Source organism: Streptomyces sp. NPDC033174 (assembly GCF_055577795.1).
The window spans coordinates 46,561-103,328 of the sequence record NZ_JBVIPQ010000006.1; the positions used below are offsets into that span (position 1 = coordinate 46,561).

The 56,768-nt window shown below is 71.3% G+C and carries 49 protein-coding genes, 1 tRNA gene, 1 pseudogene and 1 riboswitch (1 of these 52 running past the window's edge); of the genes and pseudogenes, 13 read left to right on the plus strand and 38 right to left on the minus strand.

The window, feature by feature from the left end; translation table 11 throughout:
- Positions 1-145 precede the first annotated feature (145 nt).
- The 6 genes from ACZ5VC_RS20020 to ACZ5VC_RS20045 form a co-directional block, all read right to left on the minus strand.
- Positions 146-1,522: a hypothetical protein gene (locus ACZ5VC_RS20020; protein ID WP_469121722.1), complete on the minus strand. Its 1,377-nt coding sequence runs from the start codon at positions 1,520-1,522 to the stop codon at positions 146-148.
- 14 nt (positions 1,523-1,536) lie between these two features.
- Positions 1,537-2,637 carry a hypothetical protein gene (locus tag ACZ5VC_RS20025; RefSeq protein WP_469121365.1) on the minus strand — a complete coding sequence of 367 codons (1,101 nt, stop codon included), beginning with the start codon at positions 2,635-2,637 and terminating at the stop codon, positions 1,537-1,539.
- Positions 2,634-3,512, minus strand: a complete 879-nt coding sequence (locus ACZ5VC_RS20030) for a COG1470 family protein (protein WP_469121366.1) — start codon at positions 3,510-3,512, stop codon at positions 2,634-2,636. The genes ACZ5VC_RS20025 and ACZ5VC_RS20030 overlap by 4 nt, the downstream gene beginning before the upstream one ends.
- Positions 3,512-4,174, minus strand: coding sequence for a peptidase (locus ACZ5VC_RS20035; RefSeq protein ID WP_469121367.1), 663 nt, complete (start codon positions 4,172-4,174; stop codon positions 3,512-3,514). The genes ACZ5VC_RS20030 and ACZ5VC_RS20035 overlap by 1 nt, the downstream gene beginning before the upstream one ends.
- A gap of 155 nt (positions 4,175-4,329) precedes the next feature.
- Entirely contained in the window at positions 4,330-4,794 is a 465-nt protein-coding gene (locus ACZ5VC_RS20040) for an ATP-binding protein (RefSeq protein WP_469121368.1), read from the minus strand.
- Between the two features lie 79 nt (positions 4,795-4,873).
- Positions 4,874-5,242 (minus strand): STAS domain-containing protein, encoded by a 369-nt coding sequence (locus ACZ5VC_RS20045; protein ID WP_469121369.1) that lies wholly within the window; start codon positions 5,240-5,242, stop codon positions 4,874-4,876.
- A 242-nt stretch (positions 5,243-5,484) separates the two neighbouring features.
- Between ACZ5VC_RS20045 and ACZ5VC_RS20050 the strand changes: the two genes are divergently transcribed.
- The 3 genes from ACZ5VC_RS20050 (at position 5,485) to ACZ5VC_RS20060 (ending at position 9,862) form a co-directional block, all read left to right on the plus strand.
- Positions 5,485-6,348: an RNA polymerase sigma factor SigF gene (locus ACZ5VC_RS20050; protein WP_469121723.1), complete on the plus strand. Its 864-nt coding sequence runs from the start codon at positions 5,485-5,487 to the stop codon at positions 6,346-6,348.
- 169 nt (positions 6,349-6,517) lie between these two features.
- Positions 6,518-7,666, plus strand: a complete 1,149-nt coding sequence (locus ACZ5VC_RS20055) for a DegT/DnrJ/EryC1/StrS family aminotransferase (RefSeq protein ID WP_469121724.1) — start codon at positions 6,518-6,520, stop codon at positions 7,664-7,666.
- Positions 7,667-7,669: 3 nt separating this feature from the next.
- The gene (locus ACZ5VC_RS20060; protein WP_469121370.1) at positions 7,670-9,862 is read left to right on the plus strand and encodes a lipopolysaccharide biosynthesis protein; all 2,193 of its coding nucleotides are present in this window, start codon (positions 7,670-7,672) and stop codon (positions 9,860-9,862) included.
- On the opposite strand, the gene ACZ5VC_RS20065 is transcribed toward ACZ5VC_RS20060, so the two are convergent.
- The 10 genes from ACZ5VC_RS20065 to hutU form a co-directional block, all read right to left on the minus strand.
- Complete coding sequence (locus tag ACZ5VC_RS20065; RefSeq protein ID WP_469121371.1) at positions 9,859-10,986, minus strand: glycoside hydrolase family 26 protein; 1,128 nt, start codon at positions 10,984-10,986, stop codon at positions 9,859-9,861. The genes ACZ5VC_RS20060 and ACZ5VC_RS20065 overlap by 4 nt on opposite strands.
- Complete coding sequence (locus tag ACZ5VC_RS20070; protein WP_469121372.1) at positions 10,983-11,444, minus strand: hypothetical protein; 462 nt, start codon at positions 11,442-11,444, stop codon at positions 10,983-10,985. The genes ACZ5VC_RS20065 and ACZ5VC_RS20070 overlap by 4 nt, the downstream gene beginning before the upstream one ends.
- A 13-nt stretch (positions 11,445-11,457) precedes the next feature.
- Positions 11,458-13,371 carry a hypothetical protein gene (locus ACZ5VC_RS20075; RefSeq protein ID WP_469121373.1) on the minus strand — a complete coding sequence of 638 codons (1,914 nt, stop codon included), beginning with the start codon at positions 13,369-13,371 and terminating at the stop codon, positions 11,458-11,460.
- A gap of 30 nt (positions 13,372-13,401) precedes the next feature.
- Positions 13,402-14,196 (minus strand): polysaccharide deacetylase family protein, encoded by a 795-nt coding sequence (locus tag ACZ5VC_RS20080; RefSeq protein WP_469121374.1) that lies wholly within the window; start codon positions 14,194-14,196, stop codon positions 13,402-13,404.
- A complete protein-coding gene (locus ACZ5VC_RS20085; RefSeq protein ID WP_469121375.1) occupies positions 14,193-15,497 on the minus strand; it encodes a glycosyltransferase family 2 protein in 1,305 nt (434 codons plus the stop codon). Before ACZ5VC_RS20085 ends, ACZ5VC_RS20080 begins: the two co-directional genes overlap by 4 nt.
- Positions 15,498-15,529: 32 nt before the next feature.
- Positions 15,530-16,618, minus strand: a complete 1,089-nt coding sequence (locus ACZ5VC_RS20090; RefSeq protein WP_469121376.1) for a GNAT family N-acetyltransferase — start codon at positions 16,616-16,618, stop codon at positions 15,530-15,532.
- A gap of 190 nt (positions 16,619-16,808) precedes the next feature.
- On the minus strand, positions 16,809-18,059 hold the full coding sequence (gene hutI / locus ACZ5VC_RS20095; protein WP_469121377.1) for an imidazolonepropionase: 1,251 nt from the start codon (positions 18,057-18,059) through the stop codon (positions 16,809-16,811).
- A gap of 35 nt (positions 18,060-18,094) precedes the next feature.
- Entirely contained in the window at positions 18,095-19,456 is a 1,362-nt protein-coding gene (locus ACZ5VC_RS20100) for a formimidoylglutamate deiminase (RefSeq protein WP_469121378.1), read from the minus strand.
- Positions 19,447-20,637, minus strand: a complete 1,191-nt coding sequence (locus ACZ5VC_RS20105; protein ID WP_468710588.1) for an allantoate amidohydrolase — start codon at positions 20,635-20,637, stop codon at positions 19,447-19,449. The genes ACZ5VC_RS20100 and ACZ5VC_RS20105 overlap by 10 nt, the downstream gene beginning before the upstream one ends.
- 62 nt (positions 20,638-20,699) lie before the next feature.
- Positions 20,700-22,358, minus strand: coding sequence for a urocanate hydratase (gene hutU / locus ACZ5VC_RS20110; RefSeq protein ID WP_469121379.1), 1,659 nt, complete (start codon positions 22,356-22,358; stop codon positions 20,700-20,702).
- A gap of 133 nt (positions 22,359-22,491) precedes the next feature.
- Here hutU and ACZ5VC_RS20115 point away from each other — a divergent pair, with 133 nt between their 5' ends.
- The gene (locus ACZ5VC_RS20115) at positions 22,492-23,811 is read left to right on the plus strand and encodes a type III PLP-dependent enzyme domain-containing protein (RefSeq protein WP_469121380.1); all 1,320 of its coding nucleotides are present in this window, start codon (positions 22,492-22,494) and stop codon (positions 23,809-23,811) included.
- A 73-nt stretch (positions 23,812-23,884) separates the two neighbouring features.
- On the opposite strand, the gene ACZ5VC_RS20120 is transcribed toward ACZ5VC_RS20115, so the two are convergent.
- Complete coding sequence (locus ACZ5VC_RS20120; RefSeq protein ID WP_469121381.1) at positions 23,885-24,721, minus strand: MurR/RpiR family transcriptional regulator; 837 nt, start codon at positions 24,719-24,721, stop codon at positions 23,885-23,887.
- Positions 24,722-24,870: 149 nt separating this feature from the next.
- On the opposite strand from ACZ5VC_RS20120, the gene ACZ5VC_RS20125 reads away from it, so the two are divergent.
- The gene (locus ACZ5VC_RS20125; protein WP_469121382.1) at positions 24,871-25,284 is read left to right on the plus strand and encodes a hypothetical protein; all 414 of its coding nucleotides are present in this window, start codon (positions 24,871-24,873) and stop codon (positions 25,282-25,284) included.
- On the opposite strand, the gene ACZ5VC_RS20130 is transcribed toward ACZ5VC_RS20125, so the two are convergent.
- A complete protein-coding gene (locus ACZ5VC_RS20130; protein ID WP_469121383.1) occupies positions 25,241-25,987 on the minus strand; it encodes an SDR family oxidoreductase in 747 nt (248 codons plus the stop codon). The genes ACZ5VC_RS20125 and ACZ5VC_RS20130 overlap by 44 nt on opposite strands.
- 136 nt (positions 25,988-26,123) lie before the next feature.
- Between ACZ5VC_RS20130 and ACZ5VC_RS20135 the strand changes: the two genes are divergently transcribed.
- Complete coding sequence (locus ACZ5VC_RS20135) at positions 26,124-26,951, plus strand: helix-turn-helix transcriptional regulator (protein WP_469121384.1); 828 nt, start codon at positions 26,124-26,126, stop codon at positions 26,949-26,951.
- A gap of 406 nt (positions 26,952-27,357) precedes the next feature.
- Here ACZ5VC_RS20135 and ACZ5VC_RS20140 read toward each other — a convergent pair whose 3' ends face one another.
- Complete coding sequence (locus tag ACZ5VC_RS20140; RefSeq protein WP_469121385.1) at positions 27,358-28,743, minus strand: cystathionine beta-synthase; 1,386 nt, start codon at positions 28,741-28,743, stop codon at positions 27,358-27,360.
- 104 nt (positions 28,744-28,847) lie between these two features.
- Here ACZ5VC_RS20140 and ACZ5VC_RS20145 point away from each other — a divergent pair, with 104 nt between their 5' ends.
- The 3 genes from ACZ5VC_RS20145 (at position 28,848) to ACZ5VC_RS20155 (ending at position 32,730) form a co-directional block, all read left to right on the plus strand.
- A complete protein-coding gene (locus ACZ5VC_RS20145) occupies positions 28,848-29,843 on the plus strand; it encodes an SGNH/GDSL hydrolase family protein (RefSeq protein ID WP_469121386.1) in 996 nt (331 codons plus the stop codon).
- A 161-nt stretch (positions 29,844-30,004) separates the two neighbouring features.
- Positions 30,005-31,225 carry an acetyl-CoA C-acetyltransferase gene (locus ACZ5VC_RS20150; RefSeq protein ID WP_469121387.1) on the plus strand — a complete coding sequence of 407 codons (1,221 nt, stop codon included), beginning with the start codon at positions 30,005-30,007 and terminating at the stop codon, positions 31,223-31,225.
- Between the two features lie 587 nt (positions 31,226-31,812).
- Complete coding sequence (locus tag ACZ5VC_RS20155; RefSeq protein ID WP_469121388.1) at positions 31,813-32,730, plus strand: hypothetical protein; 918 nt, start codon at positions 31,813-31,815, stop codon at positions 32,728-32,730.
- A 56-nt stretch (positions 32,731-32,786) separates the two neighbouring features.
- Here ACZ5VC_RS20155 and ACZ5VC_RS20160 read toward each other — a convergent pair whose 3' ends face one another.
- Positions 32,787-33,113: a hypothetical protein gene (locus ACZ5VC_RS20160; RefSeq protein WP_468710276.1), complete on the minus strand. Its 327-nt coding sequence runs from the start codon at positions 33,111-33,113 to the stop codon at positions 32,787-32,789.
- A gap of 99 nt (positions 33,114-33,212) precedes the next feature.
- On the opposite strand from ACZ5VC_RS20160, the gene ACZ5VC_RS20165 reads away from it, so the two are divergent.
- Positions 33,213-33,443 carry a DUF4287 domain-containing protein gene (locus tag ACZ5VC_RS20165; protein ID WP_468710277.1) on the plus strand — a complete coding sequence of 77 codons (231 nt, stop codon included), beginning with the start codon at positions 33,213-33,215 and terminating at the stop codon, positions 33,441-33,443.
- Between the two features lie 78 nt (positions 33,444-33,521).
- Here the strand turns inward: ACZ5VC_RS20165 and ACZ5VC_RS20170 are convergent, their stop codons facing one another.
- Entirely contained in the window at positions 33,522-34,391 is an 870-nt protein-coding gene (locus ACZ5VC_RS20170; RefSeq protein WP_469121389.1) for a Bax inhibitor-1/YccA family protein, read from the minus strand.
- A 171-nt stretch (positions 34,392-34,562) separates the two neighbouring features.
- Positions 34,563-34,647, minus strand: a tRNA-Leu gene (locus tag ACZ5VC_RS20175).
- Positions 34,648-35,020: 373 nt separating this feature from the next.
- Between ACZ5VC_RS20175 and ACZ5VC_RS20180 the strand changes: the two genes are divergently transcribed.
- Together ACZ5VC_RS20180 and ACZ5VC_RS20185 are read left to right on the plus strand one after the other, a co-directional pair.
- Positions 35,021-35,791 (plus strand): ABC transporter ATP-binding protein, encoded by a 771-nt coding sequence (locus tag ACZ5VC_RS20180; RefSeq protein ID WP_468710282.1) that lies wholly within the window; start codon positions 35,021-35,023, stop codon positions 35,789-35,791.
- Positions 35,792-35,882: 91 nt separating this feature from the next.
- Positions 35,883-38,411, plus strand: coding sequence for an ABC transporter permease (locus ACZ5VC_RS20185; RefSeq protein WP_469121390.1), 2,529 nt, complete (start codon positions 35,883-35,885; stop codon positions 38,409-38,411).
- An 84-nt stretch (positions 38,412-38,495) separates the two neighbouring features.
- Here ACZ5VC_RS20185 and ACZ5VC_RS20190 read toward each other — a convergent pair whose 3' ends face one another.
- From ACZ5VC_RS20190 to ACZ5VC_RS20240, 11 genes are all read right to left on the minus strand, one after another.
- A complete protein-coding gene (locus ACZ5VC_RS20190) occupies positions 38,496-39,791 on the minus strand; it encodes a class I SAM-dependent methyltransferase (RefSeq protein WP_469121391.1) in 1,296 nt (431 codons plus the stop codon).
- A gap of 190 nt (positions 39,792-39,981) precedes the next feature.
- Entirely contained in the window at positions 39,982-41,364 is a 1,383-nt protein-coding gene (locus tag ACZ5VC_RS20195; protein ID WP_469121392.1) for an NAD(P)/FAD-dependent oxidoreductase, read from the minus strand.
- Between the two features lie 390 nt (positions 41,365-41,754).
- Positions 41,755-42,672 (minus strand): Ppx/GppA phosphatase family protein, encoded by a 918-nt coding sequence (locus ACZ5VC_RS20200; RefSeq protein ID WP_469121393.1) that lies wholly within the window; start codon positions 42,670-42,672, stop codon positions 41,755-41,757.
- Positions 42,669-43,205 (minus strand): DUF501 domain-containing protein, encoded by a 537-nt coding sequence (locus ACZ5VC_RS20205; protein WP_469121394.1) that lies wholly within the window; start codon positions 43,203-43,205, stop codon positions 42,669-42,671. The genes ACZ5VC_RS20200 and ACZ5VC_RS20205 overlap by 4 nt, the downstream gene beginning before the upstream one ends.
- A 106-nt stretch (positions 43,206-43,311) precedes the next feature.
- Complete coding sequence (locus ACZ5VC_RS20210; RefSeq protein ID WP_469121395.1) at positions 43,312-43,785, minus strand: FtsB family cell division protein; 474 nt, start codon at positions 43,783-43,785, stop codon at positions 43,312-43,314.
- Between the two features lie 118 nt (positions 43,786-43,903).
- Complete coding sequence (eno, locus tag ACZ5VC_RS20215; RefSeq protein WP_468710293.1) at positions 43,904-45,190, minus strand: phosphopyruvate hydratase; 1,287 nt, start codon at positions 45,188-45,190, stop codon at positions 43,904-43,906.
- A 282-nt stretch (positions 45,191-45,472) separates the two neighbouring features.
- Positions 45,473-46,162, minus strand: coding sequence for a transglycosylase family protein (locus ACZ5VC_RS20220; RefSeq protein ID WP_469121396.1), 690 nt, complete (start codon positions 46,160-46,162; stop codon positions 45,473-45,475).
- Positions 46,163-46,167: 5 nt separating this feature from the next.
- Positions 46,168-46,334, minus strand: a riboswitch (cyclic di-AMP (ydaO/yuaA leader).
- Positions 46,335-46,593: 259 nt separating this feature from the next.
- Positions 46,594-47,592 carry a transglycosylase family protein gene (locus ACZ5VC_RS20225; protein ID WP_469121397.1) on the minus strand — a complete coding sequence of 333 codons (999 nt, stop codon included), beginning with the start codon at positions 47,590-47,592 and terminating at the stop codon, positions 46,594-46,596.
- A gap of 125 nt (positions 47,593-47,717) precedes the next feature.
- Positions 47,718-48,977 carry a cytochrome P450 family protein gene (locus tag ACZ5VC_RS20230; RefSeq protein ID WP_469121398.1) on the minus strand — a complete coding sequence of 420 codons (1,260 nt, stop codon included), beginning with the start codon at positions 48,975-48,977 and terminating at the stop codon, positions 47,718-47,720.
- Between the two features lie 80 nt (positions 48,978-49,057).
- A complete protein-coding gene (locus ACZ5VC_RS20235; protein WP_469121399.1) occupies positions 49,058-50,029 on the minus strand; it encodes a nucleoside triphosphate pyrophosphohydrolase in 972 nt (323 codons plus the stop codon).
- A gap of 21 nt (positions 50,030-50,050) precedes the next feature.
- Complete coding sequence (locus ACZ5VC_RS20240; protein WP_469121400.1) at positions 50,051-50,695, minus strand: SurA N-terminal domain-containing protein; 645 nt, start codon at positions 50,693-50,695, stop codon at positions 50,051-50,053.
- Between the two features lie 520 nt (positions 50,696-51,215).
- Here ACZ5VC_RS20240 and ACZ5VC_RS20245 point away from each other — a divergent pair.
- Complete coding sequence (locus ACZ5VC_RS20245; RefSeq protein WP_469121401.1) at positions 51,216-52,082, plus strand: class I SAM-dependent methyltransferase; 867 nt, start codon at positions 51,216-51,218, stop codon at positions 52,080-52,082.
- Positions 52,083-52,145: 63 nt separating this feature from the next.
- Here ACZ5VC_RS20245 and ACZ5VC_RS20250 read toward each other — a convergent pair.
- The 5 genes and pseudogenes from ACZ5VC_RS20250 to ACZ5VC_RS20270 form a co-directional block, all read right to left on the minus strand.
- Positions 52,146-52,460 (minus strand): annotated as a pseudogene (locus ACZ5VC_RS20250) (serine/threonine protein kinase); the annotation flags it as partial.
- A gap of 40 nt (positions 52,461-52,500) precedes the next feature.
- Positions 52,501-52,935 (minus strand): LppU/SCO3897 family protein, encoded by a 435-nt coding sequence (locus ACZ5VC_RS20255; protein WP_468710304.1) that lies wholly within the window; start codon positions 52,933-52,935, stop codon positions 52,501-52,503.
- Positions 52,936-53,484: 549 nt separating this feature from the next.
- Positions 53,485-53,685, minus strand: coding sequence for a hypothetical protein (locus ACZ5VC_RS20260; RefSeq protein ID WP_469121402.1), 201 nt, complete (start codon positions 53,683-53,685; stop codon positions 53,485-53,487).
- 220 nt (positions 53,686-53,905) lie between these two features.
- A complete protein-coding gene (locus ACZ5VC_RS20265; protein ID WP_469121403.1) occupies positions 53,906-54,418 on the minus strand; it encodes a hypothetical protein in 513 nt (170 codons plus the stop codon).
- A gap of 97 nt (positions 54,419-54,515) precedes the next feature.
- On the minus strand, positions 54,516-56,768 hold the 3' end of the coding sequence (locus ACZ5VC_RS20270) for a LamG-like jellyroll fold domain-containing protein (protein ID WP_469121404.1). 8,406 nt of this gene lie beyond the right edge of the window; only the last 2,253 of its 10,659 coding nucleotides appear in the window; its start codon lies beyond the right edge, outside the window — the gene reads right to left on this strand; the stop codon is at positions 54,516-54,518.

The following is a 56,768-nucleotide window of genomic DNA, read 5'->3' on the forward strand; positions in this document are numbered from 1 at the left end:
TGGGGGGGGGAAAAGAGAAAAAACGGCTCCCCCTCCCCCCCACCCCCCCCCCCCCTCTCCCCCCCCCCCCCCCCCCCCCCCCCCTTCTTTCCCTTCCCCCCCCCCCCCCCCCCCCCCCCCCCCCCCCCCCCCCCCCCCTCCGCCGTTACCGGGTACCGCGCAGACGGCCCCACGGGGTAAAGGTGAACACCGCGCCGCCCAGCAGGATCACGGTGCCCGCGACCAGGGCGAGGGCGCGCAGGGCGCCTTCGTCCTCGGCGCCGGTCTCGGCGAGCCCGCCGCCGCCGGCCGTACCCCCCGAGCCGGAGCCGGAGCCGGAGGAGTCTCCGCCGGAGGCGCCGCCGGCCTGCTTCGCGGTGTCCAGGGTCAGCGAGGCGTCGGCGCTGCCCTTGACCGCGCAGGGGATGACGATCGGTGAACCGCCCAGCGAGACGTTGATGGTCAGGGTGCCGGGACTGAGCGTGGACTTTCCGGTCGCCCCCGGCTTGTACGTGCCCTTCATGTCGGGGAGGTCGACCGGCTTGCCCTGCTCCAGCGGGGCGGCGTTGGCGGGTCCCTCGACCTTGACCGTGCCGCTGTCCGCGCCGCCGAGCTTGACCGCCATGGACGGCTTGAGGGCGCCCGCGGGAAGCGGCGCCGGGCTGTTCATGACGCCCTTGGCGGTCTTCACGGTGAGGTCGTAGCTTTCGCCGTTCTTCTTGGCGTTGATCGTCACCTTGGAGGTGATGTTCGCCGGGCCGGGGGACTGGCACGCGAACTGGACCGCGACCTCCTTGCCCGGGAAGTCGGTCTGTCCGCCACCGCCGCCGGTGGACCCGCCGGCCGTGGACCCGCCGGACGCCGTGGTGCCCCCGGACGTGGTCGTGCCGCCGGAGGCCGTACCGCCCGATGTCGTACCACCGGACGCCGTCGACCCGCCGGACGCCGACCCACCGGAGGTGGACCCACCGCTCGTCGACCCACCGCTGCTCGTCGTACCGCCCGACGACCCACCGCCCGCCGTCACCTTGATCGTCGCACCGACCGCCACCGTCTCCTTCGGTGAGCACTTGGTGTCCGTGGACATCGGCTTGGAGACGTTGATGGTGTACTTGTCCGGCGTCAGCGTGATCTCGCCGGCCTTCTCCAGCTTCAGCTTGCCCTTCATGTCGGGCAGGACCATGGGGCTGTTCTTGGGGATCGGCGGATTCTGCCGGGGGCCCTCCATGGAGAGCGTGCCGCTGCCCCCGCCACCGAGCTTGACGACGCCCGTCGGCTTGACCGTGTCCTTCTCCAGGTCGAGGATGTCGGGATTCTTGGAAGCGGCCGCGACCGTCTTCCACACCACCTCGACCTCGTCCCCGACCTTCGCCTCGGCCGGTGCGGTGATCTGCACCTTGGTGGTCCCGTTCACCGGCGGCAGGCCGGAGATGGCGGGCGGAATGCACTCGGTCCTGTACGACACCTCGGCGGCCTGCGCGGGGCTCGCGGCCAGCACAATTCCCGCGCCGCCGAGCATCAGCGCGACCCCGGCCGCGCTCATCCTCCGTTGCGTGCTCACGAATGTCCCTTCGTCGTCGGTCTGTTCTCTGACGGTGCGGAGTCAGGTGTGAACCACGGCAGCGCCGCGATGCTTGTACGGGCGGGAGCGGCGCCGGCGGCGGGCGTGCGGTGCCGCCCGGGCCCTTCCCGCTTCCTCGGCGCCTTCTTGTACGGACCCCGGCCAGGGGCCTTGGAGGGGCCGCGCGGCCGCGCGCGGTCCACCACCGCCATTCCGATCCGGAACAGCGCGGCCGGGACGACGACGGCGAGCAGCAGCCAGAAGAGCGTCACGCCCCATGGCCGCCCCACGCCCCACGGCTGCTCCACGAGCACGGTGCCCGCGTACTTCACCGACACCTGGTAGTCGCCGTAGGCACCGGCGGACAGCTGGACGGGGAGTCGCACCCGAGCCTTCATGCCGGGTGCGACGGTGCCCCGCCACTGCTGTTCCTCCCACTGCGGCGCGTAGACGCCATGGCTGGTGCCCACCTGGAAGACGGGATCCTTGACCGGCGCGGAGCCCAGATTCCCGACGGTGAAGGTGATCTCGCGAGAGGGCGGGGCGCCGAACCAGACGAGCACACCGCCGGATCCTTCGAGCCGGACCGTGTCCAGTACGGCGAGTCTGCCCTCACCGCTCTGCGCGGGAAGGTCGGCGACCGGGTGGCCCGCGACGGTGAACGCCACGTCCACGGTGGCGCGTTCGCCGGTCACCCCGGCCACATGGACGACACAGGGGCAGGGCGTGGGGGGTTCGGCCACCGGCATCTTCTGGCTGAACGCCCCTTTGGCGTCGACGGTGGCCGCGCGGCCCACGGAGTTGGCACAGGAGTTGGTGCCGCCGATCACGCCCTTGTCGGGTGTGCCCTGACCGCAGATCAGCAGCATCAGCAGGGCTCCCGGCCGCCAGCCGGTTCCGCTGACGGTGATCTCCCCGCCCTTGCCCGCCTCCCGCTGGGACAGGGACACGGCGGGCTTGGGATCGGCGGCCCGCGCCCGCTCCGCCGGCACGAGTGCGAGCGCGGGCAGCGCGACCAGCGCCAGCAGGGCCACCAGGCGGAACAGAATCGGCGGGCGGGCCGCCCCGGCAAAACGCGCTCCGGTACGCAGGGTCATGAGTCCGCTCCCGCCATCACCATGTCCCTTTGCCTTCCCGAGACTTGGGGCATCGCCCGCCGTCCCGGCCGTCGCACCCGCCACACCGTCACCGCCGCGGCGAGCGCCGCCGTCCCCGCCGCGGCCGTCGCGATCCGCGTCCGGGAAAGGAACAGTGCCCGGTCGCCGCCCTCGGCCCGGGCGGCTCCCGGGGCCGTGGCCGTCAGCCGCACGGTCACCGCGTCGAGTGCGGGAGTGTCGGGCCACGGCTCGGTGAGTTCGGCCCGGGCGCCGGGGCGGAGCTCCAGGGACAGCGATCGCGCGGGGCGGTCGAGCGCGGTACCGAAGAGGCCGTCGGCGTGGACGGCGAGGCTGGGCACCAGGACCGTGTTGCCGCGGTTGACCAGGGCGTAGTGGATGCGCCCCGAGGTGAGGCGGACGTCCTCGACGGTCAGCGCGGGCAACGGCGCGCCGCTCACCCGCAGATGGAGGCGCACCGCCGCCTCCCGCCCGCCGGCCGTCGCCACCAGTGCGCCCGTGCGGTCGCCCGGCGCGGTGTTCTCGGGCACCGTGACGGAGAAGGGGACCAGCGCCCGGGTGCGCGGCGGGACCCGTACGGTGACCTGGGTGAACCGGGTCCAGGGACCCGTACCGGAGGGTCCGGCGGACAGCCGTACCGTCAGCGGTCCGGTACCGGGGTTGGTCAATGAGAGCCTGTCCTCGAGCACGGTGCCGGGAACGCCTTCCAGATAGACGTACGGTCTGCCGGCGCCCGGCCCGGACGCCGGTTCGGCCGTCCACACCGGGCCGGACGCGCCCGCCGCCGGGGCGTGGGGGGCGCCGAGGGAACAGAGCAGCGCGGCGGCGGCCACGCCCCACGCCCGCGGCGCCCGCATCAGCTCGCCGAGCGCCGGGTCAGCCAGAGCACCCCGGCCGCACCGGCCAGCACCACGGTGCCGCCGAGGGTGCCGAGCGCCGCGGCGGAGTCGAGCGGGCCGGTCCTGGGGAGCTCACCGCCGGTGGGCAGGGAGTTCCCGGAGCCGCCGGCCGCCACCACGTCGAGTTCGAGGGAGGGCTTCGGGTTGTTGGAGGGCGTACAGGTGGCGGCGTCCATGCCGAGCGCGTGGACCGTGAGCACCCCCGCGGTGAAGGTGACCCTGCCGCTCTTCTTCGGCGTGTACGTACCGGTCAACCGACCTATTTTGATAGGTGTGTTGGGGGGTATCGCGGTGGCGTTCGGGACGCCCTTGACCGCGACGGTCCCGCTGTCCGCGCCGCCGAGCTTGAGTACCGCGCGCGGGGTCATGACCCCTTTGGGCAGCTCGATCGGGCTGTCGGACACGCCCTTGTCGAAGGACATCGTGACCTGGTAACCGCTGCCGCTCTTGACCGCCTTGATGTCGACGGGGGAGACGGCGCTCTTGGGCCCGATCTTCGTCTGACAGGCGTAGTTGACGTCGACGACGGCAGCGTGCGCGGCGGGGGCGGCCATCAGTACCACTGAGCCCGCCGCCGCTGCCGCCGCCAGCGTGCGGGCTGTCCGCTTCTGGTACGACACCTTGACTTCCCCTCATGCCGGACGTTGACGTGGCCGAATTTCCTGACGGCACATCAGATTGGGCGCTCAAGGTACGCCCGGGGTCCTGTCGAGGGAAGACAAAGAGCACGCCGTATCGGCGTGCTCGACAACAACTCCACAAACCTCGGAGGTCGCTATGCGGGGGCGGCCAGCTCCGCCCACACCGTCTTGCCCGGGGCCCCCGGCGTGCGGACGACCCCCCAGTCCAGGCAGAGCCGCTGGACGATGAACATGCCGTGCCCGCCGGGACGTCCGGCGCGGTGCGGGGTACGGGGCATGGGCTGCCCGGCACCGCGGTCGGTGACCTCCAGGCGCAGGGCCTTGGCGAGATATGAGACGCGCAGCTCCTCGGGGCCCTCGGCGTGCAGACAGGCGTTGGTGACCAGCTCGGAGACGACAAGGAGCACGTCCTCGGCGGCCGCCCTGCGGTCCGCCGTGGCGGCCGGAAGCCAGCCCCAGTCCCTCAGCGCCTGCCGGGTGAAGTCCCGGGCGAGCGGTACGATGCCGCTCGCACCACCGAGCGCGAGCGTACGCACCCGCCCGTCGCCATCCGGCTCCGGGCCGACGTCGCTCGGCGGATGCTGCCGGGTGGTGCCCATCAGCGCTTCACCTCACCGATTCACCAGTCGCCAATACTCGTATCGATTCCAGGGTGCGGGTGCCCAGGCACCCGCAGGCTCAATCGGACAAGGCCGCTTCGAGCGAGTCGTGCAGGGTGAACACCGCTTCCGCACCGGTGATCTCGAACACACGGGCCACGACGGGCTGCATGCCGGCGAGGTGGACACCGCCACCGGCGGCCTCGGCCTTGAGCCGGGCGCCCAGCAGCACGTTCAGACCGGTGGAGTCACAGAATTCAAGCCGTGAGCAGTCGACAATGAGCCGATATCTGCCTTCGTCGAGCGCGGCTTCGAGTGGCGTACGCAACAGATCCGCGGTGTGGTGATCGAGCTCACCCACCGGCGTGACGATCTCGCTGGTGCCCTCTGTCCGGACCTCGACCAGGAGACGGCCCCGATGAGCACTGCCTACCGTGCCGCGATCCATTGCCCGCCCCTCTTCGTCGATGCCGTTGACGCTCGCAGAACCTTACGCCCTTCTCCACACTCCGCGGTAGTCGGAGTCCGCCACATAAGGGGCGAAATGGACTTTTGACACTTGCACCGATCCATCTCGAGCGGGTAGGGCTAGTAGAGACACACCCGACCACGGCCGGCTTTGGAGGCGCCGCACACCGCAGCAGCAAGGAAGGCACCGGCTGCCTCATGCCGACCATGATGGAGGAGACCATGTCACCCCGGCTCGACGCCCCGCGCACCCCGCACGCGCCGTCGACAACTCCGCCCGCGCCCCTGGATCTTCCCGAGATCCCTCCCTACGAGGACGTGAGCGCGCTCGACGCGCGAGCGCTGTCGAAGACGCTCTTCGCGCGTCTCGAGAACCTCGAAGAGGGCACCCACGACCACGCCTACGTCCGCAACACCCTCGTCGAACTCAACCTGGCGCTGGTGAAGTTCGCGGCCTCCCGGTTCCGCTCCCGCAGCGAGCCGATGGAGGACATCATCCAGGTCGGGACGATCGGCCTCATCAAGGCCATCGACCGCTTCGAACTCAGCCGCGGCGTCGAGTTCCCGACCTTCGCGATGCCCACCATCGTCGGTGAGATCAAGCGGTTCTTCCGCGACACCTCGTGGTCGGTGCGCGTGCCGCGCCGCCTCCAGGAACTGCGCCTCGACCTCGCCAAGGCCGGTGACGAGCTCGCCCAGCAGCTCGACCGCTCGCCGACCGTCGCCGAGCTGGCCGACAAGCTCGGCATCAGCAGGGAAGAGGTCGTCGAGGGCATGGCGGCGAGCAACGCGTACACCGCGAGCTCGCTGGACGCCCAGCCCGAGGAGGACGACAGCGAGGGCGCCCTCGCGGACCGTATCGGCTACGAGGACCACGGCCTCGAAGGCATCGAGTACGTCGAGTCGCTGAAGCCGATGATCGCGTCGCTGCCCGCCCGCGACCGCACGATCCTCTCGCTGCGCTTCGTCGCCGGCATGACCCAGTCCGAGATCGGTGAAGAGCTCGGCATCTCGCAGATGCACGTGTCCCGGCTGCTCACCCGCACCCTCAACAGGCTCCGGAAGGGCCTGACCCTCGAGGAGTGACGGCCCCGAGCCGCCCGGATGGCCGAAGGGCCCGTTCCCCCCGGGGACGGGCCCTTCCGCGTTATTGACGGCACCGTCCCTATGCGCCACATTTGGGCGGGGCTCAGGGGGGAATCATATGGTTTCTGGTGAGGGCTGCCCGGCGGCGTACGGCGCTCTGGAAGAGCGGATGCGCGGTCGTCTCGGCAGGGAATGCCTGTATGTGCCGTCGTGCCGGCTCGGTCTCTTCCTGGCGCTGCGCCACTGGTGCGAGCCCGGCGGCCGGGTGCTCATGTCACCGGTCAACGACGACGTCATCTTCTTCGTGGTGCTGGCGGCGGGGCTGCGCCCCGTGCAGGCGCCGCTCGACCCGCGCGACGGATCGATCGACCTCGCGGCGATCCCCCAGAGCGACTGGCGCGGCCTGTCGGCCGTCCTCACCACCAATCTCTACGGGAACCCCGACCCGGCGCCCGCCCTGCGCGCCCGGTGCGACGCGCTCGGCATCCCGCTGATCGAGGACGCCGCCCATGCCATCGGCTCCACGGTGGACGGCAGACCCGTCGGCACCTTCGGCGAGGCCGCCGTCTTCAGCCTCTCCAAGCACACCGGAGCCAAGACCGGCGGCTTCCTCGCACCGGCCGATCCGGGCCTGCGGGAGGAACTGGCCGCCGCCCGCGACGCGTTGCTGCGCCCGTCCCGTACGGGCGCCGAGGCCGCCCACCTCCTTCGTCCCTACGCGGAGGCGGCCGTACGCGGCCTGCGGCTCGCCGGCGCCGCCCGCGCGACGATGCGGCTCCTCGGCTTGGAGGAGCGCGAGGAGATCCGTATGCCGCTGCGGGCGGGCGAGCTCAAGCAGGCCGTGGCCGCCGCGCCCCGGCTCTCCCCCTTCCACTCCTGGGTACGGGTCGACATGCACGACTACCGGCTCACGCCCGGCCCGGGGCGGCTGCGCCGCACCGAGCGGCTGCTCGGCCGGCTCGACGCCACCCTCGCCGCCCATCTCGCGGGGACGCGGCGGCTGCGCGAGAGCCCCTGGGCGGCCCCGGACACCGGGCCCGCCCAGCCGCTGTTCCGGGTGCCGCTGCTGGTCGCCGACCGGGACGCGGCGATCGCCGCGCTGGCCCGGCGCCGGATCACCACCGGGTACCTCTACGACCCGCCGCTCGACGACTACGCGGGCGAGCCGTTCACCGATCCGTCGCCGACGCCCGGCGCGGCCCGCTGGTTCGCCCGGCACGCACTGCCGGTGGACCCGAGACGGGCGGACGAGGTGATCCGGGTGCTCCGCGCCTCGGGGGCCGAGCCCGCCGGGGCGCCGGGCCCGGACGGCGGCTGAGGCGTGGCCGACACCGTACGACCGCGCCGGCCCGGCGCCGACGACGGGGACGGGGCCAGGAGCAGGGGCGGAGGGGGGGAGGGGAGCGGGGCCGGTGGGGAGAGACCCGGGCCGGACGGGGAGGCCGGGCACGACGGCGCGAGCGGCGGCGGGGACTCGATGTTCCGCAACGCCTACGCGCTGATGCTCTCCACCGGCGTCTCCGCCGCCCTCGGCCTCGGCTTCTGGCTGGTCGCGGCCCGCTACTACTCCGAGGACGCCGTGGGCCAGGGGTCCGCCGCGATCGCCGCCCAGCGCCTGCTCGCCTCCCTCACCGCCACCACCATGATCGGCGCGGTCGTCCGGTACGTCCCGCGCGCCGGCCGGGCCACCGGCTCCCTGGTCCGCCGGATCTACCTCGTCAGCTCCCTGGTCGTCACCGTGGCCTGTGGGGGCTTCCTGCTGACGCTGGACCGGTGGGGGCCCTCGTACGCCCCGCTCGGCACGCCGAGCGCCGGGATCTTCTTCACCGCCTCCTGCATCGGCTGGGCGCTGCTCACCCTTCAGGACGGGGTGCTGACCGGGCTGCGCCGGGCCATCTGGGTGCCCGTCGGCAACGCCGTCTTCTCGCTCGGCAAGCTGCTGCTGCTCGTCCTGTGCGCCACCGCGCTCCCCGTGCTCGGCGTCTTCGTGTCGTGGTCGGCGGCGATCGCCGTGTCGGTGCTGCCCCTGGGATGGCTGGTGTTCCGCCGGCTCATCCCCCGGCAGGCGCGCGAGGACCGCGACCGCGAACCGCCCGAGATGCGGGAGATCGGCCGCTTCATGGCCGGCGACTCGGTCGGCGCGCTGTTCAGCCTCGCGATGATCAACCTGCTGCCGGTGATGGTCGCCGTCCGCTTCGACGCCGCGCACAACGCGTTCTTCTACACCGCGTACACCGTCGGCGGCACGATGGAGTTCATGGCCATCAACATGGCCTCCTCGCTCACCGCGCACGCCTCGCACAGCCCCGAGAGCCTCGCCGAGGGCGTACGGGGAGCGCTGCGGCGGATGGCGGTCCTGCTCGTCCCGGTCGTCCTGGTCCTCGTCGTCCTCGCTCCGCGGATCCTCGCGCCGTTCGGAGCGGACTACGCCGAGCACGGGACTCTGGTGCTGCGCCTGCTGGCCGCGGCCGCCCTGCCGAGGGTCGCCGTGGAGCTGTACATCGGCGTGCTGCGGGTGCAGGGCCGCACCGGTGCCCTTGCCGCCCTCCAGGGCGCGATGTGCGCCCTGGTCCTGGGCAGCGCCGCCGTGCTGCTGGGCACGGCCGGGATCTCCGGGGCCGGGCTCGCGGTGCTCGCCTCCATGACCCTGATGGCCGCGGTGTCGGCCCCCGGGCTGCGGGCCGCACTCGGTGCGGGCAGGCGCGGCAGCAGGAGCACGCGGAGCGAGTTCGGCACGGACTGGGCGCGCAGGGCCGCCGAGCGGCAGGCCGCGGCGGCCGGGACGGCGGAGGCCACCCCGGTGTACGGAACGGACTGGGCCCGCCGGGCCGCCTCCTTCCACGCGGCGCACGACGCGGCGACGCCGGCCTTCGGCCTGCCCGTGTACGGGCCGGCGGGCCCGCGCTCCGGGCGGAACGTCGGCGAGGACCGGCTCACCGACTGGCTGTGGCTGCTGCTCGGCCTGTCCGTCGGGCTGTTCTGGATCCCCCTCGCGTGGGCGCCCGGGGGTCTCGGCGGCCGCCGCCTGTCCGGCACGGAACTGCTGGCGGCGCTTCCCCCGCTCACGCTCACGGCGGGCATTTTGCTGATCGTCGCGCAGAGTGCGGCGCTCTCGCTCCGGCGGCTGCGTCCCGTCCTCCTCGGGGCCGTCCTGCTGGTGACCTTCCTGGCCCTGCACACGGCCCCTCTGCTGCTCGGTGTGCGTCCACCAAAGGCCGCGGGCCCCGGTGCGGACGCCCTGGCCGCGCTCCTGTCCGGCGGGGCGGCTTCCGACGGCTCCGGGGGCGTCCTGCGGCTGCTGCCGCTCGTGCTCCAGGGGCTGTGCCTGCTGTCGGCCGGAGCGCTGCTGCGGGTCCTTGGGGCCGGGGGCCGGCTCACGGCGTGTGCGCTGTGGATGCTGGTGGTGGCGGGCTGGGCGGCGCAGCAGGCGTTCGCGGCGGCCGCGCTGCCCGTCTCCCTGGGGCTGGGCGTGGCCGCCGTGGCGGCCGTCGTGGCCGCCCGGCGGCGCGGCTAGCGCGGCGGGACCGGCTGGTGGAAGTACGGGTCCTGTCCGGCGAGCCGGTAGCCCTCCAGGGCCGGACCGCTGTTGACGGTCAGGTCGCAACCGGGGCCGGGGACCGGGCGGTTCCAGTGGACCAGCGCGCGGAGCTTCGGCAGGGTCGGCGCGACCTTGGGGATCGCGGTGTACCAGTCGCGCGGACGCAGGGGCCGCTTCGGGTCGGGCGCGGTCGAGAACTCCGACAGCATGACCGGCTTGTCGGCGGAGATGTGGGCGCGCAGCCAGTCGTAGGAGGGCCGCTGGCTCGCCTCGAAGTCCAGCCAGTCGGTCGACCGGTGACAGAGGTAGTAGTTGTACTGGTCCATGCCGAGCCAGTCGACGAAGTCGTCGCCGGGGTAGAGCCGCTTCATCTGCTCGGCGTGGCCGAGGTAGCCGGAGACCGTCCAGACCCAGACCACGTTGTCGGCACCGAGCTTCTCGAAGCGGTCGTGGAGGTGGCGGTAGGCGGCGACGTACTCCTCTGGGGTCCCGGCGCCCTCCTTGATCCGGAAGTCGGTCTCCTGGTCGAAGGAGAAGAAGACGCGCTTGCCGTACGCCTTGATGCGGCGGGCCTGCGGGTCGATGATCTTCGCGTCGTACGCGCCGGAGGCGATGTTCTTCCAGCCGAGCTGCCGCTCGGTCCAGCCGGCGTGGTGCGGTGCGGTCCACACGGTCGACTCCCAGGCCAGCATCAGCAGCCGGTCACGGCCGAGTTCCTGCTCGTCGCGGGTGAGGAGCTGTCCGTCGCGCTCGTTCCCCGACATGTCGTGGTACGTGTAGACGACATCGAGCTTGCGGCCGATCTTCTTCTCGAAGGCGTACACCGGCGCGCTCAGCGAACCGTCGCCGTCGTACGGGACGTACGCGCCCCACCAGGCGCCGCAGGGTGCGACCAGCCGCTCGTCCGGTGCGCAGCGGCCCCGGGGCGGTTCGCCGGAGGCGGCGTCGCGGGGGAGGTCCTGGCCCGAGACGCGGCCGGCGCCCCCGTCTTCTGTGGAGCGGGTGCCCCAGACACCGAGTCCGGCGACCAGGAGGGCCACGGCGGCGAGGAGGGCGGCGGTGCAGGAGCGTTTCCCGCGTAAGGCATGGCGCCCGCTCATCGGCCGCCTCCGGGGCGGGGTTTCCGGCGCTCGCGCCCGGTGGCCGGCGCCGGGACGCCGGGCCCGCGGGACGGCCGGGTGCGCTCGGCCGCGCCCCGGGTGGCGGCGGGCAGCGGTACGCCGGGCAGGGCGGCGACGACCGTGACGAAACCGGCCAGAGAGACCAGGAACACGGTCGTCGAGAATCCCTTGACCAGGAACAGCGAGGTCGCGGTGAGCGCGGCCAGGGAGAGGCTGACCGGCGCGGCCAGCGCGAACGCCTCCAGCCGGGCGCCGGGACGCAGGCCGCCGGGCTGCGGGTGGAGCAGGGCGAGTCCCGGGCCGAAGCAGACGAAGAGCAGCACGGGAATCCAGCGCAGCGGGGATCCCCCCGGCAGCTGGCTCGCGCCCAGCGCGAGCCAGCCGGAGGCCGCCAGGCCCGCTCTCAGCTGGGTCCGGGTCGGCTGGGGGTGGGCCATGGCGGCCTCCTCGTCATCGCGGGGCGGACCGGTCCGGCGGTGCGGCCGGCCGGAATTGCAGGACGAGTCCGTGAGCGTTCTCCTCCACCACGCGGAAGCGCGGTGAGCGCTTGAGCGCGTCGCGCAGGGTGGCGAAGCTGCCCGGGGGCAGATAGCCCTCGCCGATGACCGCCTTCTCCTGGGTCGGCGTGAGGATCACATAGGCCGGGCGGCCCTCCGGGATGCCCGCCGCCAGATATCCGGCCGGGTCCTTGAGCATCCTGAGGTTCTCGGGCACGTTCTGTTCGGTGAAGAACCAGCGTTCGTAGCGGTCGTAGCGGTAGTACGCGCCGGGGAACGACCCGGTCGTCGCGAGGATCAGCGCCCCGTCCGGCGCCCGGTCGAAGGCGCGCCGGGTGAGCGCGACCTCGGCGGGCGGGGCGTAGTGCATGCCCTCCTTGCCGTAGTACGAGGGCAGGAATCCGGCGAGCAGGGCGGTCAGCACCAGAGGCAGGGCGACGGCGGTGACGCGGCGGGCGGTCCGGGCGGCCCTGCCGGACGCCCCCGCGGCCGGCACCAGCGCCGCGGCGGCGAAGAACGCCGTGCCGGGCAGCCCGAACAGATAGACGCGGAAGAGCATTTCGCCGCCGTAGTCGTTGACGGCGAACATCGGCACGGGCGCGGCCGCGGCCAGGAGCAACGGCAGAGCGCTGCGCACGAGCCGGCGGCGCAGCAGGACGGCCGCGCCGGCGAGGACGGCGAGCGCGAGCACCATCAGGATGTTGGCGGCGCCGACGAGCTCCGGCCCGGGACCGGTGGGCTCGCCCGCGTATCCCGCGCGGGAGTTGCCGAGCAGATCGCCGGCGGAGTCGCGCAGCGTGCTCATCGTCTCCAGGAAGAGCACCCGGCCCATCGTCAGGTCCCAGATCAGCATGATCAGCCCGGTGACGGCCAGCAGCCCGAGGTTGCGGTGGCGTCGGGTGAGGCAGAGCGCGCCGAGGGTCGCGCAGAGCATCACCGGTGTGAGCTGGTGGGACGCGTTGATGGTGGCGATGAGCGGGGCGATGATCAGGATGCAGACGGCCCGCTGGCGCCGCCCCGTCGGTGGCGGCACGGCGGCCGCCGCCGGGTCGAGCCCGGTGCGGTCGCGCAGCCGCCCGGCCGAGCCCGGGAGGACGAAGTGCCGGACGACCACGGCGAAGACCGTCAGATGGAGCAGATACGAGAAGCCCTGCGGCGAGAGATAGTCCTGACCGACCCAGTTGGCGAGCTGGAAGATCCACACGGCGGTCCACACCAGACGCCAGTCGTCGGTGAAGGTGCGGTAGATCAGGACGAGTACGGGCAGGGTCAGGATGCCGAGCGCCACCGGCGCCCAGTTGACGAACGAGGCCGCCGTGTCGACGCCGAAGGCCCGGACGAGGGCGGCGTTCAGGGAGAAGAAGCCGGGCCACTGGTCGTAGGCGGACATGCCGCCGGACAGCTCTGTGTGCGGATGAACGGTTCCCTCGGCGAGGAGCCGGCTGATCACGGCGTCGTGTTTGGACGCCCAGGCGTAGCGCACGGAGTCGTAGAGCACGGCGGGGGGCGCCTTGAGGGCCACCAGCATGGCGGCGCAGTAGGCGGCGGGCCAGAGCGGCGCGGTGCCGGCGCGTCGCAGGGTGACCAGAAAACCGCAGGTCAAGACGGCCAGTGCGGCGTAGAAGGCCGGGGGGAAGCGGTCGAGGAGCCCGAAGTCGGTGATGTCCCGGAAGCCGGTCCGGGGCAGCGCGTAGGCCCAGAGCCCGGCGGCCACCGGCAGGGGCAGCCGGCTGCCCAGGGCCTGCGGTGCGAGCGCTCCCCGCAGGGGCCGGGCGGGCGGTGGCGCGCCGTCGCGGGCCCCGGTCGCTTCTCCCTCGCGCTGCGCGCCGCCCTCTTCGACCGGTGTGGACACATGGTGCTGCTGCACGGTGCGACTCCCCCACGGAAAGTGGTCTGCCTAGCCTGCGAACTCGGGGCCTTTGAGCACGGTCCGCGCTCGGCGGTAGGTACGCCAGCCGACCGTCGGCAGCGAGTCCCGGTAGGGCGCGGTCCGCGCGCCGCGTCCCTCCATCCAGCTCTCGACGTCGGCGACGGTGTGCGTACGGCGCACGATGAGCCGGGCGATGCGGTGGACCTCGTCCCGGTCCGAGCTGAGGGCATGGCGCACGGCGACCGCCGACGCGTACCCGGCGTCCAGGGCGGCCCTGCGCACGGCCCGGCTGTTGTAGCCGTGCGGATAGGCCAGGTGCGTCACCTCGTGGCCGAGGGCGTCCTGGAGCACCGCCTTGGACTCCCTCAGCTCCCGGCCCACGGCGGCGGCGGACAGGGTGTCGAGCTGCGGATGGGTGACGGTGTGGGCGCCGATCTCGATGCCGTACTGCTCCAGGAGCGGCGCCTGGCCCAGCGCCATCATCGGCGCGGGCGGCAGCAGGCTGGAGCGGCCCGGGGTGATCGCCCCGGTGGTCAGATAGGCGGTGGCGGGCAGCCGGCGCGAGGCGAGCGCCTCGGCGGTGGGCCCGGGGAGGTCGGCGAAGCCGTCGTCGAAGGTGAGCACGACGGGCCGGGCCGGAAGGTCCCCGCCGCCCGCGAGGTGGCCGGCGAGCACACCGAGCGGGACCGGAGTGCGGCCGCTGGCCACGATCGCGTCGAGCTGCGCCTCGAAGCCCCTTGGTGTGACCGTGAATTCGGCGATCCAGTCGGGCGGGTCCTCCATCACGGCGTGGTAGAGGAGCACGGGGACGGAGGAGGTCATCTCGCCCTCCCCAGCCGGGCCTTGGCGTATCCGAGGGGGCCGTAGAGCATCCCGCGTCGCTCCAGTCGCGAGAGGCTGCGCGGCCAGGGGTGGGTGTGGCCGCCATGCTCGCCCGGAGCGCCGCTCCGCACGCGGGGCCCGGCGGGCGGGCCCGGGTCGGCGGCCGCGCGCCGGGCGGTCATGGTGCGCGCGTACAGCAGCCCGCGGGGCAGCCGGGCGAGCAGCGCCGGAAGCAGCGCGGGGCGGCGCACGAGGGTGGCGGTCAGATACGCGGTGAGCCCGGCGCCGTAGCCGTACGCCTGGTTCCTCAGGTCCTGCCAGGTCTCGCGGTGGTGGTGCCAGACGAGCGCGTCGGGCGTGTAGCGGAGCCGGAAGCCCGCGGCGAGGACGGCGACGAAGGCGTAGAGGTCGTCGCCGCCCCGGGCCGGAGTGCCGGTGCCGGTGGCCGGGTCGAACCCTCCGGCGGCCTTCAGCGCCGCCGTACGGAAGGCCATGTTGGCGCCGGAGCCGAAGCTGCCCGCGGCGAACGGGAACAGCGGCTCGCCGGCGGGCGGGCACAGCGGGTCGTAGAGGCGCGGCTCGAAGCCCTTGGTGAAGCCGCCGTGGGATTCGAGGAGGACCTGGGCCGGGGTGGCGAGCCGGGCCGGGAGGATCAGTCCGGTGGTGCAACCGAGCCTCGGGTCGGCGGCGAAGGGCGTGGTGAGCGCGGTCAGCCAACGCGGGTCGGCGATCACGTCGTCGTCGGTGAAGGCGACGACGGCTCCGCCGGCGGCGGCGACGCCCCGGTTGTGGGCGGTGGCGAGCCCGGGCACGGGTTCGCGTACGTACCGGACGCGCCCGGCGTAGGTGCGCGTGACGAGCTCCTCGGTGGCGTCGGTCAGGGGCGCGTTGTCGACGACGACGATCTCGTGGTCGGGGTGGTCCTGGTCGAGGAGCGAGTCGAGGGCCCGCGCCAGCTGGGCGGCCCGCTCACGGGTGGCGACGACGACACTGGTCCGGGGCAGGTCACCGGACGCCTCCGGGACGCGCGGGGAATACGGGACACCTGGGCTCTCGCCGCCGGGGACGTCAGGGGCGAGCCGGTCGCGGGCGAGCGCGGCGACGGTGGCCGCCGGGTCGGCGCCTTCCGGGATGTGCCCCACGACGGTGGCGGCGGGCCGGCCCCGGACGCGTACGAGAGCGTAGACATCCCCTCCGGCCTCCACCGGCGGGCCGCCGGGGCCGGGGCCGAAGGAGAGGATGTCGCCGTCGGCGCCGAGGTCGATCTCGGCGACGGCGAGGGCACGAGGTGGACGGAACATAGGGCTCCCCCTGAACTGACGCTTGCTTCCGGTCACTTCCCCCGCAGCCGGCCGATCCGGTTGAGCACCCGGCGGCCGTGCCCGGCGAGCCGGGGCCTGTTGCGCACGAAGCTGTGGGCGCGCCGCGAGGGCTCCCGGCCGAGCCAGTACAGCCCCGCCCGCACGCCGGGGCGGATCGCCGACCCCTCGTACACCCGGAGCTCACCGGTCTTGAGCGCGTCCTTGTACTCGGCCGCTCCGCGCCCCAGGTCGAGCATCCCGATCCCGGCCGAGGCGGCCGCCTCCGCCATCCGCAGATGGAGGATCAGACCGGGTGAGTACTTGGCGAACTCGGGGTCGTACGCCGGGAACCAGCACGACAGCACGGTCGCCGAGCGCAGCCCGAAGTGGGCGGCGACGGGCCGCTCACCGGCGTACAGCACGGACAGCACACCCGAACACCCGGGCGCCCGCAGCCCGTGCAGCCGCCGCAGCAGGGTGCTGATCCACTCCTTGGCGAACCGGTCGCGGCGGCCGGTCCTGCGGTACTGCGCGGACTTCCACTTCATGAGGGTGGCCAGCGCGGCCGGGTCGCGCTCGTCGAAGACGAACCGCAGCTCCCCCTCCACCTGCCGCCCCAGCTTGCGCTCCTTGGCGAGCGTGGTCCTCAGGAACTTGGGCGACCGCGCGCGCAGGACGCTCTCGTACGCCGCGTATCCCTCCCCGACGTCGATCACGGGCGAGGCGAACCCCTCCGCCGCGTGCGCCACGAAAACGCTCTGAGCGTCCTCCAGATTGTCGAACTCCCAGATCGACAGCCCGCATTCACGCAGCAACACCCGGGCGGGCAGCTCCAGCCCGGGCCTGAGGACCGCCCCCTGGCAGTCCGAGACTCCGAGGCCCACGGCCCGCCCCCGCCCGAGCGGCCCCTTCTCGTACGGAAAGAACCCGACCGGTTCCCCGCCCTCCCACACCACGGCCACCCGCACCCGCGGCCGCACCTCGGCGACGGCCCGGGTGAACTCCGGCTCCATGAAGGGGTTGGCGGGCGCCCCGGACTTGGCACGCAGCTCCCGCCAGGCTTCGATCTCCCTGCCGCTCAGCTCCCCGGGCCTCACGACACACACGCGTACAGCGCTCAACTCGACCCCCCGGTCGTCCCCCTGAGTCTTGCCGCTACAGGACGGTACCGGTCGATATCGCTGCGGGACAGCCCCACTCGCCCATCTTGCGACCAACCCGTGAAACCGTGTGATCAGGGCGATTTCGGGAAGCTGATGGGGCGCGATGTGTGGGGTGTGCCGGTGTGGCGGCGCGGGTGGTCGGGACGCCTCAGACCGTGGCGCGCTCCCCGCGTCGCCAGACCTCTGCGACCAGGGGCACCCCCGGCCGGTACGCCAGGTGGACGTGGCTGGGCGCGTCCAGGAGGGCGAGGTCCGCGTAGGCGCCCGGGGTGAGGCGGCCGACGTCCTCGCGGCGCAGGGCCGCCGCGCCGCCCGCCGTCGCCGACCAGAGGGCCTCGTCCGGGGTCATCCCCATGTCCCGTACCGCCAGAGCGACGCAGAAGGGCATCGAGGAGGTGAAGGACGAGCCGGGGTTGCAGTCGGTGGAGAGGGCGACCGTCACACCGGCGTCGAGGAGGCGGCGGGCGTCGGGCCAGGCGGCGCGGGTCGAGAACTCGGCGCCCGGCAGGAGCGTGGCGACGGTGTTGCCCTGGGCGAGGGCGTCGACGTCAGCGTCCGTGAGGTGGGTGCAGTGGTCGGCGCTCGCCGCGTCGAGTTCGACGGCGAGCTGCACACCGGGGCCGTACGAGAGCTGGTTGGCGTGGACGCGGGGATGCAGGCCCTTCGCCCGGCCGGCGGTGAGGATCGCGCGGGCCTGGTCGCCGTCGAAGGCGCCCTTCTCGCAGAACACGTCGATCCAGCGGGCGTGCGGAGCGCAGGCGTCGAGCATCTCGCCGGTGACCAGGGCGACGTAGGCGGCCGGGTCGTCGGCGTAGTCGGGCGAGACGATGTGCGCGCCGAGGTAGGTCACCTCGTCGGTGTGCCGGGCGGCGATGCGCAGCGCGCGGGCCTCGTCCTCGACGGTGAGGCCGTAACCGGACTTGGTCTCGAAGGTGGTGGTGCCCTGTCGCAGGGCCTCCGCCATGTAGCGGGCCACGTTCGCGGACAGCTGCTCGTCCGACGCCGCGCGGGTCGCGGCGACGGTCGTGCGGATGCCGCCCGCCGAGTAGGCGCGTCCGGACATCCGGGCGTTGAACTCCGCGGTGCGGTCGCCCGCGAAGACGAGGTGCGAGTGGGAGTCGACGAATCCGGGGACGACGGCCCGGCCGCCCGCGTCGACCCGGTTGTCAGTGGCGGGTGCTTTGCTGGTTTCACCCACCCAGGCGATGCGGTCGCCGTCGATGACGACGGCCGCGTCCTGGATCAGGCCGAGGGGGGATCCGTCACCGAGGGAGGGGTCGTTGGTGACCAGACTGGCGATGTTGGTGATGACGGTGGCCGCCGCGGCGACGGTGTTGTTCGTCGTGGCGGGGGCCGGCGTCGCCGGGGTGTTGTTCGTGGTCTCGGGACCGCTGCTCATGAGGGGGGATCTCTCCTTCAGCCGGGGCGGCCGGGTCAGTCGCGCCGGCCGGGTCGGTCGTGCAGGGCGGCGATGGCGTCCGTCAGCGCCCGGGGGACGTCCGGGACCAGGGCGTGGGCTCCGTCCCGCACGACGTGGCGGCCACCCACGACCGTATGGCGCACATCCGCCGCGGACGCGGCGAATACCGCTGTCTCAGCTGCCAGACGCGGCACCGGTCCCGCTGTCCTGACCGAGTCGAGCGCGATCGTCGCGAAGTCGGCGAGGGCGCCCGTCTCCAGGCGGCCGGCCTCGGGCCAGCCGAGGGCCGCGTGGCCGTCGGTGGTCGCGGCGCGCAGGAGGGCCGCGGCCGTCCAGTGGCCCCGGGTGCGCGAGCGCAGGCGCTCGTCGAGCTCCATCGCGCGGGCCTCCTCCAGGAGGTCGATCACGGCGTGGCTGTCGCTGCCGAGCGAGAGCGGCGAGCCGGCGCGCTGGAGGGCGACCGCCGGGCCGATGCCGTCGGCGAGGTCCCGTTCGGTGGTGGGGCACATGCAGGTGCCGGTGGTCGTGCCGCCCAGGAGGGCGATGTCGGCGTCGGTGAGGTGGGTGTTGTGAACGCCCGTGGTGCGCGGGCCGAGGACTCCGTGGTCGGCCAGGAGACGGGTGGGGGTGCGGCCGTGGGCGGCCAGGCACGCGTCGTTCTCCGCGGTCTGCTCGGAGAGGTGGACGTGCAGGGGGGCGTGACGGGCCGAGGCCCACTCGGCGACCGTGGACAGCTGGTCCGCGGGGACCGCGCGTACGGAGTGGATCGCCGCCCCGACGCGGACGCCCGCCCGCTCCTTCAGCAGCGAAGCCCGCTGGGCCCAGGCGTCCGCCGTTCCGTCGGAGAAGCGCAGCTGGTGCGCGTTGGGGGCCTGCCCGAAGCCGGAGGAGAGATAGGCCGTGTCGAGGAGCGTGATCCGGATGCCCGCCTCGCCGGCCGCCGCGATCAGCGCCTCGCCCATCGCGTTCGGGTCGGCGTAGGAGACACCTCCGGGCGCGTGATGGAGGTAGTGGAACTCGCCGACCGCGGTGATTCCCGCCAGCGCCATCTCCGCGTAGACGGCCCGGGCGAGGGAGAAGTACGTCTCCGGGGTGAGCCGGGACGCGACCTGGTACATCACCTCGCGCCAGGTCCAGAAGGTGCCGGAGCCGACCTGGACCGTACCCCGCAGGGCCCGGTGGAAGGCATGGCTGTGGGCGTTGGCGAGGCCCGGGATCGTCAGGCCGCGCAGGACCTCGGCGCCCGGCGGCGGTGCGGCCACGCCCGTCCGCACCGCGCTGATCCGGCCGTCGGCCGGGTCGACGTCGAGCGCCACGCCCGGCTCGACGTGCGTGTCGAGCCAGGCGTGTTCGGCCCAGTAGGTCGTCAGCTGCACGCGAGCCCTTCCAGTACGTCGGCGAGTGCGAGGACCCCGGCCACGCAGTCGTCCTCGGCCGCGGTCTCGGCCGGGGAGTGCGAGACGCCCGTGGGGTTCCGTACGAACAGCATGGCGGTCGGGATCGAACCGGACAAAATACCCGCGTCGTGGCCGGCGCCGGTGCCGAGCACCGGGACGGCCCCGCCGAGGATCTTGTTGAGCTCGTCGCGCAGGGCGTGCTCGAACTCGATCACCGGGGTGAAGGACTCCCGGACGACCGTGAGGTCGATGCCGTTGCGTTCGGCGTGGGCGCGGGCGGCCGCCTCGATCCCGGCGGTGACCGTGTCGAGGGCGGACTGGTCCGCCGCCCGCGAGTCCAGCCAGCCGCGGACGAGGGACGGGATCGCGTTGACACCGTTCGGCTCGACGGAGATCTTGCCGAAGGTGGCGACCGCGCCCGCGAGTTCGGCCTCACGGCGGGCGGCGAGGACCGTCTCGGCATAGGTCAGCATCGGGTCGCGGCGGTCGACGAGCCGGGTGGTGCCGGCGTGGTTGGCCTCGCCGTGGAAGTCGTACCGCCAGCGGCCGTGCGGCCAGATCGCGCTCGCGATGCCGACCGCGTCCCCGGACAGGTCCAGGGCACGGCCCTGTTCCACGTGCAGTTCCACGAACGCGCCGATGCGGGCGAGGCGCTCGGGGTCGGGCCCGATGGCCTCGGGGTCGTAGCCCGCGGCCTCCATGGCCTGGGGCAGGCTGATCCCGTCCGCGTCCCGCAGTTCGTGGGCCTTCTCACGGGTGAGCTGTCCCGCGGTCAGCCGGGAACCGACACAGGCGAGGCCGAAGCGGGCGCCCTCCTCGTCACCGAAGTTGGTGAGGGCGAGGGGCCGGGTGAACCGGGCACCCCGGCGGCGCAGTTCGTCCAGCGCGGCGAAGGACGAGACCACGCCGAGGGGGCCGTCGAACGCGCCGCCGTCGGGCACGGAGTCCAGGTGCGACCCGGTGACGACGGCGTCCCCGGCGGCGGGGTCGCCGAGCCAGGCCCACTGGTTGCCGTTGCGGTCGGTCTCGTAGGTGAGTCCGCGCGCCTCGGCCTGCTCCTGGAACCAGGTGCGGCAGTCGGCGTCCGCGCCGGTCCAGGCGTAGCGGCGGTAGCCGCCGGTGGTGGCGTGCCGTCCGACGGGGGCGAGGTCGGCCCACATCCGCTGGAAGCTCGTGGCGCCCGTCGCTTCCCGCCGGGAGGCCTCGTCACCGCCGGGCGCGCTCACGCCTCCTCCCGCATCGGGACGCGCACGCCCTTCTCGTCCGCGACCGACTCGGCGATGTCGTAGCCCGCGTCCACGTGGCGGATCACGCCCATGCCCGGGTCGTTCGTCAGCACGCGGCGGATCTTCTCGCCCGCGAGCTTCGTGCCGTCGGCGACCGTGACCTGGCCCGCGTGGATGGAGCGGCCCATGCCGACACCGCCGCCGTGGTGGATCGAGACCCAGGAGGCGCCGGAGGCGACGTTCACCATGGCGTTGAGCAGCGGCCAGTCGGCGATGGCGTCGGAGCCGTCGAGCATGGCCTCGGTCTCGCGGTACGGGGAGGCCACCGAGCCGCAGTCGAGGTGGTCGCGGCCGATGGCGAGCGGTGCAGCGAGTTCGCCGGACGCCACCATGTCGTTGAAGCGCTCGCCCGCGCGGTCGCGCTCGCCGTAACCGAGCCAGCAGATGCGGGCGGGCAGGCCCTGGAAGTGGACGCGCTCGCCGGCCATCTTGATCCAGCGGTGCAGGGACTCGTTCTCGGGGAAGAGCTCCAGCATCGCCTTGTCGGTCTTGTGGATGTCGGACGCCTCGCCCGACAGGGCCGCCCAGCGGAAGGGGCCCTTGCCCTCGCAGAACAGCGGCCGGATGTAGGCGGGCACGAAGCCGGGGAAGGCGAACGCCCGGTCGTAGCCGGCCAGCTGGGCCTCGCCGCGGATCGAGTTGCCGTAGTCGAAGACCTCGGCGCCGGCGTCCATGAAGCCGACCATCGCCTCGACGTGCTTGGCCATGGACTCCCGCGCGCGCTGCGTGAAGTCGGCGGGCTTCTCGGCCGCGTACGACTGCATGTCGCCGAAGTCGACGCCGATCGGCAGGTACGAGAGCGGGTCGTGGGCGCTCGTCTGGTCGGTCACGATGTCGATGGGGGCGCCCTCGGCCAGCATGCGCGGGAGCAGCTCGGCGGCGTTGCCGAGGAGGCCGATGGAGAGCGGCTTACGGGCATCGCGGGCCTCGACGGCGAGCTGGAGCGCGTGCTCGACGGAGTTCGCGCGGACGTCCAGGTAGCGGTGCTCGATGCGGCGCTCGATGGCGCGCGGGTCGACGTCGACGCAGATGGCGACGCCGTCGTTCATGGTCACGGCGAGCGGCTGGGCGCCGCCCATGCCGCCGAGGCCGGCGGTGAGGGTGATCGTCCCTGCGAGCGTGCCGCCGAACTTCTTGGCGGCGACGGCGGCGAACGTCTCGTACGTGCCCTGGAGGATGCCCTGGGTGCCGATGTAGATCCAGGAGCCGGCCGTCATCTGGCCGTACATGGTCAGGCCGAGCTGCTCCAGGCGGCGGAACTCCTCCCAGTTCGCCCAGTCGCCGACCAGGTTGGAGTTGGCGATGAGGACGCGCGGGGCCCATTCGTGGGTCTGCATGACGCCGACCGGGCGGCCGGACTGGACGAGCATCGTCTCGTCCTGCTTCAGGGTGCGCAGGGTGCGGACCATGGCGTCGTAGGAGCGCCAGTCGCGGGCGGCCTTGCCGGTGCCGCCGTAGACGACGAGCTTGTCGGGGTGCTCGGCGACCTCGGGGTCGAGGTTGTTCTGCAGCATCCGCAGGGCGGCTTCCTGCTGCCATCCCAGGGCACTCAGTTCCGTACCGCGCGAGGCCCGTACGGGGCGGGGTCCTGACATGGCGATGCCTCCTTCATGGAAGTCCGGCGAGGGAAGTCCAACGATGTTGGTTTCTACTTATTCACATCCTGACGTGCTGAATAGTTGTAGTCAACAGCTGCGGGGCGGCCCCTCGGATGATTGGCTGACCCACATGGCTTCCGACCGTCGCGACAAGGCCGTGCACGCGGCCGTCGAACAAGGACTCCTCACCGAATCCGAGCCCGTGGCCGCTCTCCTGGACGTGGCCGGTATCCGCTCCTCGGCCGCCGCCCTCACCGAGGCGTTCGCCCGCGTCACCGACGCCCCGGTCCTGCACGCCTTCGCCGCGAAGGCCTGTCCCCTCGTCCCCGTCCTGCGGCTGCTGTACGAAGCGGGGCTCGGCGCCGAGGTCGCGAGCCCGGGCGAGCTCGCCCTGGCCCGCGCCGCCGGTGTGCCGCCGTCCCACACGGTCCTGGACTCGCCCGCCAAGACCCCCGCCGAGCTGCGCCAGGCCCTGGCCCTCGGGATCGCCGTCAACGCCGACAATCCGCAGGAGCTCGACCGGCTCGACGCCCTGCTCGCCGCCGCCCCCAGCGCCTCGCCCATCGGCCTGCGCGTCAACCCGCAGATCGGCCGGGGCAGGATCGACGCCCTGTCCACCGCCACGGCGACCTCCAAGTTCGGGGTGGCCCTGCGCGACGAGGGCGCCCGCGACCGGGTCGTCCGGACCTTCCTCGACCGGCCCTGGCTGACCCGGCTGCACACCCACTCCGGCTCCCAGGGCGTCCCACTCGCACTGATGGCCGAGGGCGTCCAGTCCGTCCACGCCCTCGCCGAGGAGATCAACAGGGCCGCCGGCCGGCAGCAGGTCGACACCGTCGACATCGGCGGCGGACTGCCGGTGAACTTCGCCTCCGACGAGGAGACACCGACCTACGCCGAGTACGCCGACCTGCTCCGGCGGACCGTGCCCGGTCTCTTCGACGGCCGGTACGCCCTGGTCACCGAATTCGGCCGGTCCCTGCTGGCCAAGCACGGCACGATCCTCGCCCGCGTGGAGTACGCCAAGACCTCCGGCTCACGCCCGATCGCGATCACCCACGCCGGCGTCCAGATCGCCACCCGTACCGTCCACGACCCCCTCTCCTGGCCCCTGCGGATCGCCGCGTACGACGCGAAGGGGCTGCCCAAGGACGGCCCCGAGGTCGTCCAGGACGTGGCCGGGCCGGCGTGCTTCGCGGGTGACCTGCTGGCCGCCGGGCGCGCGCTGCCCCTGCTGGAGCAGGGCGACGTGATCGCCGCGCTGGACACCGGCGCGTACTACTTCTCCAGTCACTACGGCTACAACAGCCTGCCCCGCCTCGGTGTGCACGGCTTCACCACCGGCCCCGAGGACGACATCCGCTTCACGACCGTACGGACGCCCCAGAGCCTCGACCAGATCGTCGCGGAGTCCGGAGGCGCCCACCCGGAGGCGCTGCTCGGGCCCTGACCACGGGCGGGCGCACGCAGGTGGCGCCGCGGTGCGCGGCGAGGAGTGGCCCCGGGGCGTCAGGACGGCGCCCTCACTCCACGAACAGGCCCCGGGCCGCCGCACCCGCGTCGAAGTCCTCCAGACGCGCCTGGGCGTCCGGCAGGTCGTCGCACATCGCCTCCAGCAGCACCCGGCCGAGCAGCATCGGCGCGCACGCCGTGTCGAAGGCGAGCCCCGTGCCGACCGCCGCCGGAATCAGGAGATCGCTGTGACGGGCGACGGGCGCGAACGCCGAGTCGGCGACGGTCACCACCGTCAGCCCGGCCGACCTGGCGTACTCCAGGGCCTCCACGACCTCCTTCGGGTGGCGTGGCAGGGCGAAGCACAGCAGCGCCGACGCCCCCGCCCGGACGGCCGCGTCGATGCGGTCGGTGAGCATCGTGCCGCCCTCGTCGAGGAGGCGTACGTCCGGATGGACCTTGGCGGCGAAGTACGCGAAGCCGCGCGCCTGCGAGGAGGCCGCGCGCAGCCCGAGCACCGGCAGCGGCCGGGACGCGGCGAGCAGTCGGCCGGCGCGCTCCACCGGCGCGGGGTCGGCGAGGAGGTCGGCGAGATGCCGGAGATTCTCGATCTCCGCCTGGACCGCCTGCTGGTACTCGTTGACCGTGGCGCCCTCGGCGGCGGGCTCGGCGGGCACGACGTCCCGCAGATGCTTGCGCAGCGCCGGATAGCCGTCGAAGCCCAGCGCGACGGCGAAGCGGGTGACGGAGGGCTGGCTGACCCCCGCGAGGTCGGCCAGCTCGACACTGGACAGGAACGGCACGTCACCGGCCCGGCGCACCATGCAGTGCGCGATCCGGCGCTGCGTCGGTGTCAGCCGGTGTCCCTCGAACAGCTCCTGGAGCCGCCCGTCCGGGCTGTCGTTCATGCCGTCCCCCTTTTGCCTATTCAGTCCCCTCAAACTCTGCATGACGATATGCAGCCGGGCAAGGAGAGTCCGGGACGAGAGACGGCCGACGGGCAAGAGGGGGGTTACCCCCACTGACACGGCCCTCGCCGCTCCCTACCGTTGCGGGCATGGAACCCCGCGACACCGAGCTGAAGGCCGAGCTCGACGCCACCCTCCACGCCCGCCGTGAGCTGGGCACGGAGTACGAGTCCGCGCTGATCGAGTCCTTCCTGGAGAAGGTCGAGCAGCGGCTGGACGCCACGGTCGACCGCCGCGTACGGCGTCAGCTGGCCGAGCAGCAGATCGTGGTCGCACGCGGCGGCCGGCCCGCCCGCGCCGGCGGTGAGAACTTCGGCGAGCGCTACGGCTTCGGGATCATCTCGCTGGTCCTCGCCGTCCCGCTCTCCGCCATCGCCGTCACCCAGGCGAATCTCGAGGGTCTGATCGTGGCCTGGGCCGGCATCGTCGGCGTCAACGCCGCGCACAGCTTCCGCGGGGCTATGCCTGCCAGGTGGGCAGGGCGACGATCTGACGAAGATTGATGTGCGCGGCGCGGCTCACCGTGTAGGCGACGAGGTCGGCGATCTCCTCGCTCGTCAGCATCGGCCGGGTGCCCAGCAGTTCGTCCAGCTGCCCGGAGAGCTCCGGGTTGTCGATGTGGTCGCGCAGTTCGGACTCGGTGAAGCCGGGCTCGATGTTGGTCACCCGTACGCCCCGGTGCCCGAACTCGCCGCGCAGCGCTTCCGACAGGTAGGTCAGCGCCGCCTTGCTCGCGCCGTACACGGCGTAGTTCGGGAAGGTGACGTGCGCGGCGATCGAGGAGATGTTGACGAGGTCGCCCGAGGTGGCGAGCAGGTCCCCGGTGAACGCCCGGATCAGCCGCAGCGCGCCCGTCACATTGGTGTCGAGCATCCGCTGCCACTCGTCGAGCCGGCCGTCGTCGACGGGGTTCGGGAGCATGACGCCGGCGGCGTTGACGACGATTCCGACCTGGCCGTACGCGGCGTGGACCCGCTCGACGGCCGCGTCCACCGAGGCGCCGTCGGTGACGTCGGCGGTGACGGCGAGCGCCCGGCCACCGTCGGCGGTGATCTTCTGCGCCAGTTCCTCCAGCCGCTCGGCGCGGCGGGCCAGCAGCGCCACCCGGGCGCCGTGGGCGGCGAGGAGCCGGGCGGTGGCGGCGCCCATGCCGCTGGCGGCTCCGGTGATGACGGCGGTGCGTCCGGCGAGGCTGTCGTAGCTCATGTCTGCTTCTCCTGTACGGGTCGTCCGCTTGACGTCCACCACTGTGCGAGCCCGGCAGCAGGCCACCCAGGGCTGTGCTTTTCCTGGGTCTGCCAGTACCAGGCACGGCCCCCGCGCCCTGGCCTAGGCTCGCCGCATGGACGGTGACCTCGGAGACTTCCTGCGCTCACGGCGTGCTCGCATCCAGCCGGAGGAGGTCGGCCTGACCTCGTACGGCAGGCGCCGGGTGCCGGGCCTCCGGCGCGAGGAGGTCGCCCAGCTCGCCGGGGTCAGCGTGGACTACTACATCCGCCTGGAGCAGGGCCGCGGGCCGTCGGTCTCGGACGCCGTACTGGACTCGATCGCCCGGGTGCTGCGGCTGGACGAGACGGAGACGGCGCATCTGCGGGACGTGGCACGGCCGGGGAAACGGACCGCGCGGACGCCCTCGCAGCGGGTGCGTCCCGGCCTGCGGCTGCTGCTCGACACGCTCGGGGCGGCGCCGGCGTTCGTCTTCGGCCGCCGGATGGACGTGCTCGCCTGGAACACCCTGGCCGACGCGCTGGCGGGGTACTCACGGATGGACCCGGCCGAGCGGAACGTACCGCGGCAGGTCTTCCTCGCCCCGGAAGCGGCCGACCTGTATCCCGAGTGGGAGGCGGTCGCGGCGGAGACGGTCGCGTATCTGCGCCTGGACGCGGGGCGGCACCCGGACGACAAGCGGCTGAGCGCGCTGGTGGGCGAGTTGTCGGTGAAGAGCGAGACGTTCCGCAGGCTGTGGGCGGACCACCAGGTCAAGGAGAAGACCCATGGCGTCAAGCGCGTCACGCACCCGGTGGTGGGCGAACTGTCGCTCCCGTACGAGTCGCTGACGCTCCCGGGCGACCCGGACCAGATCCTGGTCGTCTACACCCCGGAACCGAACTCCCCCACCATGGAGCGCCTGAGCCTGCTGGCGAGTTGGGCCTCCGCCCCCGCCGTCTGACGACCGCGGTGAGGGAGCCAAAGGGGCGCGACTGTGTCGAAAGGAAGAACGCGCGCAGGCCCCGAGGAACGAGGGGCCGAGCACGATCGCCCCTCGACACGGTCTCAGGCGCCCCGGCGGCGAACCGAGCCGCCAAAAGACAGGGCGGGGACCGCCGCACCCCCGTTGCCGGGGGCCGGGACGACGGCGGTCCCCGCGTGGGACACGGGCCCGGGTCAGGGCCGGTCTCCGCGTCCGCGGCGTCGCTAGGAGGTCCGGGAGCCGCTCCGGTTGTCCGTGACGCCGACATCCCTCAATGTGCCGGACGCGTGTTAAGCGGGTGCTGCGGGTACGTGTCGCGCTCGTACCGATTGCGCGAACCCCGGCCGGCCGCGGCGCCCGCGCCGCAACCGGCCCCGACCTGCGGCTACTTCGCGCCGTCCTTCGCCAGGAAGGCGAGCAGGTCCTGACGGCTCACCACTCCGGTGGGCTTGCCCTCGACGAGCACGATCGCGGCGTCGGCCTCGCCGAGCACGGACATCAGGTCGGCGACGGGCTCGCCGGAGCCGACCTGCGGCAGCGGCGCGCTCATGTGCTTGTCGAGCGGGTCCCCCAGGGAGGCGCGCTGGGTGAACAGCGCGTCCAGCAGCTCGCGTTCGACGACCGAGCCGATGACCTCGGCCGCCATGACGTCGGGGTGGCCGGCGCCGGGCTTGACGATCGGCATCTGGGAGACGCCGTACTCGCGCAGGACCTCGATGGCCTGACCGACCGTCTCCTCCGGGTGCATGTGGACCAGGGAGGGCATGGAGCCCTCCTTGTGGCGCAGCACGTCGGCGACGGTGGCGGAGCCGGTCTCCTCCAGGAAGCCGTAGTCGGCCATCCACTCGTCGTTGAAGATCTTGGAGAGGTAGCCGCGGCCGCTGTCGGGGAGCAGGACCACGACGACGTCGTCCGGGCCGAGGCCTTCGGCGACGCGCAGGGCGGCGACGACGGCCATGCCGCAGGAGCCGCCGACGAGGAGGCCCTCCTCCTTGGCGAGGCGGCGGGTCATCTGGAAGGAGTCCTTGTCGGACACGGCGACGATCTCGTCGGTGACGCTCGCGTCGTAGGCGGTGGGCCAGAAGTCCTCACCGACGCCCTCGACGAGGTACGGCCGGCCGGAGCCGCCGGAGTAGACCGAGCCCTCGGGGTCGGCGCCGACGATCCGGACCTTGCCGCCGCTGACCTCCTTCAGGTAGCGGCCGGTGCCGGAAATGGTGCCGCCGGTACCGACGCCTGCGACGAAATGGGTGATCTTTCCGTCAGTCTGCTCCCAGAGCTCGGGACCGGTGGTCTCGTAGTGCGAACGGGGGTTGTTCGGGTTCGAGTACTGGTCGGGCTTCCAGGCACCGGGGGTCTCACGGACCAGCCGGTCGGACACGTTGTAGTACGAGTCGGGGTGCTCGGGGTCGACGGCCGTGGGGCAGACGACGACCTCGGCGCCATAGGCCCGCAGGACGTTGATCTTGTCCGTCGAGACCTTGTCGGGGCAGACGAAGATGCACTTGTAGCCCTTCTGCTGGGCCACGATGGCGAGGCCGACGCCGGTGTTCCCGGACGTGGGCTCGACGATCGTGCCGCCGGGCTTGAGGGCGCCGCTCTGCTCGGCGGCCTCGATCATGCGCACGGCGATCCGGTCCTTGACCGAGCCGCCCGGGTTGAAGTACTCGACCTTGGCCAGGACGGTCGCCTGGATGCCCGCGGTCACACTGTTGAGCTTCACCAGCGGGGTGTTGCCGACGAGGCTGATCATCGAGTCGTGGAATTGCACCGTAATCTCCGGGGTCTCCGTAATGGTGCAGCCAGCGTATGCGTAGTCGGATGCGGTTACGGGGCAGTTAGCTCTTGTATGGCCTGGAGGAGGTGGCGGCCCCTATGTCGAGGGCGAGGGTGGCGCGGCGGATCGCGGCGGGCGCGGCGTACGGCGGCGGGAGCATCGGCCTGCTGGGCGCGGCGGCGGTCGGCGTGCTGCTGGCCGAGGTGCAGCTGGCGAAACGGTCGGTGGGCGGTGGGGTGGCTCCGCTCCCGCCCGGCGCGGACGGTCTGTACGGCACGGATTTCGGGCCCGCGGAACCTCTTCGGCTGGTCCTGTTGGGTGATTCGACGGCAGCGGGCCAGGGGGTACGCCGGGCGGGCCACACACCGGGCGCTCTGCTGGCGTCGGGACTGGCGGCGGTGGCGGAGCGCCCGGTGGATCTGCGGAACGTGGCGCTTCCGGGCGCACGCTCGGACGATCTCGAGCGGCAGGTGTCCCTGCTGCTCGCGGCGCCCTGGCGGCCGGACGTGTGCGTGATCATGATCGGCGCGAACGACGTGACGCACCGGATGCAGGCGACGGAGTCGGTGCGGTACCTCGCGGCGGCGGTGCGGCGGCTGCGGACGGCGGGGGCGGAGGTGGTGGTCGGTACGTGCCCTGATCTGGGCACCATCGAGCCGGTCTACCAGCCGCTGCGCTGGCTGGCGCGCCGGGCGTCTCGCCAGCTGGCGGCGGCGCAGACGATCGTGGTGGTGGAGCAGGGCGGGCGGACGGTGTCACTGGGGGACCTGCTGGGTCCCGAGTTCGCGGCGAACCCCCGCGAGATGTTCGGCGCGGACAACTACCACCCGTCGGCGGAGGGCTATGCCACGGCGGCGATGGCGGTCCTTCCGACGCTCTGCGCGGTCCTGGGCCTGTGGCCCGAGTCGGACCGGCTGGACGCGGACCGTCACGAGGGCATGCTGCCGGTGGCGAAGGCGGCGGCCGAGGCGGTCAAGGAGCCCGGTACGGAGGTCACCGGCGCCCGCGCCCCGTGGGCTCTGCTGAAGCACCGTCGCAGGCGGCGTCTGCCGGCGCCCGCCGAGCCGGCTCCTTCGGAGGCGCACAGGTCGTGACCCCGGACGGGGCGGGGTACCGCCCGCCCCGTCCCGCCCGACTGAGCGCCCGCTTAGAAAAGAGGCCCGCATCACACGCCCACCCCGGTGACCAACGGGATACGTACGGGTAACTTCCCACTCAGTCCTGCCTCTTTCCGAGACCTCCCCAGGAGCCCCCGATGCCCGAAGCCGTGATCGTGTCCACCGCCCGCTCCCCCATCGGCCGGGCCTTCAAGGGCTCCCTGAAGGACGTCCGCCCCGACGATCTGACCGCCACGATCATTCAGGCCGCGCTCGCGAAGGTGCCCGAGCTGGACCCGCGCGACATCGACGACCTGATGCTCGGCTGCGGCCTTCCCGGAGGCGAGCAGGGCCACAACCTCGGCCGTATCGTCGCCGTGCAGATGGGCATGGACCACCTGCCGGGCTGCACGATCACCCGTTACTGTTCCTCCTCGCTCCAGACCTCGCGGATGGCGCTGCACGCCATCAAGGCGGGCGAGGGCGACGTCTTCATCTCCGCCGGTGTCGAGATGGTGTCCCGTTCGGTCAAGGGCAACTCCGACAGCCTTCCGGACACCCACAACCCCCTTTTCGCGGACGCCGAGGCGCGTACGGCCGCCGTGGCCCAGTCCGAGGGCGCTTCGTGGCACGACCCGCGCGAGGACGGCCTGATCCCGGACGCGTACATCGCGATGGGCCAGACCGCCGAGAACCTGGCCCGCGTCAAGGGCGTCACCCGTCAGGACATGGACGAGTTCGGCGTACGGTCCCAGAACCTCGCCGAGCAGGCGATCAAGAACGGTTTCTGGGAGCGCGAGATCACCCCGGTGACGACCCCGGACGGCACGGTCGTCTCCCAGGACGACGGCCCGCGTGCCGGCGTGACGGTCGAGGGCATCTCCGGCCTCAAGCCCGTCTTCCGCCCCGACGGCCTCGTCACCGCCGGCAACTGCTGCCCGCTGAACGACGGCGCCGCCGCGCTCGTGATCATGTCCGACACCAAGGCGCGGGAGCTCGGCCTGACCCCGCTCGCCCGGATCGTGTCGACCGGCGTCACCGGCCTGTCCCCCGAGATCATGGGCCTGGGCCCGGTGGAGGCCTCCAAGCAGGCCCTCAAGCGCGCGGGTCTCACCGTGGACGACATCGACCTGTTCGAGATCAACGAGGCCTTCGCGGCCCAGGTGATCCCGTCGTACCGCGACCTGAACATCCCGCTCGACAAGCTGAACGTCAACGGCGGCGCGATCGCGGTGGGCCACCCCTTCGGCATGACGGGCGCCCGCATCACCGGCACGCTGATCAACAGCCTCCAGTTCCACGACAAGCAGTTCGGCCTGGAGACGATGTGCGTGGGCGGCGGCCAGGGCATGGCCATGGTCATCGAGCGGCTGAGCTGAGGCGCAGCGGAGGGGTAGGGGTCGCCCGAGGAACGAGGGCGGCACCTGCCCGCAGCGGAGTCGAAGCTCAGCGCGAGCAAAGAATCGAGCGGCTGAGCTGAGGCGCAGCGGAGGGTAGGGGTCGCCCGAGGAACGAGGGCGGCACCTGCCCGCAGCGGAGCCGAAGCTCAGCGCGAGCAAAGAATCGAGCGGCTGAGCTGAGGCGCAGCGGAGGGTAGGGGTCGCCCGAGGAACGAGGGCGGCACCTGCCCGCAGCGGAGTCGAAGCTCAGCGCGAGCAAAGAATCGAGCGGCTGAGCTGACGCGGCGCTCGCCGGGTCGAAGCTGAGGCCCGGCGCCGGCTCGGGTGGCCGGGGCCCCTGGCCGCGGGACGCCCCCGCCAACCGTCCCGCGTCCCAGCCGTGACCGAATCTCCCCCAGGATGTGACCTACGTCCCGGGGGAGAGTTGTTTTCGCAGGTCACAGTGGCTACGGCACTAAACACCAGGCACAAATACCTGTCCAATTCGTGACGTAATGCACTGACAGCTGGCACCACCTCACGACAAGCTGAGGTAGGAAGTCGGGGGATCGAACGGAACCGGGAGTATGTCAGTGAGCGCCATGCCTCTTGCCCTGCTGCTGACCACGGCCGCTGCCACGGCCGTGGGCGCCGCTGCCCTGCACGCCGCCCACGGGCTGCGCAAGCAGGTCGCCGCCCTGCGCACCGAGCTGTCCGCCGCCGGAACGAACGGCCGCGGCGCCACCGTGCCGCACGCCCGCAGCGCCACCCCGGCCGACGAGATCCGTGCCGCGGTCGCCGAAGCACTCGCCGAGGAGCGCGAGCGCGAACTGGCCGAGGCGCGCGCCTTCTGGGCCGCGCAGGAGGCGAGGGACGCCGCCGACGCCCCGTCCGTGCTCGGCGGGCTCGGTGGACCCGGTGGCCCCGGCGACGACGGCTCGTTCTTCGTCCCGCGCCAGGCCGACTTCGCCGGCCTCGAGGCGCTGGGCCTGGAGTCGATGGACCTGGACGCGGGCCGCCTGGACGACTTCGCCGAGCTGGCGGAGCTGGCCGAGCTCGCCGACCTGGCGGACCAGCCCGAGGTCGCCGAGTACGCGGAGTTCGCCGAGGACTCCCCGGAGCTGGCCGCCGCCCGCCGCCGTCACCCCTCGCACCCCGACTTCGTCCCCGTCCAGACACCGGTCGTCACCGACCACGAGCGCACCGTGGCGCGCCTGGAGGAGCTGGCGGAGACAGGGACCGCGCTGGCGGACGTACGGCCCGGCCCGCTCGGCACGCTCGATGTGTACGTCTTCGCCGACGGCACGACGCTCTGCATGACCCCGGGGCACAGGGAGACGGCCGAGCGCCTCGCGGAGGCCCTGCGCGCGGGCCACAGCCCGGTGCTTCTGGGCGGCTCCGGTGTCTCCGGCGCGTACGCCCTGACGTTCTCCTGCGGCGGCTTCTCCGAGAACGGCGACGACAACGTCTACATCCTCGCCGACCGCGTCATAGCATCCCTCTGAGGTCCCCGGGCCCCGGGAAGCTCCCCGGAGGGCCCTGAGGGGGCCTTGGGGGCCTTCTACAGCCCGGCCCGCCGCGCCGCCTCCCGTACCGACCTCACGGCCTCGTCCAGCTCCTCGGGGGAGCCCGGCGGGGCCGTTCGCAGAATCTCCACCAGATCGTTTCCGGCGACCACGAGTTGGTCCGCGACGGCGAAGATCCCGGCGTCGGGCATGGTCCGCGGCGCCGTTCCCGGCTCCTCGAGCCGCTGGGCCCGCAGCGCCAACTCCCTCGCCAGAGCCAGTCCTTCGGCGGCGGCGCCCCGCTGGAGCCGGCTCTGCGGCGCGGCCCTCAGCCGGTCGGCGAACCGCTCGACGGCGGCCGTCAGTTCACTCGTATCAAGCACCGTGCGACCCTACGCGCCGCCCCGGGCCTGTTGCCAACGGGCGAACGCTCAGGCACGGTGACGTGAAGGAGCACACGCAATACGCGTCCGGAGGCGCCGATGTCCCATGTCTTCTCCGAAGAAACCCATCGCAACCTGCTCTCCCGCATCCCCCATTGCACCGGTCGTGAAGTGTCCGACTGGCTCCGCACCGTCGAGGAAGGACCCTCTCTCTTCCGCTTCGAGGAGAAGGTCAGCTGGCTCCGGGGCGAGCACAACCTCGCGTACGGCCACGCCAAGGCGATCATCCACGAGTACGACCTGAGGCGAGCCGCCAGGAAGCTGCTCTAGACCCCGAAGGGACGCGAAGGGCCCGCCCGGCGGAAGCCGGACGGGCCCTTCCTTCGCGCGCCGACGCGCGCGGACGTTCTAGTCGTCGCCGCTGAAGATCGCGACGAGTCGCAGCATCTCCAGGTAGATCCACACCAGCGACATCGTCAGACCGAACGCCGCCAGCCAGGACTCCTCACGGGGAGCGCCGTAGTTGACGCCGTCCTCGATCTGCTTGAAGTCCAGGGTGAGGAAGAAGCAGCCGATCAGGATCGCCAGGATGCCGACGATGGCACCGAGCGGGCCGAAGCTGCGCAGACCGCCGTCGTCGGCGACGCCGAAGACCACGAGCAGCAGGTTGACGGCCATCACGACGATGAACGCCAGGGCGATGGTCATGCCGATCCGGGCGTACCGGGCGGTGACCCGGATCCAGCGCTGCTTGTACATGAGCAGCGTGGCGCCGCTGACGGCCATGGTGCCGAGAACCGCCTGGAAGGGGGCGCCGGACCAGGCGGTGTTGTACATCTCGCTGATCACGCCGAGGAAGACACCCTCGAACGCGGCGTAGCCGATGATCAGCGCGGGCGACGGCGTCCGCTTGAAGGACTGGACGATCGCCAGGACGAACGCCACCAGGGCCGCGCCGATGGCCAGGCCGTAGCTGGTCGGAGAGACCGGCAGGAGCGCCCAGGCGAGCACGGCGCCGACGACGACGGTGCCCAGGGTCATGGCGGTACGCGAGACGACGTCGTCCATCGTCATGGCGTTGGTGCGGACCGGCGCGGGAGCGCCGTACTGCGTGTCCTGCGGCGCGTACGGGTTCGCGTACGGGTTGGCGGTGCCCTGCGCGTAGGGGTTGGTTCCAACGGCGGGGCCCCCGGCCTGCGGCTGCTGCGCGTTGAAGCCGGCGTAGCCGTTGTCGCGGCTGAACCCCCGTCGCGAGAAGACCGGGTTGCTGCTCCTCATCTCACTCCTCCATGGCCGCGCTGCGCGGCCTTGCGTCAAGAGTAATGCGGAAGCAAAGGAATCTTCCTAGTGCTCGGGGAGGATCTTTCCGCGATCGTGACCCTCAAACGGAGACGCCGGGTGGCAGCCTGTGGCGCGGCAGCCACGGTGCGTGTGCGCGCCTGCTCGGATTGGTGCCCGGAACCGGACTCGAACCGGTACGCCCGCGAGGGCAGCGAGGTTTAAGCTCGCCGTGTCTGCATTCCACCATCCGGGCGTGGCGCGCGGCTCTGCGTTGGCACATTGAGCCTATCGGGACGCATCGCCCGATCAGCGGAACACTGGCCCGATGTTGTCTTATTTTATTGACGCCTGAGGGTATGTCAGCGCAGGTCGAGTGCGTTCTCCCGAAGCCTGACAGGGCTCGCAGCCGCAAAGATGTGCGTGGGGGAATGACGGAAAGTCGCCGCCCTCAGGGTCGCCGTCATCCCAAAGGAGGAGGGGCGGGCCCCCCGGTCCGACTCCAGGCTGCCCCAGGAACGGGTATGCGGACGGACGACCCGGCTCGATGCGGACATGACGATGGAGTGGTCCCGCAGAACAGCGCAGCGCCCCCTTGAAGCGCGGCACCCCGTTAAGGAGCCCCCCTCGTGACGACCACCTCCACCGCTCACCGCGCCACCGCGGTGGCCGCCCGTGCCATGGATCTGTCCAAGGTCTACGGACAGGGCGAGACCCAGGTGGTCGCCCTCGACCGGGTCACCGTCGACTTCCGCCAGGGAGAGTTCACCGCGATCATGGGCCCCTCGGGCTCCGGCAAGTCGACGCTGATGCACTGCGTCGCCGGCCTGGACAGCTTCAGCAGCGGCTCCGTACGCATCGGTGAGACCGAGCTCGGCACGCTGAAGGACAAGCAGCTCACGCAGCTGCGCCGGGACAAGATCGGCTTCATCTTCCAGGCGTTCAACCTGCTGCCGACGCTGACCGCCCTGGAGAACATCACGCTCCCCATGGACATCGCGGGACGCAAGCCCGACAAGCAGTGGGTGGAGCGGGTCATCGACATGATCGGTCTGTCCGGGCGGCTCAGCCACCGGCCCGCGCAGCTCTCCGGCGGTCAGCAGCAGCGCGTCGCCGTGGCCCGTGCGCTGGCCTCCCGCCCAGAGATCATCTTCGGTGACGAGCCGACCGGAAACCTGGACTCCCGCTCCGGCGCCGAGGTGCTGGGCTTCCTGCGCAATTCCGTACGCGAACTGGGCCAGACCGTCGTCATGGTGACCCACGACCCGGTGGCCGCCTCCTACGCCGACCGCGTGATCTTCCTCGCCGACGGCCGCATCGTCGACGAGATGCTCAGCCCCACCGCCGACGGCGTCCTCGACCGGATGAAGGCCTTCGACGCCAAGGGCCGCACCAGCTGACCCCGGCCGGCTGATCCGCGCCGCCGGCCTCCGGCCGGCGTGACGGCCCCTCTCGACCTTCCTCCGGAAACCACCTCAGGACACAGACCTCATGTTCCGTACCGCCCTGCGCAATGTGCTCGCGCACAAGGCCAGGCTGCTGATGACCATCCTCGCCGTCATGCTCGGCGTGGCCTTCGTCTCCGGCACCCTGGTGTTCACCGACACCCTGTCCAACGCCTTCCGCAACCAGTCGGCCAAGAGCTACGACAACGTCGCGGTCGCCGTCACCTCGACCGCGAACGAGAACGACCCCAAGCAGCCCCCGGGCCTCTCCGAGCAGGTCCGCCGGAAGATCGCCGGGATCGACGGCGTCGAGTCGGCCACCGGCCGGGTGAGCGGCTTCGCCGGCGTCCCCGACAAGGACGGCAAGCTGATCGGGGTCGGCTGGTCCAACAAGGGCACCAACTTCAGCCCCGGCCAGAACGCCAAGGACCCCGCCTACGACTTCACCGACGGCTCCGGCCCGGTGAAGGACGGTCAGATCGCCCTGGACAGGGAAACCGCGTCCAAGGGCGGCTACAAGGTCGGCGACACCGTACGGGTCGCCACCAACGGGCCGGTCAAGGAGTACGAGCTGGCCGGTGTCTTCACCACCCAGGACGGCGCCGTCAACGCCGGCGGCAGCCTGGTCCTCTTCGACACCGACGTCGCCCAGAAGCTGTACGTGAAGCCGGGCTACTTCCAGGAGATCTCGGTGGTCGCCGCCCCCGGCGCCTCCGCCGACGCGATCCTGGACAAGGTCGAGGCGGTCATCCCCAAGGAGGCCGAGGCCCAGACGGGCCAGGTCCTCGCCGACGAGCAGGCCGAGATGATCGAGAGCGGCCTCGGCAACCTCAAGCAGGTGCTGCTGGGCTTCGCGGGCATCGCGCTCTTCGTCGGCATCTTCCTGATCTCCAACACCTTCACGATGCTGGTCGCGCAGCGCACCAAGGAGCTGGCGCTGATGCGCGCCGTCGGCGCCTCGCGCAAGCAGATCACCCGCTCGGTGCTGGCCGAGGCCGCGCTGGTCGGCCTGGTCGCCTCGGCCGTCGGCTTCGCCCTGGGCGTGGGCCTCGCGATCGGACTGCGCTCCGGGATGTCCGCGTTCGGCATGAAGGTCCCGGACGGGCCTCTGATCCTCTCCGCCACCCCGGTGATCGCCGCGCTCGCCGTCGGTGTCCTGATCACGATGCTCGCCGCCTGGCTGCCCGGCCGCCGCGCCGCGAAGATCCCGCCGGTGGCCGCCATGAGCAGCGTGCACGCGGTGGCCACCACCAAGTCCCTGGTGCTGCGCAACTCCATCGGCGGGGCCATCACCGCGCTCGGCGCGGTGGGCATCGTGCTCGGCGCCGGTTCCGGCGGCGACACCGGCCGTGTGATCATCGGCGCGGGCGCGTTCTTCACGCTCATCGGTGTGATCATCCTGATTCCCCTGCTGTCCCGCCCGGTCATCGCGCTGGTCCGGCCGCTGCTCGCGGGCTTCGGGGTGGCGGGCAAGCTGGCCGGCCAGAACGCGGTCCGCAATCCGCGCCGCACCGGAGCCACCGCTTCCGCGCTGGCCATCGGCCTCACCCTGGTCACCGGCCTGTCGGTGCTCGGCGCCACGGTCGGCACGGCACTGGACAAGATGACCACCGACCAGATCAAGGCCGACTACATGGTCACCATGGCCAGTGGCATGGGCATGGACCAGTCGGCGCTGACCGCGCTGGAGAAGGCGCCGGGCGTCACCGCGGTGTCGCCGCAGCAGTCCGGCTACTTCCAGATCAAGGGCGACTTCAGTTCGGCCTCCGGTGTCACCCCGGGTGACATCGAGAAGGTCATGAACCTCAAGGTCCGCGACGGCAGCCTGGCCACGCTCGCCGAGGGGCGGATCGCGGTCGCCGACTCCACGGCCGACAAGCAGGGCTGGAAGGTCGGCGACACCCTGCCGGTCACGTACAACGACGACAAGAAGGGCACTCTGAAGGTCGGCGCGATCTTCGAGGAGAGCGAGTTCCTCTCCCCCGTCGTAGTCGACGCGAAGGTCCTCAACGCACACGAGGTCAAGCCGTACATCCCGCAGATCTTCGTGGCGATGGACGGTGGCGAGTCCGCCGCCAACGAGAAGGCCGTCGCCAAGGCGCTGGGTGACAGCCCGGCGATCACCGTCCTCGACCAGCAGGACATCAAGGACACCTACGGCGGTGCCATCAACATGCTGCTGAACATCATGTACGGGCTGCTGGCGATGGCCCTGCTCATCGCGGTCCTCGGGGTCGTCAACACCCTCGCCATGTCGGTGTTCGAGCGCCAGCAGGAGATCGGCATGCTGCGGGCGATCGGTCTGGACCGCCGGCGGGTGAAGCGGATGGTCCGTCTGGAGGCCGTGGTCATCTCGCTCTTCGGCGCGGTGGTCGGCATCGGCCTGGGCTCGTTCCTGGGCTGGGCGATCGGCCAGACCTTCAAGGACAGCCTGCCGGGGTACGCGCTGGTCCTGCCCTGGGACCGGATCGGCGTCTTCCTGCTCCTCGCCGGGCTGGTGGGCGTCCTGGCCGCCATGTGGCCGGCCCGCAGCGCCGCGAAGCTGAACATGCTGAACGCGATCAAGGCCGAGTAGGCAGGGCGCCGCGGTGTCGGCGTAGACACGGACGAAGGGCCGGGCTCCCCCACGGGGGTCCGGCCCTTCGCCGCTGTCAGCCCGTCAGGACTCGTTCCAGGCGCGGGGGCGCAGGGGCAGCCCGGACGCCCCGGACTCGGGGGTCCGTACGGCCAGGACCTGGTTCACGCCGATCCGGTTGCGCTCGAAGGCGAGCGCGGAGGCGGCCATGTAGAGCCGCCAGATCCGTGCCCGGCCGGGCGAGGTCAGCCGGACCGCCTCCTTCCAGTGCGCCTCCAGGTTGGCGACCCACTGGCGCAGGGTGAGCGCGTAGTGCTCCCGCAGGACATCGACGTCGCGCACCTCCATGCCGGCCTCCTCCAGGGTGGCGACGGTCCGGCCGAGGGGGGCGAGTTCGCCGTCGGGGAAGACGTACGCGTCGATGAACTCGTCCACCTCGTACGCCTCCTCGTTCTTCTCGGGGCGGCGCGCGATCTGGTGGTTGAGCAGCCGGCCGCCCGGCTTCAGCAGAGCGAAGAGCGTGTCGGCGTACTCGCGGTAGCGGACGGCCCCGACGTGTTCGGCCATCCCGATCGAGGAAATGGCGTCGAACGGCCCGTCCCTGACGTCCCGGTAGTCCTGAACCCGGATCTCGACCCGGTCGGTCAGCCCCTCGTCGGCGATCCGCTTGCGGGCGTAGGCGGCCTGCTCGCGGGAGAGGGTGACCCCGACGACCTCGGCTCCGTACTCCCTGGCCGCGTGCATCGCCATGGAGCCCCAGCCGCAGCCGACGTCCAGGAGCCGGTCGCCCGCCTTCAGCCCGAGCTTGCGGCAGATCAGGTCGAGCTTGTCGCGCTGCGCGTCCTCGAGTGTGCCGCCCTCACTCCAGTAGGCGCACGAGTAGACCATCGACGGGCCGAGGACCAGCTCGTAGAAGTCGTTGCCCACGTCGTAGTGGTGACTGATCGCCTCCTTGTCGCGCCGCTTGGTGTGCAGCGGGCCGGAGCGCCTGCGCATCTCCTCCGCCGGCGGCGCGGGCGGCGGCCAGGGGCCCGCCAGCTTCACGAGCGCCGCGGCGGCGGCCCGGAGTCTGGGGTCCCGTACGGCGTGGATGCCGCCCTTCGCGTCCGTCTCGCGCTCCCAGAGGATTCCGGCGAGCCGGTCCAGGGCCTCGTACAGATCGCCCTCGACGTCGATCTCACCGGCGACCCAGGCCCGCGCGAGGCCGAGTTCCCCCGGTTTCCACAGCAGACGGCGCAGCGCCCGGCGCTGGTTGATCATGAGGACGGGGCCGTCGGCGGGGCCCGCTTCGCTGCCGTCCCAGGCGCGCAGACGTACCGGGAGCGGCGCTCCCAACAGATCCTCGGCAAGAGTGGTCAGCCGCAGCGCGGCGTCGGCCATGGTGCACACCTCCGTGATGTCGTGCCCCAGAAATGCTCGTCACCATGTGAACACCGTCAGTAGGCGAATTCAGTCCCGCCGTCGCGCAACAAGTCGGCAAAACACGCGAAGGGCCGTCCGCACCACGGATGGCGGACGGCCCTTGCGGGGGTATTGCGGGGTACTGCCGTACTACTGGCTCAGCCGGGGCTCAGGAGGCCTTGGCCTTCTCCGGGGCCGACTTGGTCGCGGGCGCCGGGGCCGGCTTGGCGGCCTCGTAGAACTCCTCGCGCGGCGTCTCGATGGCGCCGAGCGAAACGACCTCGCGCTTGAGGAACATCGCGAGGGTCCAGTCGGCGAGGACGCGGATCTTGCGGTTCCAGGTGGGCACGGCCAGACCGTGGTAGCCACGGTGCATGTACCAGGCGAGACGGCCCTTGAGCTTGATCTTCATCTTGCCCATGACGATCATCGCGACGCCCTTGTGCAGGCCGAGACCGGCGACCGCACCCTTGTTGGCGTGGCTGTAGTCCTTCTGCGGGAAGCCGCGCATCCCGGAGATGACGTTGTCGCCGAGGACCTTGGCCTGGCGCAGCGCGTGCTGGGCGTTCGGCGGGCACCAGGCGTTCTCGACGCCGGCCTTGCGGGCGGCGATGTCCGGGACCTGGGCGTTGTCGCCGGCGGCCCAGATGTAGTCGGTGCCCTGCACCTGCAGCTTCTCGGACGTGTCCACGTGACCGCGGGGGCCGAGCGGCAGGCCGTAGCGGGCCAGCGCCGGGTTGGGCTTCACGCCGGCGGTCCACACGATGGTGTTGGAGTCGACCTCGAGGCCGTTGTTCAGCACCACGTGGCCGTCGACGCAGGAGTCCATGCCGGTCTTGAGGTAGACCTCGATGCCCCGGCTCTCGAGGTGCTCCTTGCCCCACTTGCCGAGCTCGGGCCCGACCTCGGGGAGGATCTTGTCGGCCACGTCGACCAGCAGGAAGCGCATGTCCTCGCGGCTGACGCTGCTGTAGTACTTGGCCGCGTCGCGGGCCAGGTCCTCGACCTCACCGATGGTCTCCGCGCCGGCGAAGCCGCCGCCCACGAAGACGAAGGTCAGCGCCTTGCGGCGGACGTCCTCATCGGTCGTCGAGTCGGCCTTGTCGAGCTGCTCGAGAACGTGGTTGCGCAGCCCGATGGCCTCCTCGATGCCCTTCATGCCGATGCCCTGCTCGGCGAGGCCGGGGATCGGGAAGGTGCGGGAGACCGCGCCGAGCGCGATGACCAGGTAGTCGAAGGGCAGCTCGTAGGCCTCGCCGACGAGCGGCGCGACCGTGGCGACCTTGCGGTCCTGATCGATGGTCGTGACCCGACCGGTGAGCACCTCGGCCTTGGGCAGGACGCGTCGCAGCGGTACGACGACGTGCCTCGGCGAGATGCTGCCGGCGGCAGCTTCGGGGAGGAAGGGCTGGTACGTCATGTACGAGCGCGGGTCGACGACCGTGACGGTCGCTTCCGCATAACGCATCTTCTTGAGAATGCGTCGTGCTGCGTACAGGCCTACGTACCCACCGCCTACTACGAGGATCCTGGGACGCTCCGTGGTGCTCATGCCATCGAGTATCCACCCCCCTCGGAGGGGTCGCTCGTGCGCCCCTTCACAAGCTCCTTGGGTACCTCTGCTACACTCCGCCGCCCACGTGACCGAGGTCATGGCGTGGCGAAGGAACCAGGGTGTATCGGGGGACGTTGCTCACCCCTTGTGAGCTGGCCCAGAGAGCCGTTCGCAACGCTGGACCACCGCTTCGGTTCACCTCCCCGAAACACCCCAAGACCCGTGCGTCAGAAGCGCGGAAGGGCCCCGAGAGTGCGCCCAGGGGGTCCACAACCCCTCTTCGGCGGCCCTCAGAGCCCTTTTCCTTGTGAAGAACTTCACGAACTTCCCCGACGGATTGTCGTCCCAGGGGCCTCCGGGCCCCCTGAGACGATGGTTCGGCCCCCGTCAGGCGATGGAAAACGCGATCCCGTCGAGGATGTCGTGCTCGCTGACCACCACGTTCGGGGCTCCCGTGCGTTCCATGACGGCGAGCAGCACCAGCGCGCCCGCGGCGATGACATCGACCCGCCCCGGGTGGATGACGGGGATCGCCACCCGCTCCTGGTGGGTCGAGGCGAGCAGCCGCCCGGCCACCTCGGCGACCTGGTCGCGGGAGATCGTGGAGCGGTGGATCGCGGCGGAGTCGTACTCCTTCAGCCCCAGCGCGATCGCGGCGACCGTGGTCACCGACCCGGCGAGCCCGACGAGGGTGCGCGGTCCGCGCAGCGGCACGGTCTCCTCGGCCAGATCCAGGGCGGCCTCGACGTCGGCGCGGATCGCGGCGATCTCGGCTGCCGTCGGCGGGTCGTTGCGGATGTGCCGCTCGGTCAGCCGTACGCAGCCGATGTCGACGGAACGCGCCGCCGCCACGTGCTCGTTGCCCACCACGAACTCGGTCGAGCCACCGCCGATGTCGACGACGAGGTGCTCGCCCTCGTCCCCGGCCAGCTCCTTGGTGGCACCGGTGAAGGAGAACTCGGCCTCCTGGTCGCCGCTGATGACCTCGGGCTCGACACCCAGGATCTCCACCACACCGCGGACGAAGTCGTCGCGGTTCTCGGCGTCGCGGGAGGCGGAGGTGGCCACGAACCGGAGCCGCTCGGCTCCCAGTTCCTTGATGACGGCCGCGTACTCACGGCAGGCGGCGAAGGTGCGCTCCAGCGCCTCGGGCGCGAGCCGGCCCGTCTTGTCGACGCCCTGGCCGAGCCGGACGATGGTCATCCGCCGGTCCAGGTCGACGATCCCGCCCGTCTCCGGGTGGACGTCGGCGACCAGCAGCCGGATGGAGTTCGTACCGCAGTCGATGGCCGCGACCCGGGTCATGCGGTGGCCTCCTTGTCGCCGCAGGGCATCACGCACGGACCCTTGGCCCACCACTCGGGCAGCATCGCGAGGGCCTCGTCGCCCAGCGGGTTCACCCCGGGACCGGCCGCCAGCGAGTGACCGACCAGCACATGCAGACACTTCACCCGGTCCGGCATACCGCCGGCGCTCGGGAAGCCCTCCAGGACCTCGATGGCGTCACGGCGCGCGATGTAGTCCTCGTGCGCGGCGCGGTAGGCGGCGGCCAGCTCGGGATCGCTCTGAAGACGCTCGGACATCTCCTTCATCACGCCGTTCGCCTCCAGCGTGCCGATCGCCGAAGCGGCCCGGGGGCACGTCAGGTAGTACGTCGTCGGGAACGGAGTGCCGTCCGGGAGCCGGGGGGCGGTCTCCACCACATCGGGGTTGCCGCAGGGGCAGCGGTGCGCGATTGCGCGCAGGCCGCGCGGCGGGCGGCCGAGCTGCTCCTTGAAGGCTGCGACGTCCGCCTCGGTCGGCTCGGTGCGTTCGGTCTGCGGAGGGGGCGTTTCCATGCCTGCGTCTGTCTTCTCGTCGAAAGTGGGCTCGAAGGGGCGTACGGGACGGCGCCCGCGCGCTGCGGGCCGGGGCCCGCGCCCCCATCATCCCCCGGCCCGGCGGTCAGCGGCTCCCGTCGGCCCGGTCGACGCCGTCCCAGAGGTTGGAGTACCAGGGGAGGTCGGCCCCGCCCTGGTCGCCCCGGCGCTGTCGCGCCGCGTCCGGGTCGTTCGCGGTGAAGCCGGTCTCGCCCGGAAAAACGTAGTGCAGATGCTCGCGGGCCAGGCGCTTCACATAGGCCGGGTCCTGGAGCCGCGCCTTCTCGTCGCGCAGCTCCTCCACCCGCTCGGCGGCCTCGGTGGCCAGCCGCTCCTGCTCGGCGATCTCGTTCCGCTGCGACACGTACTGCCGCATGGGATAGGCGAGCGCCACGATCAGGGAGCAGACGACCAGCGCGAGGAAGGCCGCGCGGCCGGTGAGCCGGGAGCGGCGGGCCTGTCTGCGGGTCTGGGAGCGGTAGACGCGGGCCGCGGTCTGCTCGCCGAGCAGCCGGATCCTGGTCGCGGTGGAGAACCGGTCCCGGTTCTTCCCGGCCATCGCTCGCCTCCCCTGTCACGTGGTACGTCCCCGGACACGGTACGGGACCATGGCCGGGGACGTACGGAGACTTGCGCTTCCCCGGGGCCCGAGGGCCCGGGGGATCAGGCTGCGGTGATCAGCCCTTGAAGCGCGGGAAGGCGGAGCGGCCCGCGTACACCGCGGCGTCGTCGAGGATCTCCTCGATGCGCAGCAGCTGGTTGTACTTGGCGACGCGCTCGGAGCGGGCCGGGGCGCCGGTCTTGATCTGGCCGCAGTTGGTGGCGACGGCGAGGTCGGCGATGGTGACGTCCTCGGTCTCACCGGAGCGGTGGGACATCATGCACTTGAAGCCGTTGCGCTGGGCCATCTCGACGGCGTCCAGGGTCTCGGTCAGCGAGCCGATCTGGTTCACCTTGACCAGCAGGGCGTTGGCCGAGTTCTCCTCGATGCCGCGGGCGAGGCGCTCGGGGTTCGTGACGAACAGGTCGTCACCGACGAGCTGCACCTTGGCGCCCAGCTTCTCGGTGATGGCCTTCCAGCCGGCCCAGTCGTCCTCGAACAGCGGGTCCTCGATGGAGACGAGCGGGTACGCGGAGACGAGCTCCTCGTAGTACTCGGTCATCTCGGCGGCCGAGCGGGACTGGCCCTCGAACTGGTACTTGCCGTCCTTGTAGAACTCGGAGGCGGCGCAGTCGAGCGCGAGCGCGATGTCCTTGCCCGGGGCGTAGCCGGCTTCCTTGATGGCCTCGAGGATGAGGTCGAGCGCGGCGCGGTTCGACTCCAGGTTCGGGGCGAAGCCGCCCTCGTCGCCGAGGCCGGTGGACAGGCCCTTGCGCTTCAGGACGGCCTTGAGGGTGTGGTAGACCTCGGTGCCCCAGCGCAGCGCCTCGGAGAACGACTCGGCACCGATCGGCGCGATCATGAACTCCTGGATGTCCACGTTGGAGTCGGCGTGCGAGCCGCCGTTCAGGATGTTCATCATCGGAACAGGCAGCAGGTGCGCGTTCGGGCCGCCGAGGTAGCGGAAGAGCGGGAGGTCGGACGCCTCGGAGGCGGCGTGCGCGACGGCGAGGGAGACGCCGAGGATGGCGTTGGCGCCGAGCGAGGCCTTGTTGTCGGTGGCGTCCAGGTCGAACATCGCCTGGTCGATCAGGCGCTGCTCGGTGGCGTCGTAGCCGACGAGCTCCGGGCCGATCTGCTCGATGACGGCGAGGACGGCCTTCTCGACACCCTTGCCCTGGTAGCGGCTCTGGTCACCGTCGCGGAGCTCGATGGCCTCGAACGCTCCGGTGGAGGCGCCGGACGGAACTGCAGCACGGCCGGTGCTGCCATCGTCGAGGCCCACCTCGACCTCGACCGTGGGGTTGCCTCGGGAGTCCAGGATTTCCCGGGCTACGACGACGTCGATGGACGGCACGAGCATCTCCTTCTGGGATGTGAAGCTAGATGTGACGCATGCGGTGCAGGGTCTCTTTGGCCTTGCGACAAGAGCCTAACCGGCTCCGGGGCCCAGGCCAGCCGGGCGCCCGGACCGTGGGACGAAAAAGGACCCAAGGGCCTGCTTTGCGGGGCAAACGACACAAGTTCTACTGGGCGGTAACCGCGCAGGCCGTGCCCTGGACGCGGGAAACCCCGGCCCGGCGCGTACGGGGGAAGGGCGCGCCGGACCGGGGTGGTCACTACGGGGCCGTCGTGGAACAGGCCCTTACTTGAGGTGCAGCTGCTGACCCGGGTAGATGAGGTCGGCGTCCGCGACGATGTCCTTGTTCAGCTCGAAGAGCTTCGCCCAGCCGCCCTTGACGTGCTTCGCCTCGGCGATGGTGCTCAGGGTGTCGCCACCCTTGACCTTGTACTCGCCATCACCCTTCTTGACCTTCTTGCCGGTCGGGGTGGTGACGGTCTTCTTCGCCTCGGCCTTGGGGGCGGTGCGCTGCTGGCTGCGGGTGGTCGGCTGCTCGGCCTTGCGCTCGGGCTGCTTCGGCTGGGCGGCCGGAGCGGGCTCGGCGGAGCCGGAGTCGTTCGAGGCGCCGGACAGGCCCACGCCGCAGCTCGGCCAGGCACCCTTGCCCTGGCTCGCCAGCACCTTCTCGGCGACGGCTATCTGCTGCGACTTGGAGGCCTGGTCCGCGGAGGAGGCGTAGGCGGTGCCGCCGTACGCGGCCCAGGTGGAGGACGAGAACTGCAGACCGCCGTAGTAGCCGTTGCCCGTGTTGATGGACCAGTTGCCGCCCGACTCGCACTGGGCGACGGTGTCCCACTCGGAGGTGGTGGCGGCGGAGGCGGCGTTTGCGCCCAGCAGCGGGGCGGCGACCGCGGCACCGGTGATGCCGGCGAACGCGGCGAAACGGACGGCCTTGGACGGGCGGCGGTGCTTGTTCTTGCCGGAAAGCAGCATGGAGTTGTTCCCCTCACCGACGCCTGCGAGGTGAGCTGTCGGGTTCGGGCTGGTGGTGCCCGGTCGCGTGTCCGCGACTTCACCCCAAGCCGGTCCTCTGGTCGTCTGTCTCAACGACCGGGCCCGGCGTTTACCTTGGGTCCCCCGCTCCTGCCTTCGGCGCATGACGCGACGACTGTTCCCCTCGACCGGCGGCAGGACTCGGCGTTCCGGTCGGTGGGGCCCGCGATGGCGAGCGGTGACGACCGTAAACACAGACCCGCCTCAAGTTCAAAGACGGACATCAGGGGCAATCCCGCCCTACTTACCTTCCCTCGCGCGGCATTTGCGCAGGTGAGGCAGGGAAGAGCGGGACTTCACGGCCAAGGGGCGCCAGTTGGGGCAAAGAGACTCATGTCTCAGTTGAACAGAAGCGGACATAGGCGCCCGAACTACCCCTGCTTCGCTCCCAGATCGAGGCTCTGGCCGGGGAGGATGAGGTCCGGATCGCCGCCCACGGTCTGCCGGTTGGCGTCGTACAGGGCGGGCCAGCCGCCGGCGACGTCCTGCTCCTCCGCGATGGCGGAGAGATTGTCGCCGGGCTGGACGGTGTACACGGCCGGGCCCTTGTCCGCATTGCCGCCCTTGCCCGCCTCGGCCGGTTCGGTGCCGCCAGGATTCGTGCCCGTATCACCCGTAACACCCGCATCCGGGAGGTTGGATGCGTCTCGGGTGGAAACGTCACCTCGTGAGGCGTGTTGTCCGTTGTCGCGCTCATCGATGGAATTGCCCGCATCGGCACCCGTGGACCCGGTCGTCTCCTCGGGGGAGGGTGCGCCGCGGTGCTTGCCGGTGCCGGCGTCGGGGGTCCGTCCGGTCCCGGAAGGCGCGGGAGCGCCGGGGGTGAGCGACTCGACGGGCTGCGACGGCTCCGTACCGGGGGCCGGCGTGACGGGCGCGGTGGGGTCGGTGGGGAGGAGGGGCGTCGTGGGGGTCGGCGGGGTGGCGGGCGCGGTGGGTGTCGCGGTCCCGGCGGACCCCGGCTCGTCACCCGGGTCGACACCCGGCGTGGTGCCGTCGTTCGTGAGCCCCGCTATCCCGGCACAGGTGGCCCATGCCGCGGCACCCTGCGCGGCCAGCGCCTTCTCGGCGACCGCGATCTGCTGGGACCGGCTGGCGAGGTCGGCGCGCGGGGCGTAGTCCGTACCGCCGAAGCGCTCCCAGGTGGCCTGGGTGAACTGGAGGCCGCCGTACATTCCGTTGCCGAAGTCGGCACTCCACATCCCGCCGGACTCGCACTCGGCGACCCGGTCCCAGGTGGCGGCGTCGGCGGCGGACGCGGAGCCCGCCCCGAGCAGAGGGATGGCGATGGCCGATCCGGTCACCCCTGCCGCGACGATGAGGGCGGGGGCCTGGCGAGGTCGGCGGTGCCGTCCGTTCCCGGAGCGCATACGGGTTGCCTTCCGTGTGACTGGTGTGACTCGGTTGAGATTGACGGTGAACGTAGCGGCATTCGAACGTCAGTCACAAGTCGATGCAGAGGAGATCACATAAAAGTCACAGTCTTGACGACCCGTCAGTTCTGGCGGGGTGTGAACTCCACCGGAAGCGTGCGCAGTCCACGCATGATGAGCCCCCCACGCCAGCGCAAATCGGCCGGATCGACCGCAAGCCGCACATCGGGCAGCCGGGTCAACAGCGTGGCGAGCGCGGTCTGTCCCTCGAGCCGGGCGAGGGGCGCGCCGAGGCAGTAGTGGATGCCGTGCCCGTAGCCGAGGTGCTGGTTGTCACGCCTGGACAGATCGAGGGTGTCGGGCTCGTCGAAGCGGGCGGGGTCTCGGTCGGCGGCGGCGAGCACCACAAGTACCGGATCCCCAGCGGCGATTCGCTCCCCCGCGAGCGTGATGTCCTCGGTCGCGAAGCGCCATGTCGCGAGCTCCACGGGTCCGTCGTAACGCAGGAGTTCCTCCACCCCCGTCTCCAGCAGCCCGTACTCCCCCGCCGCGAGGGACTCCTGGAGCCGGTTCCGCTCGCCGGGGTTGCGCAACAGGGCATACACCCCATTGCCGATGAGGTTGACAGTGGTCTCGAAACCGGCGAAAAGGAGGATGAAGGCCATGGCGGCGGCTTCGTTCTCGGTCAGGTGCTCGCCGTGGTCGGAGGCCTTGATGAGACCCGAGATGAGGTCGTCCCCCGGCTCCTCCCTCTTGCGGTGGATCAGCTCGGCGAGATAGCCCCGCATCTTCTTCACCGACCGGGCGACCCCGCCGCGCGGGCCGCCGCCGTGCCGGATCATCATGCCCGCCCAGTCCCGGAAGTCGTCCTGGTCCTCGCGCGGGACACCGAGCAGGTCACAGATGGCGTAGATGGGGAGCGGGAAGGCGAAGTCATGGATCAGGTCCGCGCTCCCCTTCTCCACGAAGCCGTCGATCAACCGATCCGTCAGCTCCTGCACACGCGGCGCGAACTCCGCCACGCGGCGCGGGGTGAACGCCTTCGACACGAGCCGGCGCAGCCGGGTGTGGTCGGGCGGATCGATGTTGAGCAGATGCGTCATCAGCTCGGCCTTGCGCTCCCCGGGGATCCCGGTCTTCCCCTTCGCGTGCGCGGGCTCGTCATGGTGCGCGGGGTTCTTGGACAACCGCTGATCGGCGAGCGCCTGCCTGGCATCCGCGTGCCGCGTCACGAGCCAGGCCTCGACCCCGCTGGGCAGCCGGGTCCGGTGCACGGGGGCGTGCTCGCGCAGCCAGGCATAGGCGGGGTAGGGGTCGGTGGCGAACTCCCATGTGAAGAGCTCGGGGCCGGGCGTGGGCGCGGGGTGCGGCTGGTCGTGCATGGGTCGACGGTAACCGGCCCGGGGGGCGCTCACCCGTTCGATCCGAGGTCGGCCTCACCGCCGTGGAGGCGGCGGGGTACTCAGGGCCGAGGGCCGGCCGACTCCGCCGTGCGGATCGACTCGCGGTAGGCACGGGCCGCCGCCCGCAGCGCCGCCTCCGGGTCGACGCCCGCGGCCTCCGCGCGCACGGCCAGGGCCAGCAGGTCGTAGCCGATGCCCTCGCCGGCGGGCAGCTCCACGTCCAGGGAGGCGTTGCGGACGCGTGAGGCGAGCTTGGCCGCCAGCGCCAGGCCGGGCTGGCCGAGCGGCACGCCGTCCGTGACCGAGGCGCGCTGCTTCTCGACGGCCTTGGTGCGCAGCCAGTGCTCCTTGACCTCCTCCGGCGTCGTGGCCGTCTCGTCGCCGAAGACATGCGGATGGCGGTGGATCAGCTTCTCGACGATCGTGCCGGCCACGTCGTCGATCGAGAACGGCTCGTCCTCGTCCTCCTGGGCGATGCGCGCGTGGAAGACGACCTGGAGCAGGACGTCCCCGAGCTCCTCGCGCAGCTCGTCCCGGTCGCCGTCCTCGATCGCCTCGACGAGTTCGTACGCCTCCTCGATGCCGTACTTCGCGAGGCCCTTGTGCGTCTGCTGCGACGACCACGGGCACTCGCGGCGGATCCTGTCCATGACCTGGACCAGGTCGAGGAGCCGGGCGCCGGGGAGGTCGTACGAGCCGGGGAGCAGCTCCAGATCGGGCATCCGCACGCGGCCGGAGCCGGCGAGGCGGGCCAGGCCGTCGGTCAGGAGCTGGTCGCCCTCGCCCGACAGGAGGACCACGACGGTCCGGCCCCCGGCGCACGCGTCGACGAGTTCCTGGGCGTCCGGAGCCGTGATCTCCACCTCGACGCCGGCCTCGCGGAGGTAGGGCAGCTGGGCGTGGGCCGCGTCGGCGCAGAGCACCCGGTCGGCGGTGCGCAGCGTCTGCCACGCGGGCCAGGAGAGGAGTCCGGGCGCGACACGGTGGCTGGCGGTGAGCAGGACGATACGGCCGGGGCTGTCAGCGTTCACCCCTCGAACCTACCTCCCGGCTCAGGCACCGTCCGGCGCGGCCTCCGGCTGCGGGGTGAGCTGGCGCAGCCAGGGCGCCGAGTAGGTCCCGAGCTGGATCTTCTCGTTGTCCCAGGCGCCGTAGCGGGGGTTCACGTCGATGTCGAGCGCCTTCGACGCGGCGGTGAAGACATCGGTGAGCTTCTTCTGGCCCTCGGGGGTGTTGCTGATCCCGAGCTTGGTGGCGACCTTGTTCATCAGGATCTGCCGGCGGACGGCCGCGTCGATCTGGTCCGGCGCGATGCCCTGCGACTGGAGCAGCATCTCGGCGAGCTTTTCCTCGCCGCCGCTCTGTTCGGCGGCCTGGGCGCGGGTCTGCTGGATCTCCTTTCGGCTGACACCGACCCCGGCGTCGTCGGCGACGCGCTGCACGATCCGGTCGAAGATCATGACGTTCAGCTTCTCGCGGTTGAGATCCCCGGTGGCCTTGATCAGCTGCGCGGACTGCGGCGACGCCTGCTGCGCGGCCCGCACGTCCTGCACCTGCGCCTGCAGGGCGGCCACCTCGATCCGGTCACCGCCGACGACCGCGGCCGCGCCTGGGTGGGCGTCACTGCCACAGGCGGTCAGCAGCGGAGCCGCGGCGAGGAGCGCGGCGGAGAGGGCGAACGCAGTGCGGCGGTGCAAAGGAGCCTCCCGGCGGGTCGTGCGTCAAGTTGAACGACCTTGCGGTGATCGATGTTAGGCAGTCGAGGTGGCCTGGGCCACTACTTCGGGGCCACTGTTTCGACCAACGAGTCACGGGTTCGGGGGTTGCCGGGCCGCAGCATGATCGTCCGGGAGACCGCGAACGTCACCGGGATCGCCGCGGCCGACGCGAGCAGCGGGGTGTGGTGGGGGGAGACACCCTGCTCGCCGGGACCTGGGCGAAGCGCAACCGGGCGGAGGGCGGCGCCACGTCGACTGTTCCTTCCGGCCTCCGGGGCTGCGTCTCGGTGCTGACGTGAGGATGGTGGCCGTTCTGGGCGCTGATGGCGGTCGCGGTGGGCGGGGTGCGAGGACGGCGGGCCGACGGAGCTGGGGGCATGCCCCGGCGACGCGGCCGGCCCGGTCGGAACGGTCCGTCGCCCGGGTGACACCCGGACTTCACCCGACCAGCACCGTGCCGTGGCCCTCAGGGCGGTCCGCGCGGCGTAGCTTGCCCGCCATGCCCTCACTTCTGAGCAACCGGCTGGCCAAGCGGGTGCTTCGGCCGGCGTTCGCGCTGGTCGAGCAGCGGCTGGAGCGCGCCACGACGTCCTTCCAGACCGACCTCGACGCGCTCCATCACGAGGTCTCCGACCTGCGGCGCCGGCAGTACGGTCTCTCGCTCCTGCTCGACCAGGCGGGGCGGGACGGCGACCGCATGCCGACGGCCGCGCAGTTCGACAGCCTCGTACGGGAGGTGCGCGCCACGACAGGCGACGGTGGCGAGTGCGCCCGCCGGGACCTCACCGTCGCCTACCGGCACCTGGTCGCGCTGGAAGCGCTCGGCGTGGGCAGCCTCGCGGGTTCGCTCTCCGACGTGTGCGGCCGCCTGGCGACCGTGCCGCTGCTCGCCCCGCCGTCCGGTGAGGTCCTCGAAATCGGCACGCTGCACGGCCTGTTCGCGGCGGCGCTGCAGCGGATGCTGCGGCGCGCCGGCATCGGCGCCCGGCTGACGATCGTCGATCCGCTGACGGACACCCCGGCCCGCGCGGACATGGTGCGCGCGAACCTGGCCCTCGGCGGCGCGGCGGAAGCGGACGGATCGCGGGTGGTACGGGGCGACTTCGCGGACCCGGCCGTCCGGGCCGCGATCGCCGACCGCCGCTACGGCGTGATCGTCGTGAACGGCGGCCAGGACCTGGCCGCGGTCGCGGAGCTGGCCGCCCCGGGGGCGATCGTGGTCACGGGCCCGATCCTGGTCACGGGCGACGGCCCGGACGGAGACGGCCAGGAAAGCGGCAGCCCCGGCACGGCCGGGCTCCGGCGGGTGGGCGCCGTGGCGGACTCGGTGTTCCTGCGCGCCGGAGACGACGCGCGGAGCCGCTGAGGCCCTGCTCTCGGGCCGGCCCGCCCGATCCGGAGGACAGGCCCTGGCCGCCGGTCTGATCAGGCCGCGCATCTGACGCTGGCGGTCCAGGGCGCGGCGGAGCTCCACTGGGAGCGGGTGGTACGGCCCATAGGTGCGCTCGGTGTCGTACAGCAGGCTCTGCAACTGCTGCTGAGCCCCCGTGTGGTCACCGATCGCCAGCAGCAACTGCCCGATGCGCCGGCGGATGTCGAAGGCGCGTGCCTGGTCCGTGCCGTTCTGGTGGTACGGCAGGAGGCCGCGGTACTCGGCGAGCGCGGCGGCCGTCTCGCCCAGCTGCTCCAGGCACTGCGCCGCGTCGTAGCGGTACTGGAGCGTCTGCGGGTCGCCCGGGCCGGCCGCGCGATGCGGCCGACCCGGTCCCTTCGGTGCGTGAGCCCTACTTCACGGGCCCCAGGCACAGGACGAACTTCTCCTGCTCCCACTGCTGCGCCAGGGCGGCCTCGCCGGTCTGACCACAGGCGTTGACGTCGAAGGTGTCGTCGACGACCTTGATGACCTTGTAGTTGGCTTCCTTGTCGGAGCAGTCCTTGGTGTCGACCTTGGGGTCGGTCTCCTTGCCGGTCACCCGGACGCAGTCACCGGCCTCGGCGTGCACGGGCGCGTTGAAGGCGTACCCGATCCCGAACTTCACCGCGACGGCGACGACGAGCAGGGCGACGACCCTGAGGACCTTCTTGACCACGCCGGCCTTCTTCGGGGGCGCGGGCGGCACGACATACCCATGCGCGCCGGGCTCCGCGGCACCGTCCGGCCCGACGGGCGGCGGGACCTGCTGGGGGTCGGGGGCGTGGGGCGGGGGCGGGGTGGCCATGAGCGGTTCCTTGGGGGACGTGTACATGATCGAACGCGCGCACGCTACACGCAGGCGCCGACACAAAAGGGACCAGTTGGCAACGCTCCCCGATTCGGTGCGCAGTCGTGATTCTGTCGCCCCGTCAGGATCGAGCAACCGGATCCACGACGGGGACTCTGAGAGTCCGCAGCGGTTTCCCGGAGGAACCATCCTCCGGGAAACCGCTGCGGCTCCTGTCAGACCGAGTAGATCTTGGCGCCGCCCCGGTGGGACGGTCAGTCATGGCTCTCCTCAGCCATCTCGGCGTCGCCTGCAGCTGCAGGAAATAAACACGCTGTTCTGAAGCTCGGGAGTTGCCATCGGCAATCTGCCTCTTTGCGGCCCCCACGCTGAAAGCACGCAATGCTTCGACAATCTGTTTCAGTTCCGGCGGCCTGCGGAGCGAGAGCATACTCTGCGCTTCCAGGCGGCCAGCAGCCAACCGGTACTTTTCCGCATGGAGATCGACTTCGATGGGGTTCTGAACCCCGGAGGACTTCACCAACTGTTGCGCAAGCGTGAGCGAGATCACCGGGAAATATTGCGCAAGGAGTGCACATGGGAAGTCGGGTAGTACAGCTCCGCCATGGACTTGTCCAGGGTGATCCCCTGAACGACCGGTCCGATTCGACGCACGAGGCGCAGCGGTTGCCAGACCGAAAAGTCCGGGAAGAACTCGGCCCATTCTGCCGTGATCCGACGCGCGCCCGACATGCTGAGGTTTTCCACCCGATTCCTCAATGATGCAATTAAGTGCCGGCCTCGGTAGACACAACGCCAGCCCGTTCGCGCCATGCCACCGTCAATAAAGTAGCCCCCGTCGCGGATGCAACGGGGGCTACCAATAATCGCCAAGCGGGAGAGCGCCCAACTCGAATACGTTAACGCCTTCGGGTCGACCCATGCCTCGTGCCAGCAAATTTACAAGCGTCTACCGTGATTTTGGCGATCACGAACCGACGGAACCTCGTGATGCATAGGTCTCGATGATCCTGATTTGCTGCTCGACGGCCGCACGGCACCGATCACTGCTTTCCTCGTCCTCAATGGTGACGCGGCCGGTGAGGTGCGACATCAGAACAGCCTCGTAGCAAGAAGAGAGGATCTCCATCACGTCATCCACCGAAACCGAATGAGCGGTAGCCTCAAAAAGGCGAACCAGAGCCATCATGAACGGACCGACCGCCGGCCTGACCGGCGAATCAGGAAGACCGTCGTATCGCGCCAGAAATTCTGCCGAAAATGCAGAATCAAGCTGCCAATCTGAGGGGGAATTTCGGCGAACCTCAATTGCCGATTTTACCAACTCGGCATGTTCGGTGGGGAAGAATTCACCGATCGGGAGGCCGAGGAGAGGAATCGCGGCCTCAACCGCATCCAGTGCAGCGTTGGCCAGTTCCGCACCTTTCAGGCCTTCTAGGCTCTCTGCATGCGGCTCAATTTCTTGATCCCAAAGTTCCAACGCACTACCCTCTCTCCTCATGGCCGCAGGTACGGCTTGAACTTCAAGCCGTACCTGCGGAGCATCACGATATTATGCCGGGATCTCTTCTTGACGCCTATCTACTTCTGTCCCATAGCTGAACGCCAGGATAGTCGTTTCCTCTTGCCGCACAGTTTTGGCGGTTTGGCCCACAAGCTGGGCGAGAGGAAGCAATTATTCCGTCACCGACATACTCTGCTTCATCTATTGAGTTGAAGAGAATCTGTTCGGCATCAGTATGGACTTGCGGCGTTAGATCGGTCTCGTATACACGCCGATAGCCAAGTTGCTTGGCCATACTTCGCAGCTTCCGGTTCGTCCCGTTATTCGCGACGGAATAAACGAGCTCACCGCCAAGCTGGCCAGTCGCGACCGTCGTGCCCTTGTCCGCTCGCGTGCCGACGCCGAACGTATCGTGAAGCGCCTTTGCATCATCAAGCAACTTCTGCGGACTGACCGTTGCGGTTGCAGCAGTTCCGTTCGATACAAGACGCCCATTGCAGTTGTGGACGAGGACAGGCACATCCCCCGCCAGCACATGGTACGTGTGCAGGCCGTCCACGCTCAGGTCGTACGTGACGCGCTGCGCCGTGTACGACTTGACCTCGACGAGCGCCGTCAGGCCACCGGCACCGTTCTGGAGCTTCTGGCCCCTCTTGAGGTCGCCGGCCTGGGTCCAGGCGTTGCGGGTGGCCTCGTAGAACTGGTGGTGCTTCGTGGTCTGGATCGTCTTCGGACCGGCCTTCGTGGCGACGACGACGTCGACGTAGTCACGGTCGGACTTGGTGACGATCACTGCCTTGACGCGGTGCTTCTCCCGCTTCTTCTTTCCGGGCTCGGCCGTCAGGACGTAGTCCCCGGCCTTGACCTTCGAGATCGGCTTGGTCGTGCCATTGGCGAGCAGCACGGCCGTCTTGCCGGTGAAGCTGTGCGGAGTGCGCACGCGGCAGGTCGTCGGAGCGTCCGGCTGGGCGTCCTGCCTCGGCGGAGTCTTCCCCTTCGGACCGCGGACGCTGCCCGCGCCGCCGAAGACGCCGCCCATCGCGGCACCGATCGCCGTGGCCTTCGCCGCGCCGCCGACGCTGCAGCCTTCCTTGCTGTTGACGCAGGAGGTGCCGTACTCGACGGCGCCGGTGGCCGCGCCTTCCGCCGCGCCGCTGGCCGCTCCGGAGAGGATCCGGCCCGCCGTGCCCGACAGGAGACGGCCCGCCGCGCCGGCCGCGAAGCCGCCCGCCGCGCCGCCGACGACGCCGGTCAGGGCGCCGACACCGACGGCCATGGCGAAGCCGCCGAGCGTCTTCGGGCCGTCGCTCATCATGTAGCCGACGCCGTTGGCCGCCGCGCCCGCGAGGGCCGCGCAACCGAGGGCGCCGACGCCGGCCGTGATGGCCGTGCAGCCCGCGAAGACCGCGATGCCGACTGCCACGGAGGCGATCGTCGAGGCGTTCTGCTTGACGAAGTTGGCGGTCGCCTTGGCCGCCTTCTTGACGGCTGTGCCGACCTTCTTGGCTGCCTTCACCACCTTCTTCGCCACGTGCTTGACCGCCTTGGCGACCTTCCGCACCGTGTGCTTGACGTGCTTGACGACCTTGTGGACGTACCGCTTGACGCGCTTGTAGGTGCGCTTGACGTAGCGCTTGACCTTTCTGACGCTGTCGTGGACGTACCGCACCGTCTTGCGGACCGCGCGGTAGGCACGGTGCACGGTCTTCTTGACCGCCCGCTTGACGACCACGGCGGCCTTCTTGACCACCGCTGCGGCCTTGTGGACCGTCGCCGTCGTCGCGTGCCACGCCGACTTGACCGTCGTGGTGACCTTGTTGGTGACCTTCTTGAAGGCCTTCTTGATGCTCTCGAACCAGTGACCGGTCGGGTCGACACCCGTCATCGGGTTGGCGTTCGCGTACGCGTAGCGGTTCGCGTTCACCGAGTCCGGCAGCGGGCTGTTGGCCGCCGTGTCACGGCTGTTGAACTGGCCGGTCTGCGGCGAGTACCAGCGTGAGGCCATGTTGACCTTCGCCGTCTCCGGGTCGGTCCAGCCCGACTGGTAGCCCAGCTGGCCGATCATGCCCTGCGACGCCGAGACCTTGCCGAACGGCGAGTACGTCGCCGAGCCGGTCAGTGCCTCGCCCGCGGCGGTGAACTGCGCCACCACGTCGGTGTGGATGTCCGTCAGCGCCAGCACGGCGGAGACCGCCGTCTTCACACCCAGCAGGGAGCCGTCCACGTTGCGGCTGTAGGACGTCACACCGTCCGAAGCCACATCGTTTCCGGCACCGCTGTACTGGAAGGAGTACAGCGGACCCGACTGCGGGTCGCTCGCGTTCAG

Coding starts and splice junctions, on each gene's coding strand:
- ACZ5VC_RS20170 (WP_469121389.1), bottom strand. CDS start 34,391: ATGAGGAGCAGCAACCCGGTCTTCTCGCGACGGGGGTTCAGCCGCGAC.
- ACZ5VC_RS20120 (WP_469121381.1), bottom strand. CDS start 24,721: ATGAACGACAGCCCGGACGGGCGGCTCCAGGAGCTGTTCGAGGGACAC.
- ACZ5VC_RS20210 (WP_469121395.1), bottom strand. CDS start 43,785: ATGGCCGGGAAGAACCGGGACCGGTTCTCCACCGCGACCAGGATCCGG.
- ACZ5VC_RS20070 (WP_469121372.1), bottom strand. CDS start 11,444: ATGGCCCACCCCCAGCCGACCCGGACCCAGCTGAGAGCGGGCCTGGCG.
- ACZ5VC_RS20025 (WP_469121365.1), bottom strand. CDS start 2,637: ATGACCCTGCGTACCGGAGCGCGTTTTGCCGGGGCGGCCCGCCCGCCG.
- ACZ5VC_RS20145 (WP_469121386.1), top strand. CDS start 28,848: ATGTCGAGGGCGAGGGTGGCGCGGCGGATCGCGGCGGGCGCGGCGTAC.
- ACZ5VC_RS20055 (WP_469121724.1), top strand. CDS start 6,518: ATGCGCGGTCGTCTCGGCAGGGAATGCCTGTATGTGCCGTCGTGCCGG.
- hutI (WP_469121377.1), bottom strand. CDS start 18,059: ATGAGCAGCGGTCCCGAGACCACGAACAACACCCCGGCGACGCCGGCC.
- ACZ5VC_RS20045 (WP_469121369.1), bottom strand. CDS start 5,242: ATGGATCGCGGCACGGTAGGCAGTGCTCATCGGGGCCGTCTCCTGGTC.
- ACZ5VC_RS20105 (WP_468710588.1), bottom strand. CDS start 20,637: ATGTGGGCCGACCTCGCCCCCGTCGGACGGCACGCCACCACCGGCGGC.
- eno (WP_468710293.1), bottom strand. CDS start 45,190: ATGCTCGTGCCGTCCATCGACGTCGTCGTAGCCCGGGAAATCCTGGAC.
- ACZ5VC_RS20225 (WP_469121397.1), bottom strand. CDS start 47,592: ATGCGCTCCGGGAACGGACGGCACCGCCGACCTCGCCAGGCCCCCGCC.
- ACZ5VC_RS20245 (WP_469121401.1), top strand. CDS start 51,216: ATGCCCTCACTTCTGAGCAACCGGCTGGCCAAGCGGGTGCTTCGGCCG.
- ACZ5VC_RS20020 (WP_469121722.1), bottom strand. CDS start 1,522: ATGAGCGCGGCCGGGGTCGCGCTGATGCTCGGCGGCGCGGGAATTGTG.
- ACZ5VC_RS20205 (WP_469121394.1), bottom strand. CDS start 43,205: ATGGAAACGCCCCCTCCGCAGACCGAACGCACCGAGCCGACCGAGGCG.
- ACZ5VC_RS20195 (WP_469121392.1), bottom strand. CDS start 41,364: ATGAGCACCACGGAGCGTCCCAGGATCCTCGTAGTAGGCGGTGGGTAC.
- ACZ5VC_RS20125 (WP_469121382.1), top strand. CDS start 24,871: ATGGAACCCCGCGACACCGAGCTGAAGGCCGAGCTCGACGCCACCCTC.
- ACZ5VC_RS20050 (WP_469121723.1), top strand. CDS start 5,485: ATGTCACCCCGGCTCGACGCCCCGCGCACCCCGCACGCGCCGTCGACA.
- ACZ5VC_RS20030 (WP_469121366.1), bottom strand. CDS start 3,512: ATGCGGGCGCCGCGGGCGTGGGGCGTGGCCGCCGCCGCGCTGCTCTGT.
- ACZ5VC_RS20115 (WP_469121380.1), top strand. CDS start 22,492: ATGGCTTCCGACCGTCGCGACAAGGCCGTGCACGCGGCCGTCGAACAA.
- hutU (WP_469121379.1), bottom strand. CDS start 22,358: ATGTCAGGACCCCGCCCCGTACGGGCCTCGCGCGGTACGGAACTGAGT.
- ACZ5VC_RS20220 (WP_469121396.1), bottom strand. CDS start 46,162: ATGCTGCTTTCCGGCAAGAACAAGCACCGCCGCCCGTCCAAGGCCGTC.
- ACZ5VC_RS20040 (WP_469121368.1), bottom strand. CDS start 4,794: ATGGGCACCACCCGGCAGCATCCGCCGAGCGACGTCGGCCCGGAGCCG.
- ACZ5VC_RS20185 (WP_469121390.1), top strand. CDS start 35,883: ATGTTCCGTACCGCCCTGCGCAATGTGCTCGCGCACAAGGCCAGGCTG.
- ACZ5VC_RS20085 (WP_469121375.1), bottom strand. CDS start 15,497: ATGTTCCGTCCACCTCGTGCCCTCGCCGTCGCCGAGATCGACCTCGGC.
- ACZ5VC_RS20130 (WP_469121383.1), bottom strand. CDS start 25,987: ATGAGCTACGACAGCCTCGCCGGACGCACCGCCGTCATCACCGGAGCC.
- ACZ5VC_RS20065 (WP_469121371.1), bottom strand. CDS start 10,986: ATGAGCGGGCGCCATGCCTTACGCGGGAAACGCTCCTGCACCGCCGCC.
- ACZ5VC_RS20165 (WP_468710277.1), top strand. CDS start 33,213: ATGTCCCATGTCTTCTCCGAAGAAACCCATCGCAACCTGCTCTCCCGC.
- ACZ5VC_RS20230 (WP_469121398.1), bottom strand. CDS start 48,977: ATGCACGACCAGCCGCACCCCGCGCCCACGCCCGGCCCCGAGCTCTTC.
- ACZ5VC_RS20150 (WP_469121387.1), top strand. CDS start 30,005: ATGCCCGAAGCCGTGATCGTGTCCACCGCCCGCTCCCCCATCGGCCGG.
- ACZ5VC_RS20255 (WP_468710304.1), bottom strand. CDS start 52,935: ATGGCCACCCCGCCCCCGCCCCACGCCCCCGACCCCCAGCAGGTCCCG.
- ACZ5VC_RS20080 (WP_469121374.1), bottom strand. CDS start 14,196: ATGACCTCCTCCGTCCCCGTGCTCCTCTACCACGCCGTGATGGAGGAC.
- ACZ5VC_RS20190 (WP_469121391.1), bottom strand. CDS start 39,791: ATGGCCGACGCCGCGCTGCGGCTGACCACTCTTGCCGAGGATCTGTTG.
- ACZ5VC_RS20135 (WP_469121384.1), top strand. CDS start 26,124: ATGGACGGTGACCTCGGAGACTTCCTGCGCTCACGGCGTGCTCGCATC.
- ACZ5VC_RS20155 (WP_469121388.1), top strand. CDS start 31,813: ATGTCAGTGAGCGCCATGCCTCTTGCCCTGCTGCTGACCACGGCCGCT.
- ACZ5VC_RS20200 (WP_469121393.1), bottom strand. CDS start 42,672: ATGACCCGGGTCGCGGCCATCGACTGCGGTACGAACTCCATCCGGCTG.